46 protein-coding genes and 1 pseudogene are annotated in these 49,821 nt (G+C 69.0%); 16 read left to right on the top strand and 31 right to left on the bottom strand.

From position 1 onward, the window contains the following. Positions 1 to 1,257 (bottom strand): MDR family MFS transporter (locus AOK11_RS16620; protein ID WP_055594506.1); only part of this gene is annotated, 1,257 nt, incomplete at its 3' end. Positions 1,258 to 1,449: 192 nt separating this feature from the next. On the opposite strand from AOK11_RS16620, the gene AOK11_RS16615 reads away from it, so the two are divergent. After that, positions 1,450 to 2,211 (top strand): phosphoglyceromutase, encoded by a 762-nt coding sequence (locus AOK11_RS16615; RefSeq protein ID WP_055594501.1) that lies wholly within the window; start codon positions 1,450 to 1,452, stop codon positions 2,209 to 2,211. Positions 2,212 to 2,443: 232 nt separating this feature from the next. Here AOK11_RS16615 and AOK11_RS16610 read toward each other — a convergent pair whose 3' ends face one another. The 4 genes from AOK11_RS16610 to AOK11_RS16590 form a co-directional block, all read right to left on the bottom strand. Continuing rightward, positions 2,444 to 2,794, bottom strand: coding sequence for a helix-turn-helix domain-containing protein (locus tag AOK11_RS16610; RefSeq protein ID WP_055594500.1), 351 nt, complete (start codon positions 2,792 to 2,794; stop codon positions 2,444 to 2,446). 212 nt (positions 2,795 to 3,006) lie between these two features. Next, entirely contained in the window at positions 3,007 to 3,858 is an 852-nt protein-coding gene (locus tag AOK11_RS16600) for a hypothetical protein (RefSeq protein WP_055594499.1), read from the bottom strand. A 176-nt stretch (positions 3,859 to 4,034) separates the two neighbouring features. Beyond that, positions 4,035 to 4,424: an ATP-binding protein gene (locus AOK11_RS16595; RefSeq protein WP_055594498.1), complete on the bottom strand. Its 390-nt coding sequence runs from the start codon at positions 4,422 to 4,424 to the stop codon at positions 4,035 to 4,037. A 96-nt stretch (positions 4,425 to 4,520) separates the two neighbouring features. Beyond that, a complete protein-coding gene (locus AOK11_RS16590; RefSeq protein WP_079034893.1) occupies positions 4,521 to 5,372 on the bottom strand; it encodes a helix-turn-helix domain-containing protein in 852 nt (283 codons plus the stop codon). Between the two features lie 422 nt (positions 5,373 to 5,794). Between AOK11_RS16590 and AOK11_RS42880 the strand changes: the two genes are divergently transcribed. The 3 genes from AOK11_RS42880 (at position 5,795) to AOK11_RS40015 (ending at position 8,826) form a co-directional block, all read left to right on the top strand. Next, positions 5,795 to 6,397 carry a hypothetical protein gene (locus AOK11_RS42880; protein WP_157869378.1) on the top strand — a complete coding sequence of 201 codons (603 nt, stop codon included), beginning with the start codon at positions 5,795 to 5,797 and terminating at the stop codon, positions 6,395 to 6,397. Beyond that, positions 6,397 to 7,407: a GmrSD restriction endonuclease domain-containing protein gene (locus tag AOK11_RS16585; protein WP_055594496.1), complete on the top strand. Its 1,011-nt coding sequence runs from the start codon at positions 6,397 to 6,399 to the stop codon at positions 7,405 to 7,407. Before AOK11_RS42880 ends, AOK11_RS16585 begins: the two co-directional genes overlap by 1 nt. A gap of 612 nt (positions 7,408 to 8,019) precedes the next feature. Continuing rightward, positions 8,020 to 8,826 carry a restriction endonuclease gene (locus AOK11_RS40015; protein ID WP_079034892.1) on the top strand — a complete coding sequence of 269 codons (807 nt, stop codon included), beginning with the start codon at positions 8,020 to 8,022 and terminating at the stop codon, positions 8,824 to 8,826. Between the two features lie 1,168 nt (positions 8,827 to 9,994). Here AOK11_RS40015 and AOK11_RS16580 read toward each other — a convergent pair. Both AOK11_RS16580 and AOK11_RS16575 read right to left on the bottom strand, forming a co-directional pair. Beyond that, positions 9,995 to 10,561, bottom strand: coding sequence for a PIN domain-containing protein (locus tag AOK11_RS16580; protein WP_055594495.1), 567 nt, complete (start codon positions 10,559 to 10,561; stop codon positions 9,995 to 9,997). A 1-nt stretch (position 10,562) separates the two neighbouring features. Further along, positions 10,563 to 11,027, bottom strand: a complete 465-nt coding sequence (locus tag AOK11_RS16575) for a helix-turn-helix domain-containing protein (RefSeq protein ID WP_055594494.1) — start codon at positions 11,025 to 11,027, stop codon at positions 10,563 to 10,565. A 175-nt stretch (positions 11,028 to 11,202) separates the two neighbouring features. Here AOK11_RS16575 and AOK11_RS16570 point away from each other — a divergent pair, with 175 nt between their 5' ends. Beyond that, positions 11,203 to 11,817 (top strand): DUF7691 family protein, encoded by a 615-nt coding sequence (locus AOK11_RS16570; protein ID WP_055594493.1) that lies wholly within the window; start codon positions 11,203 to 11,205, stop codon positions 11,815 to 11,817. 28 nt (positions 11,818 to 11,845) lie between these two features. Here AOK11_RS16570 and AOK11_RS43990 read toward each other — a convergent pair whose 3' ends face one another. From AOK11_RS43990 to AOK11_RS16555, 3 genes are all read right to left on the bottom strand, one after another. Then, the gene (locus AOK11_RS43990; protein WP_206188861.1) at positions 11,846 to 12,388 is read right to left on the bottom strand and encodes a hypothetical protein; all 543 of its coding nucleotides are present in this window, start codon (positions 12,386 to 12,388) and stop codon (positions 11,846 to 11,848) included. A 312-nt stretch (positions 12,389 to 12,700) separates the two neighbouring features. Next, positions 12,701 to 13,387, bottom strand: a complete 687-nt coding sequence (locus AOK11_RS16560; RefSeq protein ID WP_055594492.1) for a class F sortase — start codon at positions 13,385 to 13,387, stop codon at positions 12,701 to 12,703. Between the two features lie 5 nt (positions 13,388 to 13,392). After that, a complete protein-coding gene (locus AOK11_RS16555; protein WP_055594491.1) occupies positions 13,393 to 14,229 on the bottom strand; it encodes a DUF4397 domain-containing protein in 837 nt (278 codons plus the stop codon). A 1,213-nt stretch (positions 14,230 to 15,442) separates the two neighbouring features. On the opposite strand from AOK11_RS16555, the gene AOK11_RS16550 reads away from it, so the two are divergent. Next, positions 15,443 to 15,757 carry a DUF1540 domain-containing protein gene (locus tag AOK11_RS16550; RefSeq protein ID WP_206188860.1) on the top strand — a complete coding sequence of 105 codons (315 nt, stop codon included), beginning with the start codon at positions 15,443 to 15,445 and terminating at the stop codon, positions 15,755 to 15,757. Positions 15,758 to 16,088: 331 nt separating this feature from the next. On the opposite strand, the gene AOK11_RS16545 is transcribed toward AOK11_RS16550, so the two are convergent. From AOK11_RS16545 to AOK11_RS16535, 3 genes are all read right to left on the bottom strand, one after another. Beyond that, entirely contained in the window at positions 16,089 to 16,820 is a 732-nt protein-coding gene (locus AOK11_RS16545; protein ID WP_055594490.1) for a ferritin-like domain-containing protein, read from the bottom strand. Between the two features lie 274 nt (positions 16,821 to 17,094). Beyond that, positions 17,095 to 18,666 carry a hypothetical protein gene (locus tag AOK11_RS16540; protein ID WP_055594489.1) on the bottom strand — a complete coding sequence of 524 codons (1,572 nt, stop codon included), beginning with the start codon at positions 18,664 to 18,666 and terminating at the stop codon, positions 17,095 to 17,097. A 182-nt stretch (positions 18,667 to 18,848) separates the two neighbouring features. Then, complete coding sequence (locus AOK11_RS16535; RefSeq protein ID WP_055594488.1) at positions 18,849 to 20,306, bottom strand: FG-GAP-like repeat-containing protein; 1,458 nt, start codon at positions 20,304 to 20,306, stop codon at positions 18,849 to 18,851. A 276-nt stretch (positions 20,307 to 20,582) separates the two neighbouring features. On the opposite strand from AOK11_RS16535, the pseudogene AOK11_RS16530 reads away from it, so the two are divergent. After that, a pseudogene (locus AOK11_RS16530) lies at positions 20,583 to 21,180 on the top strand (flavodoxin family protein); the annotation flags it as partial. Positions 21,181 to 21,283: 103 nt separating this feature from the next. Here the strand turns inward: AOK11_RS16530 and AOK11_RS16525 are convergent. Beyond that, positions 21,284 to 21,610, bottom strand: coding sequence for a hypothetical protein (locus AOK11_RS16525; RefSeq protein ID WP_055594487.1), 327 nt, complete (start codon positions 21,608 to 21,610; stop codon positions 21,284 to 21,286). A gap of 174 nt (positions 21,611 to 21,784) precedes the next feature. Further along, on the bottom strand, positions 21,785 to 22,939 hold the full coding sequence (locus tag AOK11_RS16520; protein WP_055594486.1) for an aromatic acid exporter family protein: 1,155 nt from the start codon (positions 22,937 to 22,939) through the stop codon (positions 21,785 to 21,787). A gap of 207 nt (positions 22,940 to 23,146) precedes the next feature. On the opposite strand from AOK11_RS16520, the gene AOK11_RS16515 reads away from it, so the two are divergent. Further along, entirely contained in the window at positions 23,147 to 24,316 is a 1,170-nt protein-coding gene (locus AOK11_RS16515) for a YihY/virulence factor BrkB family protein (RefSeq protein ID WP_079034891.1), read from the top strand. 254 nt (positions 24,317 to 24,570) lie between these two features. Beyond that, a complete protein-coding gene (locus tag AOK11_RS42875) occupies positions 24,571 to 24,900 on the top strand; it encodes a hypothetical protein (RefSeq protein WP_157869377.1) in 330 nt (109 codons plus the stop codon). Between the two features lie 154 nt (positions 24,901 to 25,054). On the opposite strand, the gene AOK11_RS16505 is transcribed toward AOK11_RS42875, so the two are convergent. After that, positions 25,055 to 25,522, bottom strand: coding sequence for a DUF2000 domain-containing protein (locus AOK11_RS16505; protein WP_079034890.1), 468 nt, complete (start codon positions 25,520 to 25,522; stop codon positions 25,055 to 25,057). Here AOK11_RS16505 and AOK11_RS16500 point away from each other — a divergent pair. Beyond that, entirely contained in the window at positions 25,521 to 26,336 is an 816-nt protein-coding gene (locus tag AOK11_RS16500) for an AraC family transcriptional regulator (RefSeq protein WP_055594482.1), read from the top strand. The two genes, AOK11_RS16505 and AOK11_RS16500, sit on opposite strands and share 2 nt — an antisense overlap. An 85-nt stretch (positions 26,337 to 26,421) precedes the next feature. Here AOK11_RS16500 and AOK11_RS16495 read toward each other — a convergent pair whose 3' ends face one another. The 3 genes from AOK11_RS16495 to mshA form a co-directional block, all read right to left on the bottom strand. Then, positions 26,422 to 27,225, bottom strand: coding sequence for a hypothetical protein (locus AOK11_RS16495; protein ID WP_055594481.1), 804 nt, complete (start codon positions 27,223 to 27,225; stop codon positions 26,422 to 26,424). A 131-nt stretch (positions 27,226 to 27,356) separates the two neighbouring features. Continuing rightward, positions 27,357 to 27,878, bottom strand: a complete 522-nt coding sequence (locus AOK11_RS16490) for a type III secretion system chaperone family protein (RefSeq protein ID WP_055594480.1) — start codon at positions 27,876 to 27,878, stop codon at positions 27,357 to 27,359. Then, complete coding sequence (mshA, locus tag AOK11_RS16485) at positions 27,871 to 29,208, bottom strand: D-inositol-3-phosphate glycosyltransferase (protein ID WP_055594479.1); 1,338 nt, start codon at positions 29,206 to 29,208, stop codon at positions 27,871 to 27,873. Before mshA ends, AOK11_RS16490 begins: the two co-directional genes overlap by 8 nt. A 341-nt stretch (positions 29,209 to 29,549) precedes the next feature. Here mshA and AOK11_RS16480 point away from each other — a divergent pair, with 341 nt between their 5' ends. The 3 genes from AOK11_RS16480 (at position 29,550) to AOK11_RS16470 (ending at position 33,805) form a co-directional block, all read left to right on the top strand. Next, entirely contained in the window at positions 29,550 to 30,341 is a 792-nt protein-coding gene (locus tag AOK11_RS16480) for a class I SAM-dependent methyltransferase (RefSeq protein WP_206188862.1), read from the top strand. Positions 30,342 to 30,622: 281 nt separating this feature from the next. Then, a complete protein-coding gene (locus AOK11_RS16475; protein ID WP_079034888.1) occupies positions 30,623 to 31,897 on the top strand; it encodes a C40 family peptidase in 1,275 nt (424 codons plus the stop codon). A gap of 366 nt (positions 31,898 to 32,263) precedes the next feature. Further along, on the top strand, positions 32,264 to 33,805 hold the full coding sequence (locus AOK11_RS16470; protein WP_055594478.1) for a PP2C family protein-serine/threonine phosphatase: 1,542 nt from the start codon (positions 32,264 to 32,266) through the stop codon (positions 33,803 to 33,805). Between the two features lie 91 nt (positions 33,806 to 33,896). Here AOK11_RS16470 and AOK11_RS16465 read toward each other — a convergent pair whose 3' ends face one another. From AOK11_RS16465 to AOK11_RS16450, 4 genes are all read right to left on the bottom strand, one after another. Further along, the gene (locus AOK11_RS16465; protein WP_079034894.1) at positions 33,897 to 34,229 is read right to left on the bottom strand and encodes a DUF2516 family protein; all 333 of its coding nucleotides are present in this window, start codon (positions 34,227 to 34,229) and stop codon (positions 33,897 to 33,899) included. 153 nt (positions 34,230 to 34,382) lie between these two features. After that, the gene (locus AOK11_RS16460) at positions 34,383 to 35,000 is read right to left on the bottom strand and encodes a hypothetical protein (protein WP_055594477.1); all 618 of its coding nucleotides are present in this window, start codon (positions 34,998 to 35,000) and stop codon (positions 34,383 to 34,385) included. 76 nt (positions 35,001 to 35,076) lie between these two features. Continuing rightward, entirely contained in the window at positions 35,077 to 35,739 is a 663-nt protein-coding gene (locus tag AOK11_RS16455; RefSeq protein WP_055594476.1) for a helix-turn-helix domain-containing protein, read from the bottom strand. A 196-nt stretch (positions 35,740 to 35,935) separates the two neighbouring features. Beyond that, positions 35,936 to 36,661, bottom strand: coding sequence for a class I SAM-dependent methyltransferase (locus AOK11_RS16450; protein WP_055594475.1), 726 nt, complete (start codon positions 36,659 to 36,661; stop codon positions 35,936 to 35,938). A 421-nt stretch (positions 36,662 to 37,082) separates the two neighbouring features. On the opposite strand from AOK11_RS16450, the gene AOK11_RS16445 reads away from it, so the two are divergent. Then, positions 37,083 to 37,955, top strand: a complete 873-nt coding sequence (locus AOK11_RS16445) for a GNAT family N-acetyltransferase (RefSeq protein WP_055594474.1) — start codon at positions 37,083 to 37,085, stop codon at positions 37,953 to 37,955. 199 nt (positions 37,956 to 38,154) lie between these two features. On the opposite strand, the gene rox is transcribed toward AOK11_RS16445, so the two are convergent. The 4 genes from rox to AOK11_RS16425 all read right to left on the bottom strand — a co-directional run bounded on the left by rox (position 38,155) and on the right by AOK11_RS16425 (position 44,575). After that, positions 38,155 to 39,636: a rifampin monooxygenase gene (gene rox / locus AOK11_RS16440; protein WP_055594473.1), complete on the bottom strand. Its 1,482-nt coding sequence runs from the start codon at positions 39,634 to 39,636 to the stop codon at positions 38,155 to 38,157. A gap of 970 nt (positions 39,637 to 40,606) precedes the next feature. Continuing rightward, on the bottom strand, positions 40,607 to 41,854 hold the full coding sequence (locus AOK11_RS16435) for an aminotransferase class V-fold PLP-dependent enzyme (RefSeq protein WP_055594472.1): 1,248 nt from the start codon (positions 41,852 to 41,854) through the stop codon (positions 40,607 to 40,609). A gap of 164 nt (positions 41,855 to 42,018) precedes the next feature. Continuing rightward, on the bottom strand, positions 42,019 to 42,300 hold the full coding sequence (locus AOK11_RS16430; protein ID WP_055594471.1) for a hypothetical protein: 282 nt from the start codon (positions 42,298 to 42,300) through the stop codon (positions 42,019 to 42,021). Between the two features lie 82 nt (positions 42,301 to 42,382). Beyond that, entirely contained in the window at positions 42,383 to 44,575 is a 2,193-nt protein-coding gene (locus tag AOK11_RS16425; protein WP_079034887.1) for a phosphotransferase family protein, read from the bottom strand. Positions 44,576 to 45,005: 430 nt separating this feature from the next. Here AOK11_RS16425 and AOK11_RS43450 point away from each other — a divergent pair, with 430 nt between their 5' ends. Further along, entirely contained in the window at positions 45,006 to 45,149 is a 144-nt protein-coding gene (locus AOK11_RS43450; RefSeq protein ID WP_167353802.1) for a hypothetical protein, read from the top strand. Here the strand turns inward: AOK11_RS43450 and AOK11_RS16420 are convergent. Both AOK11_RS16420 and AOK11_RS16415 read right to left on the bottom strand, forming a co-directional pair. Continuing rightward, entirely contained in the window at positions 45,140 to 45,883 is a 744-nt protein-coding gene (locus tag AOK11_RS16420) for an HAD family hydrolase (protein ID WP_055594470.1), read from the bottom strand. The genes AOK11_RS43450 and AOK11_RS16420 overlap by 10 nt on opposite strands. Before the next feature lie 29 nt (positions 45,884 to 45,912). Next, positions 45,913 to 46,794, bottom strand: coding sequence for a GntR family transcriptional regulator (locus tag AOK11_RS16415; RefSeq protein ID WP_055594469.1), 882 nt, complete (start codon positions 46,792 to 46,794; stop codon positions 45,913 to 45,915). A gap of 164 nt (positions 46,795 to 46,958) precedes the next feature. On the opposite strand from AOK11_RS16415, the gene AOK11_RS16410 reads away from it, so the two are divergent. Continuing rightward, the gene (locus AOK11_RS16410; RefSeq protein ID WP_055594468.1) at positions 46,959 to 47,147 is read left to right on the top strand and encodes a hypothetical protein; all 189 of its coding nucleotides are present in this window, start codon (positions 46,959 to 46,961) and stop codon (positions 47,145 to 47,147) included. Between the two features lie 45 nt (positions 47,148 to 47,192). Here AOK11_RS16410 and AOK11_RS16405 read toward each other — a convergent pair whose 3' ends face one another. Both AOK11_RS16405 and AOK11_RS16400 read right to left on the bottom strand, forming a co-directional pair. After that, on the bottom strand, positions 47,193 to 48,131 hold the full coding sequence (locus tag AOK11_RS16405) for a FadR/GntR family transcriptional regulator (RefSeq protein ID WP_079034886.1): 939 nt from the start codon (positions 48,129 to 48,131) through the stop codon (positions 47,193 to 47,195). Between the two features lie 336 nt (positions 48,132 to 48,467). Continuing rightward, complete coding sequence (locus AOK11_RS16400; protein ID WP_055594466.1) at positions 48,468 to 49,739, bottom strand: GNAT family N-acetyltransferase; 1,272 nt, start codon at positions 49,737 to 49,739, stop codon at positions 48,468 to 48,470. Positions 49,740 to 49,821: the final 82 nt, after the last annotated feature.

Genomic DNA, 49,821 nt, shown 5'->3' with positions numbered 1-49,821 from the left:
CCGTAGAGGAGGCGCCGGTGGTCGCCGCCGGAGCGGACGCGAGCGGGGAGAAGGCCGTGATGCCGGGGCGGCGAGGGTGAAGGTCCCGGACGGCAGCCGCCGCATCAGCAGCGCGTATCCGAGTCCCGCCACCGTGCCGACGACGGCGCACATGCCCCACAGCCACTCCGCCCCGTACCGGTCGATGACGAGTCCCGACATCAGCGGGGCGACGAGCGCGGCGACGGCCCAGGACATGGTGTACATGCCCTGGTAGCGCCCGCGCCCGTGGGCCGGCGACAACTGGACGACGAGTCCGGTCTGGGTGGGCGCGTTGACGATCTCGGCAAGCGTCCACACGCAGACGGTGAGGGCGAAGACCCCGACGGACCCGGCGAAGGCGGTCAGGCCGAAGCCGTACCCGGCGAGCAGCGCGGAGAGCACCAGCAGGCGGCCGGGGTCGCGGTGCTCGATGAACCGGGTGACCGGGATCTGCAGGACGACGATGAGGACGCCGTTGACCGCGATGGCCATGCCGTAGTCGGCCGGGGTGAACCCGGCCGCACCCATCGCGACGGGCAGTCCGACGGCCCCCTGCTGGAAGATCAGCGCGACGAGGAAGGACAGCCCGACGACGCCCATGAACCGCCCGTCGCGGAGCACCGTCCCGAGCCCGACGGAGTCCTCGCGCGCCTCCCCCGCGACCTGGACGGGCTTCGACTCGGGGAGCTTCACGAAGACGACGATCGCGCAGGCCATCGTCATCACCGCCTCGAGGAGGAACCCGGCGGCGTAGCTGTGCTCGGCGATGAACCCGGCGGCCATGGTGGAGACGGCGAAGCCGAGGTTGATGGCCCAGTAATTGAGGGAGAAGGCGCGGATACGGTCCTCGGGCCGGACGATGTCGGCCATCATCGCCTGGACGGCGGGCCGGGAGGCGTTGGAGGCCATCCCGACGAGGAAGGCGACGCCGGCGATGGCGACGGGGTCGCGCACGAAGCCGAGCAGGGCGACGGACACCGCGGTGGACGCCTGCGCGACCAGCAGGGTGGGCCGCCGCCCGAGCCGGTCGGTCATCACGCCGGCGCCCAGGGACGACAGCACCCCGCCGAGGCCGTGCAGGGCGGCGACCAGACCGGCGTAGGTGGCGGAGTAGCCGCGGTCGAGGGTGAGGTAGAGCGCCATGAAGGTGGCGACGAACCCGCCGAGCCGGTTGACGAGGGTGCTCGTCCACAGCCACCAGAAGGCAGGTGGCAGCCCGGACACGGTCTCCCGCATCGCACGCCCGGTACGCCCGATGGACACCACGAAGACCCCCCGAATGTAAGCACCTGAACTGGCAGGCACACATTACGAAGGCCGTCGGGGAACCCACCACTCGATTAACAGATCCCGTCAACCCGTCGAGCCCGCTCCTCACCCACCGGACAGGGGCGCGGCCCGCGCGGGGCTTCGATTACGCTCGGAGCCATGGCCGACGCACCGTACAAGCTGATCCTCCTCCGCCACGGCGAGAGCGAATGGAACGCGAAGAACCTGTTCACCGGCTGGGTGGACGTCAACCTCACCGAGAAGGGCGAGAAGGAGGCAGTCCGCGGCGGTGAGCTGCTGAAGGACGCCGGCCTGCTGCCCGACGTACTGCACACGTCGCTCCAGAAGCGCGCCATCCGCACCGCCCAGCTCGCGCTGGAGTCCGCCGACCGCCTGTGGATCCCCGTGAACCGCAGCTGGCGCCTGAACGAGCGCCACTACGGCGCCCTCCAGGGCAAGGACAAGGCGCAGACCCTCGCGCAGTACGGCGAGGAGCAGTTCATGCTGTGGCGCCGCTCCTACGACACCCCGCCGCCCCCGCTGGACACCGACGACGAGTACTCCCAGTTCGACGACCCGCGCTACGCCACCCTCCCGCCGGAGCTGCGCCCGCGCACGGAGTGCCTCAAGGACGTCGTCGTCCGCATGCTGCCGTACTGGTTCGACAACATCGTCCCCGACCTCCTGACCGGCCGCACGGTCCTGGTCGCCGCCCACGGCAACAGCCTGCGCGCCCTGGTCAAGCACCTCGACGGCGTCTCCGACGCCGACATCGCGGGCCTGAACATCCCGACGGGCATCCCCCTGTCCTACGAGCTCGACGCCGACTTCAAGCCGCTCAACCCGGGCGGCACCTACCTCGACCCGGACGCCGCGGCGGCGGCCATCGAGGCGGTCAAGAACCAGGGCAAGAAGAAGTAAGCAGACACCAGTAAGCCCCCGGCCTGCGACGTCCTGGCAGGGCGGGGGCTTTTTGGTGGGGCTGGGCCGTCAGTTGCCCGGCCCAGTCGTCAGACGCCGGCGGGGTGCGAACCCCCAGGCCGCCGACCCGGGGGTTCTTTGTGTCCAGACCAGTCGACGGGTACTGAGAGCCCTCGTAAGAGCCGTCATCGGCGAAGAGACGGCTCCCCAACCCGTGCCCTCCCGTCAGTCGCTACGCCGCCGCACTGTCGTGATCACTACTGGCCGGCATCCGCACCGTGTGATCACCGAAGTCCGCAACCAGGTCCAGTCGGCCGCCGAGCGCCTCCACGTAGCGGGCGATGACGTCCAGTGTGGCCCCCTCGCCGTGCTCGATCTGGGAGACCCTGGCGATGCTGACTCCCATCCGGGCCGCCACTTCCCGTTGGGCGAGACCGGACTGCTTGCGCGCCTCGGCGAGCTGATGGCCACGCGCCTCGGCGAGGAGCCGGCGAGACCCCGCCTCCACCTCGGCCGGCTCCACACCGGCCGCGTACAGCTCCTGCTCCAGAACCTCCCAGTCCTGCGCAGCCTTCTTGGGCATGGCTACTCCTAATCCTCGTCGCCGGTGTACTCGTGGTAGAGCTGCTCGGCCAGGGGGATGTTGTCGCGGTACCAGCGCTCCCAGTTTCCGGCCTTGTCACCGCCGAGGAGCAACAAAGCCGAGCGAGAAGACTTGCCCGGGAACTGAACGTCCTGGCTGCCCAGGAGTCACGCAGGCCGGTGAGCCGGCACGGCCACCGAAGGGCCGCTCCCTCACGCCGGCGCTTCCTGGTCGTGCCGGTACAGGGGACAGAGGAGTTCGACGGACTGCGGTTCGCTGGTATCGGGGTCATACTCGACGCCCACCAACGCGGAGAAGCGGCGGTCTCCCACCTGCCCCCAAAGCGTGTTGAGGTCGGAGGCGAGCAACTGCACGACACCGAGGGAACCTTGAGTGTGGATACCGGCGATGGCGAGCAGCGAGCCCGCGCCGTCCGGACGTGGCAGCCTGCCGAGGTATCCGATGTCGTACGGGCGGGCCGGATCACTGTCCTGTCCCGACCGGTACACCGTGCCGGTGCGGCGATCCATTACCGTCCAGGGCCCGTCTTCCGCCCGCTCCCAGCGCAGTACGGGATCCTGCGCGTACGTCTCCCACATCTCCTGGGACATGCGCGGCCCGCAGACCACGACCAGGCCGTTCCGGTTGAGGTCGATCTCGCCACTCACCGGCACGTGCTCCGAGGTGACGTCGAGCCCGTACGACCTTGCCAGGCCTTCCAGCCGCTTGCCGGAACTGACGTCGTCAACGGCGACGACCGTCCGCCCGCGTTCGTCGTCGCGCCGCAGCGGAGTAGCAACTGTGACGGCTCCCCTGCCGAGAAAGGCGCCTTCCGGTGCCGGGCCGGTGTGCCGGATCTGGTGAATCCGCCCACGGCTCAGACCGGCCTGTACCGCGATCTGCGCGTACGACAGCCCTTGCGCATGGAGGTCCTGCACCACACGCCGACGGAGCCGGGCCAGTTCGGTCACCTCGTGCTGCGCATCGGCCAGCCGGGCCGTGACCTCGCGCAGGAGCAGGTACGGATCGTCGATCGCCATGATCCGTTGCAGCTCTTCCGACATGACCTCACCTCCTGGCACCCACCAGGAGTCTAGGGCCCTAGACGAAAGGAGCGAGAGTCGTCGTCCTGAGCGAACGACTGCCATGTAAAACCTGGCCGGCCGCCGATAAATACCCCCGAGGACTCACCAGTTACCGGCCGTAAGGGAACTGCGGGCCACCATCGAGCGGAGCTCGTTCACACACCCTCACGCGCAAGATCGGCCCACACGGAACGCCCATCGGGCCAGTCCTTCACACCCCAGTCCTTCGCGCAGGCCGCGATCATCTGCAGCCCACGACCGCCCTCCTCCTGGCTGGTCATGTCACACAAGTGCGGTACGCGGTGACCTCCCTGGTCGACCACCCCGATACGCACGAGGTCATCGCCAAAGCCGACCACCACAAGGAACCAGCCACCGACCGAGCCACTCAGCGTATGCCGCACAGCATTCGTCGCGAGCTCGCTCACCACCAGGACGGCATCATCGGCAGGACCCCGCTCGCGCAGCAGGGCGGCGACGAAGTGGCGGGCATGGGCCACTTCCTCAGCCATGCCGGGGAAGGCACGGCACCACTTGGATCGCATGGCACTCTCCTCACTCATGTCTAGAGGGCTAGACATCACAGCGGCAGAGTATTCCTAGAGAGGGCCACGACTCAGGAATCATGAGGAATTATTCCCCTAAGGGGTGACGGCACCTCCCAAGTCGCGAAACTCCTTCATCACGTGCAACAACAGCTCCCGCGCCTCCCCGCCGAAGACCGCAGCCTGCTCAAAGCATCCGAACGTCTCCTCATACGAGGCAAGTTCACCTGAATCGACCGACACGTGCTCGCCATCGAAGGTCTCCACCACAACCGCCCGCCGATCGCACAACGTGAACCCGTGACGCGGCAGGGCCGGCACCGGCCGACGCCAGGGGATGACCCCGAGCCGCACCGTGCTCAGACTCTCAACAGCCAGCAGGCGGTCGAACTGCGCGAGCATGAGAGCCGGGGAACCCGGCCAGGTCCGCAACACGGCCTCGGTCAGCACGAACACCGACTCCCGACCCGGCTCGTACAGGACACTCTGCCGCTCCACACGAGCAGCGACAGACCGGCCGACCGTCTCAGGAGTAACACCCGGCACACTCTCAAAGACGTGCCGGGCATACTCCGCACTCTGGAGCACAGCCGGCAGAACGACGCATTGGAACGAGCGCACCAACCGAGCGGACCGAACCTCTTCATCGACCGTCAGGCCAGCCGGAGCAGTTCCCTCAACCGGCTGATCGACATCTGACGCAGTCTCCACCACGGCCAAGAGATCACGCACTTCACCCGCGGTCAGCTCATCAAGGCCGAGGGCACCTGAGAGCCGGTCAAGTACATCGATACTCGGAACCATGCGTCCGTTCTCAACTTTGGACACGGTTGGCTGACCCACCCCAGCCCGCTGCGCCAACGCGGCACCTGTCAGACCAGCCTCCGCACGAAGCCCGCGAAGACGCGCTCCGAGGGCCTTCATCCGCTCCCGCCGTTCACTCCCCATGCCCAGGGTTCTACACCACCTGCCAGCAGGAGCCGGGAGCGTGAGCCTCACCAACCACCCTCTGGAACCGAAGTGTCAAGCCTCTCCCGGGACCGGACAGGCTCCTGAACCTCACTGAGTTACAACCTTCTCTACTGGTTCAAGGCGGCTCGCTCCGCTCCCCGCGCGCGGCCCGACCCCCGGCCGGGCCGCGCTCCTGCCTTCGTCCCGCTCCAGCCCGGCCGGCGCCCGCGCCGCGCGCAGCAATGTATAGCCAACTGTTGCCAACGAGGAATGTCGTCGCGGGGTCCACGCCTCTCCAGCCAGGTGGCTTCTGACTCCGCCCTGCGCCCGCGAGCTGGACATCTTACGCATCTCCTGACAGGCAGCCGGAGTTGGTTGTATATTCTCGGCAGCATACTCGAACCGGCTATGGGGGGACCGTGGGGCCGAATAGCTCCGAACAGTTCACTACAGACCCAAAGAAACATTTTGAGAGTTTCCTCTCAGCCGAGCCGAGCGATGAACGCATAGTCAATTCAAAGCTTCTCCACGGAGCGTGCTACGCACTTTCGGATGACCAGCACTTCGCTCTTAAAGAAGCCATTTCGGAGCGATTCTCTATTGCGCCACATCAAGACATTTTCCTTGTAGGGTCAGCGAGACTTGGTTTCAGCATCGCTCCCCATAAAAGATATCGCCGCTTCGGAGATGTATCAGATATTGATGTCGCAATCGTGAGTCACGATCTATATGAGAAGGTCTGGCACGAAGCTCACACCTATGCGGACTCAGGAGCTGACTGGCCAAGACAAAGTCGATTCGAACAGTACATCTCATGGGGATGGATTCGCCCGGACATGCTACCAAGATCCCCCTCATTTCAATTCTCTGAGGATTGGCGACAGTTCTTCAGACAGCTACAACAAAGCCGAAAATTCGGCCCATATAAGATCGCCGGAGCCTTGTATCACGACATGCGCTTCCTGACCCAATACCAACAGCGAGCAGTTAAATCCTGTCGCGAGGCTATGGAGGATTTGTGATGCAGACTTCAGCGACGAACAAGAGGCTGCGGATGCTGCTCACCGGGATCCGCGACAAGACACTCATCCCTAATCCTCACTTCCAGCGTCGTCTCGTGTGGTCGAACGAGCACAAAGTCGCATTCGTCGCCACCGTGCTAGACGGACTTCCGTTCCCTGAAATCTTCATCTCTGCCGGAGATGTAAATCCGGACACTGGTGACGGAACCGAGTTGATCGTGGATGGACAGCAGCGGATTACTACACTCCATCAGTACTTTACGGCCTCGACCGATTTGCGTATCACTAACAACGTGATCCCGAAATACAGAGAACTCACCGACGAAAAGAAGCGCGAGTTTCTCGAATATGAAGTGGTGATTAGAGACCTCGGCCCCCTTACCGAGGAAGAGACTCGGCAGATTTTCCATCGCATTAACTCTACCAACTACTCACTTAATGCCATGGAGGTAAACAACTCCCGTTTCGACGGGGCCTTGAAGCGGTTTGCCGAAGAAGTCGCGAATCACTCGTTCTTTCAAAGCAGAAAAATTTTCACGTCGCTCGACGGTCGACGCATGAACGATATTCGATTTGCGCTCACTCTGACCATTACCGTCATGAGTGGGTACTTCAGGCGCGATGAAGAGCACGAGCAGTACCTTGATCAGTACAATGATGATTTCCCCATGAGCGGGGAAGTTAAGGAAGGGTTCGAGAAAGTATTCTCATTCATTGATGAGTGCCAATTTCCTACCAAGAGCCGGGTGTGGCAAAAGGCCGATTTGTTTACGTTGATTGTCGAACTCTACCGCACACTCGTGTACGACAAGAGATCGCTGCCTTCCGCCGATGCGGCGGCCAAACTCATCGCCTTTTATGAAGAAGTTGAGGATGTCACGCGCGCACCAAATCCCTCACCTGAAGCGGCTGAGTACTATCGGCGCGTGAGGTCTGGAATCAACGATCGGAACAGTAGGATTAATCGGGGTGGAGTTATTCAAGGGATTCTCGTCACGATTTCTTCGTAACTGGCCCTCGTGAACTGAGATTAGCTAGACACACTCGTCCGCGTCGGCAGTCGCGGCCTGCTGTGGTCGACGACAGGCCCGATAGCGTGGCTGATGTCGGTGGGGGTGCAGCGAGACACACACGCGCCTGACCGGTCGGCATGCCCGCCGTCGTGGCTGACTTTCGTCGGCTCAGGCGCAACCGATCACCGAGACGACATGCCACACGCCTTGGCGGAGAGCGCCCCACGGCCTTGACTCAGTCATCGAAATTCCAGTCTAAAGCCGCTCCACCGACCGGTCGCTCCCCTGCAGCTCCCGCGCCTCTCAGTCACTAGCTCCCAACTCCCGTTACCTGTGGAAAAATTTCAGGCTCGCAGGGGAAGCGTCAATGACAAAGTGCACACTTGCCCAGAGCTAGAGGTGAAGATTGGTAATTCTTGATACATGCGTGTTGACGAAACACTCGCGGGACAGCCCCCTCCGAGATCTCCCCTCAGCTGTCAAAGCAAGCGGTGCACAGACCCTCGCCATTCCCGAAATGGCCTTGTTCGCGAAGTGATGGAAAGCCCTAAAATGTATGCGGTGCTGCAAGCCGATCTACCGTCTTTCGATTGAGTTTTTAGGAGTCTCGTGAACCAAAGGAAAGAATGGGAAAAATATCAGATCAAAGTATCTGAAACATTGTCCGAATTCGGCTTCGCCACAAAGGTTGAAGAGGTAATCGAAGGAGCTAGAGGGAGACATGAAGTCGATGTCACAGCGCGAATCAGATACGCCGGGATTGATCAACTTTGGATCGTCGAGTGCAAGAAATGGAAGCGGCCTGTGCCGAAAGAGCGCGTCCTAGCCTTTGCCTCAATTATTGACGACGTCGGGGCGGACCGCGGCCTGATCTTTGCGGAAGGAGGTTTTCAGGCCGGCGCAGTGCGCGCATCCCGCAACAGTAGTATTACGCTTACCAACCTGATAGACTTCGTCAGCAACTCGGCAAACGAACTTTCCTCAATCAAGGTGAGCGACCTGGTTGGAAGGATCGCAGAGCTTGAGAACAAATTTCATTCCATTTGGAACCTGAATGCGGCCGAGCGGAATAGGGTCAACTCGCGGTATATAGGTCCCGAGTCCTTTGGCCTAAAAGAACCGATTGCAGTAAGAGCATGCCTTAGTATGTTGAAAGATTCTCTTGAGGCTGCGAGTTTCAATCGATGGCCCGTACCCTACCGGCCACTAGACCAGGCTGAAGACTACTCAAACGGTCTGATCGACGTCAAAAACTGGGATGGGCTTCTATTCGTCGCCGAAAAAACCCTTGAGACATGTGATCGAATCTATGGCCACATGATAGGTTACGGAAATAGCGATATTCGTTGGCAAGACTTGCAGCCTCCAGAGCTAACAGACCTTTTGGCTGCGATTCGCAACATGTCCTCTGACTAACCAGGGAAATTCCCCTCAAGGACCCCAGCTTCCCAAGCTGAGGGCTCAGGCACCGTGGTTACGGGACGGCCGTCGCGGCTTGCTCTGGTCGACGGCAGCGTGGCGGAGGCCAGTGGGGGTGCAGCAAGGCACACGCGCGCTGGTCGGCCGGCGCACCCGCCGTCGTGGCTGACTGTCGTCGGCTGAGATTCGTGCCACTGTCGTGCCAGATGCAGCGGTCAGCCACGGTCAACAAGATTGTCTGACTGTCGAGTTGCCGGGCATCTCACCAGGCATCGAAGCCGCAGGTCACCGGCCCGATGCCCCAGCCTCTCTCCCAGAGCGGTGATGGGCACGCCGCCGTGCCAAACATTGCGGCAGGCGCAGGCGCCGGATGCTACCCATCGTGCTGCGTTGTTTACCGCACGCTGGGATGTGGGGAGCTGTGTAGTACCAGCATTGCGGCTCGTACTGCGGGGGGAATCTTGAAGTGCCAATGCACGGCTAATCACGGCGTCCGTAAGGGGCATATTTGTGCGCGTACGGCCACGCATGCCATGGTCAACAAGTGGTGGTGTTTGACATGCTTGCGAGCCGTCAGGCCAAAGGCGCCGCCTGAAGAGGTCCGCCAGTCCGCAAAGCCGGCGAAGCGTGGAAGGCGACGAGTGCCGGTTGGGAAGCCGCCGGTGTCCTCAGTTGGCACCCTGTGGGCCCACGACGTCACGTCGAAAGCATCGAAGATGCCTCGCCGCCGCAAGAAGCGCCAGGCATGAGCGCTGCAGGGAGGCCCTGTCGGTAGCGGTCTGCGAAGCGCTGCTGCACAGCTCGGCCGGGGCCCGTCTCTGGGCCGTCCGAGGCCGCTCGACAGTAGCCAATGACGACCAACGACGACCACCAAGCGCATGGGCCCACCGCTCTTGAGCAGGGAAAACGCAGGTCACCAAGATCCCCGACAAGACCCGGCAAGAAGAAGTAAGCCGACACCAGTAAGCCCCCGGCCTGCGACGTCCTGGCAGGTCGGGGGCTTCTTGCTGGGGTAGCGCCATCCCTGAGCCGCCAGTTGCCCGGCCGAGCCCACCCGGGTGTGCCAGAGGAGTGCCGGATCCAGCAGAGAGTCTTGGGGGGACGTCGGGCAACAGCCGGGGTACCGGAGAGCTGCCGGCTGAGCACCGCTCCCATCAGCCGCTCGCTAGCTCACGGCTCCCGGTCCATGGCGTAGGGCGGCCACGGACTCGGTGAGACCTGATCTTTCCAGTTGCCCCAGTACGTCGTCGAACGTCTGCGGCGGACGCCGTCGAGAGGTGGCGATCTCCTGCACGCAGGCATACACGACACGATCGTCCAGCCCTATGAGATCCATCATGAACTCGTCGGCGTTCTTGCGTTCAATCCCCCAATTGGCCAGGTAGTCGGATGGGAAGTCCTTGCGGTTGTTCGTGACGATCACTTGCGCGCCCGCCTGGATGGCAGCAGCCAGGACGTGCCTGTCGTCCATGTCCGGCAACTTGAGCCCCTCGACAAGGGGCTCAAAGCCCCTGACCAAGCAGTCGCGTACGGCTCCGTTCATGAGAGCTCTCCGACGCGCCAGAGTTTCAGGAGCGATGTCGTAGTCCCGCGCAATGTTCCGGTCCACCTCGTCGAGGATCACTTCTGTCCACCTGGCACAGACGAATCCCCTCCGGCTGACACGGATCAGCAGGTCACGCAGCGTGTTGGGATATAAGACGCACGCGTCATAGATCACGACGAAGGTCATGTCAGAGCAGCCCCAGCTCCTGGTCCAGCTCCATCAACTCGTCGGCCGCGCCCTTGCGCCTCGCGTCGTCCTCACGCAGATACTGGCGCAGATCGGCGAAGCGGATACGGCGGTGACGCCCCACGAGCCTGAAGGGGATCTCGCCGGACTCAAGCAGACCGATCAAGTACGGACGGGACACGTTCAGCATGTCGGCGGCCTGCTGGGTCGTCAGCTCCGCGTCGACCGGCATGATCTGGACGCCTTGTCCATTGGCGAGAGCTGCCAGTATCGATGCGAACATTTCCGCCACCGGCCGCGGCAGGACGAGAGCTTCGTCGCCGGCGCCCGTCTCCAGGTGAACCTGGATGTCCTCGTCGCTCTGCGCTGCGCGTGAAAGGTAGCCGTTGATCCGCCGCAGAGCCCGCTGCGCATCGTTCGCGTCCACCACGCCTGGTTCGAGCTTCTTGCCTGTCGCAGTCCCCATGACGCCCTCCACTGTCGTATTCGAATTATTCGCAATAAACGAAGCAGCCGCAACCTTGTCCCAGGTGCCTCTCCACGAACGGATGAAGCCCTTTCCGCTCTCCAGGCCCGCGCGAGAGCACCCTGGAGGGGGTGGGCATCACCGGATGTCAGTGCCGCTTGGCACGATTGCGATCATGAGCCACAACATCGCGTACTCCACCGCGGACAAGGCCGACGTCCTGGCCTACCTCGGCGGCAACGGCAGCCTGACCGCAGACCAACGACGCCGCCTCAACGGAATGCGCAAGGACGCCCGGGCCCACCAGGACGACCTCGATCACCAGCGCGTCGACTGGGGCTTGTCCGTCCCCGACGCCCTCGATGACCTCATCGCCGGGCGCACCGACTCGGACGCGGAGTACGCGGGCAACGCCTACAACTCAGCTTTGCAGCACATCATCGACCACAACGCATCCGACCCGGCCCACCTGGGCACCTACTCGAAGCCCTCGACGTTCTTCGGCCTGGTCGACCACGAGATGCGACGCCTCGGCGTACCCGCCGACCTCCTGCCCCACGGCTACCTCTTCGGCGGGCCGCCCGACGACTTCCCGTTCGTACCGCACTCGATGGACGGCTACCCCGCCATCGGCCATCTGCCGCTTGCCAAGACCAAGCCCGCCGCCGACGCCTATCGCGCCGTCCTGGACCGGATGGCCCCTGACTTCAGGTACGACGTCCAGGAGCTGATCGAAAAGCTTGAGTGCGAGCACAACGAGTGGGAGTACGCCACGAAGAACATCGGCTGATACACCCAGGACACACTCTTCTTCAAGCTCACCTGATCATCCTGCGGGACTGCCGGCGGCCGTTTCGTGTCACGCTCTGCGCGGGGTGCTGTCCCCTCTCGTGACCATCGAGTCCGGCCGGGATCGGGTGCCTCCCGTCGAGGCGGACATCTGCCGTCGAAACCCGCGGACAAGGCCGCACAGGCCAAGCCCGGAGACGGCGGCTCAGCCAGACATGCGCAGCCAGGGCCAACGAGCCGCGTGCCATGAAGTCGGCCCATAGGGGAAGGGCCTGGGCAACGCTGTCGGCCCCCAGGACTCCCCACAGCAGAACGATCGTCAGGACACCCGCTACCGCCAGGACGGATACGTAGCAGACGCCGGCAGTGCGGTTCCGGCCGAGCCAAGTGCCCAGCAGCCCCGAGGGGATCTGCACCACCACGTGAAAACTCAAACCGTTGAACACGATCGCGAGGAGGACCACGAACGGCGGCACATCCGCAGAAAGATCATGGTCCGGGACTGCCCCGTAAGCGTCCAGAGCCCAGGCCGGCGGCACAAGAAAGGTGAACAACAGCAGCACTCCGCTCAAATGCACAGCGGCGAGGTGTGCTGCCGCGCTGCGGAGCACAGTCCTCGTACGACTGCCTGCAGACGTCGTCTCGTGATCACATGGCCTCACGGTCCCCCTCGACATCTCGCGTACCACACTTCATCGCGACAACCGCAGCACAGTAGGCCCCACCATGCCTCAGCTGAGCCCTGTCGCGCATCAAGGTGGAACCGGTCACCGAGCAGCCGCCGCTTGCGCTGCTGGGGCTGCTGGGGCTGCTGGGGCTGCTGGGCCATCAGACCGCCGCCTCCGGTTCGTTGGCGGGGCCCTGGCCGTAGGCCTCGTCACCGGTCACCCCTGGCCGTGCTCCGGGGTAGGCACGGCGTACACCAGCAAGTTCCTCTGGTAGCCGCCGCGTTCGCGGTCGTACGGGGGCGCGCAGGTGACCAGGGTCAGGACCGGCCGTCCGTGGCGCCGGAACACCTCGTCGGGGAGCCTGTCCTTGTCGACCACCTCGCGGGCCGCCACCTTGTACCTCACGGGGGGCGCGTCCTCGCGGGCGACGGTGACGTCGTCGCCCTTCCGGACCCCGTACAGCCTGGCGAAAGCGCCCAGGTCGCCGGTGCGGTCGTCCACATGGCCGATGAGGACGGCGGATCCGGCGGGGGCGCCCGGTGCAGGGCCGTAGCGGTACCAGCCGGCCTGCCCCACGCTGTCGGGGATCTCCACCGTTCCGTCGTCCTTGACGCCGACGCCCTGGAGCCGGGCGTCCAGGGAGACCCGTGGGATGCGCAGCGCCGTCGGCTCGGGTACGGGGCCGGACGCGTTCTCCGCCTCGCCCGGTCCACTGTCGTGGACCCCGAACGAGGGCCCGGCCGTAGGCTCCTGGGCCCTCGGTCGGGTGCCGAAGTCCGACGGCACCGAGGCTCCGGACGGCCTCAGCGACCAGACCAGCAGCACCGCCAGGACGACGGCGACCACCGCGGCGGCCCCGACGGCCGCCGCGGAGGGCCGCCCGCCCTCGCGGGAGGAACGCATGGCCGTCAGTCGCTCCGGGTGTACCGGCGGCGGGCGGCCAGCAGACCGGCGACCGCGATGGCACCCGTGGCGCCCCAGGCGAGCCAGACGGTGGCGGACTCGTTGTCGGCGGCCATCGCGCCGCTCTCACCGGCGTCCACACCGCGCGGCGCGGAGTCCATGCCGCTGATCGTCTGCGTCTTCAGCGCGAGGTTTTTGTCCTCGGCGCTGCCCCAGGCGTAGACGACCGTGCTGACGCCCTCGGCAAGGTCGAGGTCGGCAGGGCCGATGGCCACGGTGTCGGTCCCGGCCAGGACGACATCGGCGCTCACCGTGCCGGCGGGCACCTCGAGCGACTTCTCGTTCGGGTTGGTCAGGCCCTCGATGACCGGCTCGCCGCCCGCGCGGACGTCCACGGCGGGTGCCGCGGCCACGTGACGGACGGTCAGCCGCGACTGACCGGTCGGGACCTTGGAGGTGTCGTTGACGAACGCGGTGAGCACGGGGGCGCCCTGTGCGTCGAGGTGGGCCGCGAGCGTGGCGTTCGCTCCGGCCGGGATCTCGACGCTCTTCTGGATGGCGGGATCGCCGTCGGGGCCCTCGCCGTCGGCGAAGACCTCGATGTCGTAGGTGCCCGGGTCCAGGGACTGGGATTCGGTCAAGGTGCCGGGCTTGAAGTCGGGAAGCAGTTCGTTCCCGTTGGCGTACACGTCGACGGTGAGGCCCGGAACGCCGTGGAAGACGGTCACGGACGCCTTGCCGTCCTCCTGCGCCGTACCCTCCGCGGAGGCGGGGGCGGCCACGGCGAGGGACAGTACGCAAGCACTGGCGGTGGCGATCTTCCTGCTGCGCGAGTTCATCATCGGAACTCCCTTCGTGGGGGACCCCGGTCACACGTGGGGCCCGGCTTCCGGGTGAGCGGCTTCTCGGATGCATCGCGCGACGAGTTCTTCGGCCGGGCGCCCAGCGCCCCCTTACCGGCGTCCGGCGTCCGTCGTGCTGTCGCACGCGGCCGCGGTCGGGGTCGGGTGTCATGGGTGCTGTCGGGAGTGGTGCCACTGGTCCTGTCAGCCGTGCTGTCGGAAGTGAGGGCGGGCTGCCCGGGCGGGTCCTTGCATGGGGCCCAGCACTTCGATCCCGGCCGCCGGGAGGAGACGCAGGCGCTCTTCGTCAAGCGGCCCGCTTCCCGTGACACCTGGCCCAGTATGGGATGCCATGCGATAGTGCACCACTTGCGCCCTACACGCCCCATGCGCCCCATACGCCCCGGCCGGAAACGGCACGTCGACCTGGCCGGTCCCGGCCGGCTCGGGCCCGGCGGGTGGCTTGAGCCCTGGGCGAGGCCCGCGGCTGGAGCCGCTGGACCGTCGGCGGCGCCGACCGACATGCGATACGAGTCGCGCGAAAAATCTTCGCCCAACTCCGCACGGCCTTGAGCGGGAGGGGTTGGCCGGCGATCTTCACCGGTACGGAAACCTTGTCCGAGCGAACCGTGGACGTGCATGCCAGGGACGGGGCAGCCGGCGTGGCACTCGTCGTCGCTCTCCAGCCCGGCGCCCGGTGGCTGCTACGGACCGCCCCGATCACCGTCGACGTCCACGGCTGTACGGACCACGCCGGGAGGGACGATCACCCCCATCCCCCTGGGGAAGAGGGAAGCGGTCGGCCTGTCGGCTCAGACCTTCTGCCTCCGGCCAAAGTGCGTCAACACCGAACATCGCGGAAAGTGGAAGCCAGGAAGGGAACGTTCCATGAGCTGTTGGTGTGGACGCGGCCCCCGGCACCACCCTGTCCATCCATACCCGCCGCCCCATGGCTACTGTCCGGCACTTCATCCTTACGTACCGCCGCTGGAGCCTCGCGCCCGCGCCGTAGCTGCGGAGGGAACCAGGGACTGTCTACGGCAGCTCCAGGACGAGCTTGCCAGGCATCGGCGGGACGTGGATGAGCTGAGGCGCCGGTCCAGCGAGCCGGAGCAGTGACCACTGATCGTGGTGGCGGCGTGCCGCGTCGCCCGGAGAGGACCACTACCGCGGCGACCAATCCGTACAGCACCTCAAGAAAGCAGGCCCTCTCATGGCAGCCACGCCCGTCATGCAACTGCCAGTCATCAGCGAATGCGTGGCCGAGAGCTGCGCCTACAACCACGACCACACCTGCCACGCCGTGGCAATCACCGTGGGAGACGTCAGCAACCCCGTCAGCAACCCCGTCTGCGACACGTTCATGGACGCAGACATAGAGGGTGGAGAGCCGTCCGTCACCGGCCGGGTCGGCGCATGCAAGATGGCTGACTGCCGGCACAACACCGGGCTGGAGTGCCATGCCCCGTCCATCACCGTCGGTTACGAGCGGGAGCAAGTCGACTGCCTCACCTACGCGCGGGCCTGAGCGACGGGCGCAGCCATCGCGAACTGCTGGGGTCGCTGCACCTCAGTGAGTACAGCGCCCCCGGCAGCCGTCCCGGTCCGGCAGCGCCCGTCGGAAACCAGGAAGCGACCCGTCCGATCAGCACGGGCCGATTCCTGCAAAGCTACGGATCAGCAGACTTCCGACATCCACGGCTGTCATCCAACCCGACATCACCAGATCACCTCAACGGCGTTGAATTCAGGTGGACTTGAGTGCCCGAGCGCACATGTCCGGCAACCACCAAGGCTCCAGAACGCCCAAAGGGCCGAACCTTTGAAGAGGTGGGCGGGAAGCGGTGGGCTGTCCGTCGTCAGTCCGCGCCGGTCCATGCCTCCGGGCGGGGCGCGAGCACCGCAGAGACGACCGCGCCGGACGAGGCCACCACCTCAGCCACGAATCGCAGGCGTCCGATGCCGAGTCGTCGCAGCCCCGGGCCGTGGTCGGCGGCGACGGCGAGGGAGACCGCGAGCAGCAGGAGTCGCCACAGGGCCATCACCGGGCGGCGCGTCGCTCGGGGCAGCTCCGCCATGGAGGCGTGCAGCCGCTCGCAGTGGAACGGGACGTGGCGCTGCTCGTCGGACAGGATCCGCCCCGCCACCTCCGAAGTGAGCGAGTCGTCGGTGCCGTCGCGCAGGGCCCGGTAATAACGCAGCGCCACCACTTCCGCGATCATCAGCACCAGCAGTTCCAGGCGCAGGCCCATGAGACGCCGCAGCCGTACGAAGACCGTGTCGCTCCAGTGCCCGGTCAACGTCGGTATGTGCCCCGCAGCCAGCAACCGGGCAAGCAGACGGGCGTGGTTCTGTTCCTCGGCGACGAAGAGCCGGACTGCCCGCGCGTAGTCGCCGTCGCCGGCCTCGTCCGCTTTGCCGATGAGGTTGGCGCCGTCACCGTCCTCGCCGACCTGGAAGCGCTGGATGCCGGCCCACACCGCCGGATGCAGCGTCGCGCCTTGCCCCCAGTCCGGGTCTCCCTGGACGCGCCTGCGCTCGCGCTCGTCCTCGAACCGCCTTGTCCATGTGGCGAAGCCGCCCGTGTGCACCCGGTCTCCCCTCCCCGGGGCGCGACCACCGTGCCCCGAAGAGGGACGACGACGGCGGACACCGAACCGTTCCACCGCTGCCCGGCACCGCGCACTTCACCGCTTCACCCGCGCACCGTACGAGATGCCGACAGCCTCTGATTTCGGTCCTCGACACTTCGTACCGGCGACAAGGACGTCCAGCGCCTCATGAAGCGAGCAGCGGGTGATCCGCGGTGTCTTGGCACGGCGTCGGCCGGCCCCCGGGCGGGGGGCCGGCCGACGCCGTGTGCTTCTAGCGGACGTCGATGTAGTCCTCCCGTCCGTAGTCCGCGTAGTGGGTGCTCGGGGTGTCGACATAGCGGATCTGCCAGGTGCCGTCCTGCTTCGCGGTGAACTTCTTGCTGAAGGTGCCGTTGGACAGGGTCTTCGCGGTGCCCATCTTCTTCCAGGTGGCGCCCTTGGTGGAGGCCTTGAAGTAGATGCGGACCGTCTGCTTGGGGAACGACTTCCAGGAGGAGCCGGACTTCTGGATCAGGCTGCCCTTGGCCGTGAGCGTCTTGCCCTTGCGTACGCCCTCGGGCGTCATGTCGTCGTTGACGAGCTCGGTGGACTTGCGGCCGAGCTTGAAGGACGTGCTGGTCAGGCCTGCGCCCGTGTGGCGCAGGCGCCAGTGGCTGCCGGCCGAGCCCTTCTTGGCCGGGGACTTGGTGAAGGTGGAGCCGTACTTCGCGGTGAAGGTGTCCACACTCGACCAGGTCTTGCCGTTCGTGGAGTGCTCGACGGCGATGACGGCCGACGTGCCCGCGGGGTACGAGCCCTTCGAGACGCCCAGCTTGCCGGTGAAGGTGACCTTCCGATACTTGTCCACACCGGCCTTCACCGAGGTGAACTCGCTCGTCATCGGAGGCTTGGCGACCTCGAAGAAGTGCGTCGGCTGTGTGCTGAACCAGCCCGACGCCCTGGGCGCGACCTTCACCGTTTCGCGATGCCTGACGGTGTGCCCCGTCGAGAAGGTCCCGTCCTTCCGGGTCACCAGGGTCTTCTGGTGGTCGATCACGACGTCGTGGCCGGACAGCGGCTTCTCCGTACCGTCGTCGGCGATCCGGATGAGCTTGCCCTTCACGGGAACGTCGCTCCCGTACGGGGCGTTGACGGTGCCGAGGGGCGTGTCCATCCTCAGCTTCAATTCCTGCTTGCGGAAGGGCAGGACGAGCTGCTCTTTCGCCGTCCCGAAGCGGAACTCGATCTCGGTGTCGGTGTTGCGCTCGGAGAAGCTCAGGGACTCGGTGAAGCGCCCCGCCTCGTCCGTCCGCAGACCGCTCCCCATGCTCCCTATGCGGTCGCGGTAGGAGAGCATGGCCCCCGCGAACGGCTTGACCTCGCGCGTATTCGGGTCCTCGGCCACGAGGGTGCCGGACACCTTGACGAGAGGGCTGTCGTACGAGATCCACTGCCGGTCGCCGGTGACCTTCAGGCGGGGGGCGAGTCCGTAGTCGAGGTCGCCCTTGTCCCGGTTGACGAACTCGTCCGGCTGCCCTTCCCTGACCACGACGTCCATGGTGTAGACGCCCAGCTCGGGGAGTGTGACCGGCTCGCTCAGGAACTTATCGTCCCAGCAGTCGCTCTCAGGGGCGCACCGGTCGGCGATCCGGACGGTGTCGAGGACCCGGTCGCTTCCCTTCTTCCGGATACGGATGCTGACGTCCTCGGGACGCACGTTGAAGTCGTAGGACTCGTAGACGGCGTGTATTCTTCCGTCCTTCTCCTTCGACGTGACCTGCGACTTGAGGCTGACATAGGCCGCCTGCGCGGCCGGCGCGGTGATCAGCGTGGAGGCGAAGACCGCGAGGGCCGTCGTGCCCACCGCTGCCGTGATCTTTTTCAATGGTTCCCCACCAGGTCTGTCTGTTCTCGTCGATCCACCGGATCTCTGCTTTCTCCGCCGGATCAATGGTTGTATGTGCGGGTTTCGTGGGGGGAGGGTGGTACAAGCCCTCTGCCCGCGGTTTCTTCGCTGGCGGAGGGCTCCTGTTCGGCCGCCCGGTATCAGTGGGGGAAGGGGCCGCCGAGCGTCTTGTACGTCAGCTTGAGGGACTTCACCGTGAACGACTTCGAACCGGTGCCGGTGATGCCGGACTTGGAGCCCTTCAGCAGGTGGACCAGGCCCCAGCGGGTGTTGTCGAGCTGGTCGTTCGTGTCGACGACCAGGTCGGCACGGCCGTCGCGGGTGTAGTCGGTGAGCTTGAGGCTCTGGCCGAAGTAGTCGTCCTTCTCGACGGCTCCCCCGACACCGGACGTGTTCTGGTGGTACGCCTTGGCCCCGGTGCCGGACAGGCCGCCCTTGCGGCCGAGCAGGACCGTGACCATGCCGCCATCGCGCTTGCCCTCCAGGTCCTCCCCGGGGGCGCCGACGGCGAGGTCCGCGTAGCCGTCGCCGTTGACGTCGCCGGCGGTGACGGCGGCACCGAAGTAGTCCTCCTTCTCCGAGGAGCCCGGCACGCCCGCCGTGTTCTGCGTGAACTTCACCGGCTTGCGGGCGGTGTTCGGACCGGAGGAGCCGCCGTAGTGGACCGTGACGTAGCCCTTCTCACCGTCCGGCTGCTCGTAGCCGCGCCCGATGGCGAGGTCGCCGTAGCCGTCCTTGTCGAAGTCGCCGATGGCGGTGATGGAGCCGCCGCCCACCTGGTGGCCGCCGTCGTCCGGTACGCGGGTCTCACTCGCGCGCCGGGCGAAGTCGGTGCCGCCGCGGTGGAAGTAGGCCCGCAGGTCCACGTCGTCGTCACCGCCCTGGAGATCGCTGCCGAGGATGTACAGGTCGGTGGCACCGTCGGCGGTGACCCGGCCCGCCGCCAACTGGGACGCGCTCAGGTAGCCGTAGCTCTTGCCGAGGGACTGCCAGCCGCTCTTCCCGCCCTTACGGGTGAAAGGGCCCTTGAGCAGGACCGCGCCGGCCCGGCTGCTGCTGATCGCGACGAGGTCCTGGTCGCCGTCACCGTCGAAGTCGCCCGCGACGACGTCCAGGCCGAACTGGTCGCCCGAGTACGCGTTCTCCGGCGCGATGGGCGAGTGGAAGACGGTGCCGGAGCCGAGCCCCTTCGATCCGCCCCAGACGACGGTCAGGCCTCCGCGCGTCTGGATCTCGCCGATCTTCTCGCCCGGTGAGGCGACGACCAGGTCCGCGTAGCCGTCGCGGTCGAGGTCGGCGCTGGTCGCGGCCCACCCCCAGTCGTCCCCCTCCTCCACCGCACCCGGTATCCCGGGCGAGTTCTGGTGGATGGTCTGGACGCGTGTGCCGGGGCCGGTCGACGTGCCATAGACGACGGTGACCCGGCCGTCCTTGCCGTGCGTCCCGCCGAGCATGACGAAGTCGCGGTAGCCGTCGCCGTTGAAGTCGTCGGCAAGCTTGGCGGGGGCCGCGACCGCCGTCGGGGCGGCGAGGAGGGAGGTGCAGAGCGCCGCCGCGAGTGCCGTGGCGGTGGCGAGGACGGTGCGTGAGGCGCGCATGGTTCTCCGTTGTCCGTGAAGGGCCCGAAGGGCCCGACGTGCCCGTGGGGCGCTTGAACTGCGATCTTGGACTCGCGCGGACGTCCAATGGTTGTACGCAACACGGACGCGGACATGGACATGGATGCGGATGCGGCCGCCTTCGGCTCACGGCTCGTCGGCCGGCCGCGGGAACCGGGGCTTCGTTACGTCTGCTGCCAGGGGTTCTCGTGGGGCGCTGTTGGCTCGTGTGTGCAACGGGCCGCCTGCCCCCCACTCCCCGACCTCGGAGCGAACGTGAAAGCACTGGTCGTCAACTGCACTCTCAAGGCGTCCCCCGAGCCCTCCCCTACCGAGGCGCTGGCCGCCGTGGTCGCCGAGCGGCTGTCCGAGCACGAGGTCGAAGTGGACTTCGTACGAGCCGTCGACCTCCATCTCGTCCCCGGTGTGGTCACCGACGGGGGCGACGGCGACGAGTGGCCCCGGGCCCACGCGAAGCTCCTGGAATCGGAGATCCTGATCATCGCGTCGCCGACGTGGCTGGGCCGGCCGTCCTCAGTGGCGCAGCGCGTTCTCGAGCGTATGAACGCGATGATGTCCGAGACGGACGACGAGAACCGCCCCGTCGCCTACAACCGCGTGGCGGGGGTGGTGGGTCACCGGGAACGAGGACGGCGCCCACCACGTGATCAGTGAGATCTCCGGGGGCCTCGCGGACATCGGTTACACGATTCCCGGTCAGGCGTGGACGTACTGGCACCTGGGACCCGGTCCGGGACCCGACTACCTGGACAAGCAACGGGGCCGCGAGTGGGCGCACGACACCGGGCGCGCCATGGCCGACAACCTCTTCGGCGTCGCACGGGCACTGACCGCGCACCCGTTGTCGGCCCCGGCTGAGGTTCTCTCTCAGCCACAGGTAAGAGCGTGGCCCGCCGAGCGTGTGACGTCTCCTCCCGGCGGGCCTCTCACATCGCGCGTCAGTGGTCGGTCGCACGTCAGTGGTCGAGCGCGTTCTTCAGCTGCTTCTTGGTCATCGAGGAGCGGCCGTGGATGTTGCGCTTCTTGGCCTCCTCGTACAGCTGGTCCTTGGTCGGGCCTTCCGCACCGCTGTGCGAGCGCTGCCCGCCGCGCTGGGAGGCCGACTTCGGGTCCCGCAGGGAGGCCTTGCCGGCGGTCTTGGACTCGCCCGACCTGACGCGCTCCTTGTTGACCGTCCGGGCCGCGATCTCCTTGGCCCGCTTCGACGACTCGCCACGGTCCTCGGCGCTCCCCTTGATGTGTTCGTACTGACGTTCACGCTTGGAGCTGGATCCGGCCGGCATGGTGGTTCTCCCTCTCTCACGGTCTCGTCCGGACTCTTGTCCGGGCTCTCGTCCGGACTGCGGTCGGGTGGCGAGCCCTTCCAGCCAGTGGCGGGGCCGTCGGGATCGACGGGTTCCCCGGGAATCCGCCCAAACACCCGGCCGTCGTGCCTCCCGCCCCGCTACTCGGCGGTGTCAGTCCTGCACGAGTTGATCGGCCAGGCGGTGCGCCTGGGTCAGCAGCGTCCCGTAGGTCGCCAGCGCGGCCGGGTCGTCGAGCACGGCTCCCGGCAGCCGTCGGCGGAACTCGTCCAGGGTCCGGTGGAGTTCCTCGACCGCCTCGCGCAGCTGCTCCGCGGCGGAGTCGTCACTGCCGCTCGGGCCGAACCGGGTCCGGCCGTACAACCGGATGGCGCGCGCCGTATGGCGCAGGAACTCCGCGTAGGCACGGGTGAGCTCCGGGGCCGGCCGGTCCGCCTCCTCGCTGTCCGCCGTCTCCCACACGGTCCTGGTCACGCCCGCGATGTGCACGGCGACGTAGTCGAGCACCTCCACCGCGTCGGCGTACTTCTCCCCGGGCAGGGAGAGAGCCCGCTTGCGCCGCCCGAGCGGGTTGACGCGCATGCTTTCCCGACCCCAGCCGATCGCCGACCGCGCCTGGTCGACCAGACGGCCCAGACGCAGCGCCCGCACATGCCAGTCCCCGGCCGCATGGGCGTCCCACTCGCCGGTGGCCAGCCCGTCGGCCACCGCGCCCAGGAGTTCGTGCGCCTCACGGGCCGTGTCCTCCAGCGCGGCGCGGGCGTCCCGCAGGTACACCGGAGGCCGGATCAGCACGTTGACCGTCACTCCGACCGCCGCGCCGAAGACCGCCTCCAGGACGCGGGCGGCCGCCCCGGCGACGGTGACCTCGCCACCGGTCAGCACGAAAAGCGCGCCGGTGGCGGCGTAGACACCCTGGCTCCCCAGGCGCTGCCACTGTCCGAGGAGCAGCACCGCCGGAAGCACCAAAGCCATCGCGGCCATCGTGCTGTCCAGCAACAACGCCACCGCCGTCGCCAGCGCCGTGCCCACCGCGATCGCCGCGAGCTGCTGCAGCCCGTGCGCGACCGACCGGTACACCGTCGACTCCACCAGCACCACCGCGACCCACGGCGCCACGAACGCCATCGGCGCCTCGAGCCACCAGCCCATCACCGCCCACGCCACCCAGGCGGCCAGCGCTCCCTTGCCCGCCTGCACCGCCAGATCCCGCTCACGGCCCGGCCCCTCCCAGGCCCGCCGCACCGCCGTGACGGCCGTTCCGGCCCAGCGCCGGGCAGCCCGGTTCGCCCTGTGCATCCACTCCATGGGACAGCAAGTGCCACACCAGGGACGAGACGCACCTGCGGTTCCCGGAATCGAAGCCGGCCGATGCCGCCCGGCCCACGACGCCACCGGCGCGGAAGGCCGAGAGCACCGGAGGGGACATCGGAGAGGACACCGGAGCCGGATCCGAAAGGATTGACATGTCTCGCTTCCACGCATGAGCGACGGCGGGCCGGATACCCGCAGGGAATGGCGCGGACAGTGGGATGGCACGGAAAGCACGGCGGGCAGACCTCTGCCGAGAGCCGCGGGGACAAGGGCGGCCGGGCCGAGGACCGTCAGGCCGGAGCCCTCCAGGCCGGGACGGGACAAGCCGGGACAGGACAAGCCGGGACAGGACGAGTCGGGACAGAGCGAGCCGAGACGGGGCGGGACCCCGACGCCGGGCCCGACGAACAGGTGGAGGAGCGGGCGCCTGACAGCCCCACCGAGCTGCCCAAACGCTCCTGGAAAGCGGTCCTGAAAGGCACCCTGAAGGAGTTCCAGAGGGACGAGCTGACCGACCGGGCCGCGGCGCTGACCTACTACTCGATCCTGGCGCTGTTCCCCGCGCTGTTGGCGCTGGTGTCGCTGCTGGGGGTCGTCGGGCAGTCGGCCACGCAGTCGGTCCTGGACAGCATCCAGAAGCTCGCGCCGGGCCCGGCCCAGGACGTCCTGCGCACCGCGGTGCAGCAGATGCAGGGCCAGAGCGGGATCGGCTCGCTCGTGGCGATCGTGGGTCTGGTGCTGGCGGTGTGGTCGGCCTCGGGCTACGTCGCCGCGTTCATCCGCAGCGCCAACGCGGTCTACGACGTCCCCGAGGGCCGTCCGGTGTGGAAGGTGCTGCCGGTGCGGGTCGGCGTGACCGTGCTGCTGATGGTGATGGCGGTGATCAGTTCGCTGATCGTGGTCTTCACCGGCGGCCTGGCCCGGCAGGCCGGCGATGCGCTCGGGATCGGTGACGAGGCGCTGACCGTGTGGTCGATCGCGAAGTGGCCGGTGCTGGTTCTCCTGGTCACGGTGATGATCGCGGTCCTGTACTGGGCCACCCCGAACGCGAAGGTCCGCGGCTTCCGCTGGATCACGCTGGGCAGCTTCCTGGCCTTGGTGATCTGGATGATCGCCTCGGCGGGGTTCGCGCTGTACGTGGCGAACTTCGGCTCCTACAACAAGACCTACGGAACCTTCGCCGGTGTGATCATCTTCCTGGTGTGGCTGTGGATCACCAACCTGGCCATCCTGCTCGGCCTGGAGTTCGACGCGGAACTGGCCCGCCAGCGCGCCGTCGCCGGGGGCCATCCGCCCCACGAGGAGCCCTACGTGGAGCCGCGCGACACCCAGAAGTGGGACGAGGAGGACCGCCGCCGCCTCGATTCCTGACGGCCCGCCCTCGCCGAAGGGGGGCACCGCACCACCGTCGAGCCCACGGCGGCGGTGCCCCACCGACCCCGTCCGTGACGACGCCTCCGGCGAGACCGCTCCCCACGTCTCAACTCCAGCAAGAAGATCTTCGACCGCGGCCGACCCACCGGAATCACCGGACGGGCAGGCCCCGGGCGGCCGCAGACCACGCTTCTGCGGCCGCCCTCGCCATACCGGTCTCCGCATACCCTGAGCCGCGTCACATTCGTGACATGCCATGCCGTGTCACGCCACGGACAGAACGGGACCGGAGGGGCCGTGGCCAAGAGGCGTTACGTCGCGCGGGGTGCGCCCGCACCCGGCAGGCCCTCGCCGGCGTCGTCGGCGCCAACCGGGTCGTGGACCCCGGACCCGGCACCGGCAGCGAGGACGTGGGCATCCTGGCCGACAGCCCGCACGCCCCCTGCGCCTACTGGCTCCTCGGCGGAGCCGACCCGCGGGCCTTCGGCGACGCCCAGGACTTCGAGACCCTCGCACGCGTCGTCCGCGGCCTGCCCTCGAACCACTCCCCCCGTACACCCCCGTCGTCGAGCCCACGCTGAGCACGGGCGTCCGCGCCCTCGTGACCGCGGCCCGCACCTGGATGCCGGCCCCCTGACCACCGGATGCGGGCGCGGGCCGCGGCCGGCGGACGGTCCGGAAAGACACTCGCCGCGTCAGAGGTGACGACCGCTCCGAGCCCCCACCACGCCACGCTCACGGGTGCATGCGGGCTCCCTTGAGTACCTTGTCGACCGCGTTCCTCGGACCGTGGACGGCCAGGCCGACCAGGTCCAGGTCCGCCGTCGGCACCGCCCGTACCGCCGCGCGGTTGGCGTCGTCGTGGCCCGTGGCGAACAGGTCGCCGGTGAACAGCGCACGGGGCAGGGCGCGGGACAGCGCGCGCGTGTGGGCCGCCGTCAGGGTTTCCTTGGTGCCCTCGAAGACCAGCACCGGCTGGCGGAACATCGGCAGATAGGCCACGCCGTCCGCGTCCTCGTAGGGCTCGCCGATCAGTTCGGGGACCTGGCTGCCCAGGCCGCTGACCAGGAACGCGGTGACGTTGAGGCGCTGCCAGGTTTCCAGGTCCTCGCGCAGCAGGACGGCGATCTTCGTGTCGAAGCGAGTGCTCATGCCCTGAGACTGCCGATCGGCGTACGTCCCCGTCTTGTACGTTGTTTGCATGGCCGCAGCGCGCGCGGATCGCCCCGAGCGGATCGTTTCCGCCTGGCGGCCCCGGGTTCCGGGTGTCGTCGAGGTGTTCCACGCCCGCTTCACCGAGTACGCCTATCCGATGCACGTCCACGACGCCTGGACGCTGCTCATCGTCGACGACGGCGCCGTGCGGTACGACCTGGACCGGCACGAGCACGGCACCCCGCACGACACCGTCTCCCTGCTGCCGCCGCACGTTCCGCACAACGGCGCCCCCGCCACCTCGGACGGCTTCCGCAAGCGGGTGCTGTACCTCGACGGGACGCACCTCGGGGACGAGTTGATCGGGGCCGCCGTCGACCGCCCCGACCTGCGTGACCCGCTGCTGCGGCGGCGTGTCGGGCAGGTGCACGCGGCGCTCGTGGGGCCCGGTGACGAGTTCGAGGCGGAGAGCAGGCTGACGCTCGTCGGGGAGCGGCTGCGCACCCATCTGCGGTCCCGGGCCGGCGCACCGGAGCCCCTGCGGAATCCCGTCCTCGCGCGGCGGCTGCGGGAGTTGCTCGACGAGCGGGTCGTGGAAGGGCTCGGCCTGGCGGAGGCCGCGGGGCTGCTGGCCGCGCATCCCGCCCATCTCGTACGGGCGTTCAGCGGCGCCTACGGCATCGCCCCGCACCAGTACCTGATGTCCCGCCGGGTGGGGCGGGCCCGTCGGCTGCTGCTCGACGGCCGGGCGCCGAGCGAGGTCGCGGTGGCCACCGGTTTCTACGACCAGGCCCATCTCACGCGGCACTTCCGGAAACTGGTCGGCGTCACACCGGGCCGTTACCGCGCGGAGGGCCGGTGACCCCTGCGAAAGCGGGTCACCGGCCCCGGAACCGGTGCACCGTCCCCGAACGGCCGGACGGCGGCTGTCGTGTGCCGCCGTCGCGTCACTTCACGTCGACGTAGTCGCCCGCCGCCGTCGCCCCGCCCGTCGTGGACGTCTCGCCGAACGTCCAGCGCCAGTAGCCGTCGGTGGTGGCCTTCACCGTGGTCTTCAGTGCGCCCGTGGAGTTCGCCCGCACGGTCTTGACCGTCGTGTAGGTGCCGGTGCCCGCCTTGCGGAACTGCAGCTTGGCCAGCTTGTCGCCGTAGCCGGTGTACGCGTGCTTCACCCAGTCGGCGCGCGTCAGCTTGCCCGTCACCGTGAGCGTCTTGTTCTTGGCGACCGGCTCGGGCGAGGCGTTGACCGTGGCCCGCGCGGCGCGCTTGACCTGGACCGTGCCGAAACCGGTCAGGTTCTCCTCGGCCTTGAGCTTGGTCTCGGAGGCCCAGAGACGGACCCAGACAGCGATCTTCCAGGTGGTGGCGTCGTTGTGGGAGTCCAGGGTCCAGCGGGGGTCGATGTAGAGGTCGCCGTCGACGTCCGCCGCGCGGGGGGTGTCGTCGTAGTAGGCGACGGAGCCCGTGTAGATGCCGCCCCTGTCCAGGCCCTTGGCGGCCGTGGTGTCGTGGTACAGGTACGGGAACGCGGTGATGTCGCGGGACGAGTGGCCCGAGGGCCAGGTCATGCGGAAGCTGACGCTGGGGTACTTCTCCTCGGAGATGCCCACGACGATGGGCTTGCCCTTGTTCACGACCATGTTCGTCACCGTGACGCCGGTGTCCGCCGCCTGGGCGGGCGGTGCGGTGAACGCCACGAGGGCGAGTGCGCCCGTGAGCGCGGCCGTCAGGGTGGATCTGCCTGTGCGCATGCACGTCCTCTTCATGCACGGGACCCCTGAGACCGGGGTCCGAATCGCGGCAGAATAACAGCACGCTCTCGCGCGTGCGCTCGGAACCTGTCTCTGCTCCGGACCTGTCCCTGCTCCGGCCTGCGCGGTCCCTACTCGCCCGAAGGCCGCTCGATCAGCCGGGCGAACGCGTCCAGGTTCCGGGTCGACTCGCCGCGCGACACCCGCCAGGCGTGCTCCTTGCGGATCGCGGTGGCGAACCCGAGCTCCAGAAGGGTGTTGAAGCTTCCGTCGGCCGCCTCCAGGACCTGACCGAGCAGCCGGTCGATCTCCTCGGGGGTGACGGCGGCCAGCGGGAAGCGGCCGGTGACATAGATGTCGCCGAGCGGGTCCACGGCGTAACCCACGCCGTACAGCTTGAGGTTGCGCTCGAGGAGCCAGCGGTGGACGGCGGCCTCGTTCTCGTCGGGGTGGCGGACGACGAAGGCGTTGAGGGAGAGCGAGTGGCGGCCGACGATGAGGGAGACCGTCGTGGACAGCTTGCGGGTGCCGGGCAGCTTCACCACGTACGTCCCGGGGGCCGGACTCTCCCAGTCGAGCTCGGCGTCCTTCAGTACGTCCTCGACGACCTGTGCCGCCCGCTGCTCCGCTTCCGCCGCTGCCCTGTCAGCCATGGTGGGAGCGTACGTGACGGCGGTGCGCCTGCGTCGCGGCCGTGTAGACGTCGGCCGTGGCGGCGGCCGCCCTGTCCCAGCCGAAGGACCGGGCGTGCAGGGCGGCGGCGTCGCCCATCCGGTCCACGAGGTGCGGCGCGTCGGCGAAGTCGCGCAGCACGCGCGCGTACGCGCGCGGGTCGTGGCCCTGGACGAGGAAACCGGTGTCCCCGTCCCGTACGGCCACCGGCAGCCCGCCGACCGAGGCCGCGAGCACCGGGGTACCGGCCGCCTGCGCCTCTATGGCGACCAGCCCGAAGGACTCGCTGTAGGACGGCATGACGAGGACGGACGCGGCCCGGAACCAGTCCGCGAGCTGCTCCTGCCCGACCGGCGGACAGAACCGTACGACGTCGGCGATGCCCAGGCGGGCGGCGAGCTTCTGCAGCCCCTCGGGCTTGGCGAGGCCGCTGCCGCTGGGGCCGCCGACCACGGGGACGCAGATCCTCGAGCGCAGCTCGGGACGCTCGCCGAGCAGGACGGCGACCGCGCGGAGCAGCACGTCCGGAGCCTTGAGGGGCTGGATGCGGCCCGCGAAGAGCGGGATCAGGGCGTCCTGGGGCAGACCGAGGCGGGCGCGCGCGGCGGCCCTTCCGTCGGCGGGGCGGAAGCGGGACAGGTTGACGCCGGGGTGGACGACGGCGACCTTGTCCCGCTCGGCCTCGTAGTGCCGGACGAGCTCGTCCGCCTCCTCGGCGGTGTTGGCGATCAGCCGGTCCGCGGCGGCGACGATCTGGGTCTCGCCGATGACGCGAGCGGCCGGTTCGGGGGTGTCGCCGTCGGCGAGGCTGGCGTTCTTGACCTTGGCCATGGTGTGCATGGCGTGCACCAGGGGGACGCCCCAGCGCTGGGCGGCGAGCCAGCCGACGTGACCGGAGAGCCAGTAGTGGGAGTGGACCAGGTCGTAGTACCCGGGCCGGTGACCGGCCCACGCCTGCATCACGCCGTGCGTGAAGGCGCACAGCTGGGCCGGCAGCTCCTCCTTGGCGAGGCCCTCGTAGGGGCCCGCGTCGACGTGCCGGACGAGGACACCGGGCGCCAGGTCGACGGTGGGCGGGAGGGCGGCGGCGGTCGCGCGCGTGAAGATCTCGACCTCGATGTTGATCGCGGCGAGGCACTGGGCGAGCTCCACGATGTAGACGTTCATGCCGCCGGCGTCGCCGGTGCCCGGCTGGTGGAGCGGGGAGGTGTGCACGGAGAGCATCGCCACACGGCGGGGCCGGCGGTGCAGTCGCAGCCGCGGGGGCGCGGCGGGGGAGCGCCGCCCGAGCCTGGCGATGTACTGGCTCACGTGCCGGTCCTCCTCGCTGCGGGCATGGCTTTCGGGGGCATGCGGTGCGCCCTCGAGTCCCCCAACACCGGAAGGATGCGTTCCCATTTCCGGGCGACCTTCCCGGATCGGGTCTTTGCCGAATCATTACCGGATGTCGCTCAACCGTTCGAACGTGGGGTGCGGAAGGCACGCGGGGCACGCCGGGTGCGCGGTACCGGTCGATTCGGACCCGTTCCGGGCCCCCGCATACCCTCGTACGCATGACCGCCCGCGCCGCCTCCCTCCCCCACTCTCGACTGCGCTCGAGCGGGGGGACCCCCACGAGCGGGAGGACCCCCATGAGCGGGAGGACCCCCATCGTGGGCACGGTGACGCGCGGAACGACCAACCCGAACCGCCTGCGCCGCATGGACCGCTGGATCGCGGCCACGCACGGCGCCGAACTGCGCCGCGCCGACCACCCCGTCGTCGTCGACCTCGGCTACGGCGCCGCCCCCTGGACGGCGGTCGAGCTGCTGCACCGCCTCCGTACCGTGGCCCCGCGCGCACGGGTGGTGGGCGTCGAGATCGAACCGGCCCGGGTCACGGCGGCCCGCCCGTACGAGCGCGAGGGGCTGTCCTTCCGGCACGGCGGCTTCGAGCTCCCGCTCCCCGGCCGGCCGACGCTGGTCCGCGCGGCGAACGTCCTGCGCCAGTACGACGAGGCCGAGGTCGCCGCCGTATGGCAACGACTGTGCGCGCGGCTCTCACCGGCCGCCCCGGGACGGGGCTCGCGCGGAGGGCTGCTGGTCGAGGGGACCTGCGACGAGATCGGACGGCGGCACGTATGGGTCGCCCTCGGCCCCGAAGGGCCGCGCACGGTCACGTTCGCGACCCGCCTCGGCTCCCTGGAGCACCCCTCCGACCTGGCGGAACGCCTGCCGAAGGCACTCATCCACCGCAACGTCCCCGGCGAACCGGTGCACGCCTTCCTGCGCGACTTCGACCGCGCCTGGGCGGCGGCGGCACCCTACGCCTCGTACGGCGCCCGCCAGCGCTGGATCCGCACGGTGCGGGACCTCGCGGCCGACTGGCCGGTGACGGACGGCCCGGCGCGGTGGCGGCAGGGCGAGGTCACGGTGCGGTGGGAGGCCCTGGCACCCCGGAGGTGAGGCGGCGCTCCTCCTGGGGGCGAGCTGGGAGCCAGTCGGCACTCCGGCGTTCCGGCGTTCCGGCGTTCCGGCACTCCGACGCCCGGACCGACACCCGGACCAACACCCGGACCGACGCCGGGGACGATCCCCGTGAGTCGTTCGTCACATCGAGGGGGCGATCGTCATGGCGAGGCGGGGGAGGTGGGAAGTGTTACCTCTGGTCACTTCCCAGGTCGGCGTGGCAACATCCCCCGAGCGACGGAATGTTACTGACGGTTAACCAGCTTGGGGGTGGAGTCATGAAGGTGGGCAGGCGCACTCTGACGGCGACGGCGGTGACCCTGGTCTGCGCGATCACCGTGCTGGCGGCACCGGGCACGGCGTTCGCGGCTCCCACCCCTCAGCCTTCCCCGAGCGCGACCGCGAGCCCCGGCGCGCAGGCCGGCGAGAACCCCGAGGCCGCCCCGTCCAAGGACCTCGAAGCCGTACGCAAGAAGCTCGAGAAGCTCTACCGCGCGGCGGCCGTTGCCACCGAGGAGTACAACGCCGCCGAGGAGAAGACGAAGCAGCAGTCCGCCGAGATCGTCAAGCTGACCGGGAGGATCGTCAAGGGCCAGGAGAAGCTGGACGACCTGAAGGACCGCGCGGGCGCCGCGGCCGCCTCCCAGTACCGCGGCGGCGGGCTGCCGCCCGAGGCCCATCTGATGCTGAGCGACAGCCCTCAGGACTTCTTCGTCGGCGCGGGCCGGATACGTCAGGGCCAGCACGCGGCCAAGGGCCTGCTCGGCGAAATGCAGCGGGCCCAGGAGGACCTGGAGCAGTACGCGGAGGACGCCGAAGCCCAGTGGCGGAAGCTGGAGACGGGCCGCAAGGCCAGGGCCAAGGCGCAGAGGAAGATCGAGAAGAAGATCGCGGAAGCCGAGAAGGTCGAGTCCGAGCTGGAGCAGGAGGAGAAGGAGCGCCTGGCCGAACTGGAGCGACAGGCCGCCCAGAAGGCCCAGGCCGCCTGGCTGAAATCCGGCGCCCTCGAAGGCACCGCGGCCGCGGCGACCGCGCAGGGCAAGAAGGCCGTCGCATACGCCACCGCCCAGATCGGCAAGCCGTACGTGTGGGGCGCCGAGGGCCCGGAGGCGTACGACTGCTCGGGGCTGACCTCACAGGCCTGGATATCGGCCGGGCAGACCATCCCGCGCACCTCGCAGGAACAGTGGAGACAACTGCCGCGCGTCGCCGTCGAGGACATGCGGCCGGGCGACCTCATCATCTACTGGAACGACGCCAGCCACGTCGGCATGTACCTCGGCGACGGCTCCATGGTGCACGCCCCGCGCCCGGGACGGACGGTGACGACCGCCGGTGCCGGTTCGATGCCGATCCTCGGGGTGGTACGCCCGGGCGGGACCGCCGACGGAAGCGGCAGCAAGAACAAGAAGGACAGGGAAAGGGAGAAGGAGAAGGAGAAGGAGAGCGGGCGCGGAAACAGGAGCGGAAGCGGGAACGCGAACTCGGCATCGCACACGACCGAGACCGCGAAGACGCGCCCGGACGCGGACAAGGACACAACCGCGAACTGAGTGACCCGGGTCTCGCGCCCTTCCACTCCGCCCCGAACCGGCCCACTCGACTCGCCCGCCCGATCCGCCCGTGACCTGCGCCACGTGACCCAATCCACGTAATCGGCGCCGCCAAACCTCCGCGGACGTGACGTTCGTCATTCCGGCTGCATCCCCGAGCCTGTCCAACTGCTGCCCATTACGCGGCATATGACACTGGCTGATGGCCGAACGGCGTGCTCCACGCCATTCCGCTGCGGCACCGGCACCCGCTATCGTCCCCGCTGGAAAGGGGCACCCCTGCTCGCACGGAGTCGGCGAGCACGGGACGGGCCGAGAGCCCACACCCCCACCACGCCCTCGGGGGGAGGGAAGGAACCCGGAACCATGCCCGCATCCGTACCGCGGCAGAGAACGCTCCCGGCCGCGGAAAACGGTCAGGCGCACGCCGTATCCATGACCAGCGGCCCCGCCGAGGGCGCCCCGGAGACGGGGACGACGGCCCCGCACACGGCGGAAAACCCCGCGACCGTCACCACCGGCAACGCCGCGAACGGCAGCGCCGAAGGCGCCACCCGCGCCGAAACCGACACTGACACCAACACCGACATCGACACCGCGAACCACACAGGGAAGGCCAGGACCAGGATCACGCCGGACAGCGCCGAGGCGACCTCGACCGCCCCCACCAACCTCACCCTGCTGCTGATCGAGGACGACCCGGCGGGCTCGCCGATCGTGCCCGACCTGCTCGACCGGGGCGGCAAGCCGATCCGCGTCCGCACCGCCCGCAACCTCACCGAAGCCGAGCGGCTGCTGACCGACGACGTCCACTGCATCCTCCTGGACCTCGCCCTGCCCGCACCCGGCAGCCGGCCGGCGAACGGCGGAAACGGGACGAACGGCGCGAGCGGCAACGGTGGCGACGGCGGTGAGGGCGGTGAGGGCGACGACGAGCTCGCCGTGCTCAAGCACGTGCTGGAACTCGCGCCCCGGCACGCCGTCCTCGCGCTGACCGCGTCCGGCGACGCCGAGCGGGGCGCCGAGGCGGTGCGCGTGGGTGCCCAGGACTATCTCTTCCGTGACGAGCTGGACAGCAGGCTGCTGAGCAGGGCGATCCGGTACGCGGTGGAGCGGAAGCGGTCCGACTCGGCCGAGCGCCGGCTCGCCGAGGGCAGACTGCACGCCCGGGAGAACCGCCGGCTGGAACGCGGACTGCTGCCGACACCGCTCCTGGACGGCTCCCCGCTCCGCTTCGCCGCCCGCTACCGTCCGGGCCGCTCGCGCGCCCTGCTCGGCGGTGACTTCTACGACGTCGTCCGCACCCCGGACGGCACCGTGCACGCCATGATCGGCGACGTCTGCGGCCACGGCCCGGACGAGGCCGCCCTCGGCGTGGAGCTGCGGATCGCCTGGCGGGCGCTGACGCTGGCGGGCCTGTCGGGGGACGAGCTGCTGGGCACGCTGCAGCAGGTGCTGGAACACGAGCGCGCGGACGACGAGATCTTCGCGACCCTCTGCGCGGTGGACATCTCCCCCGACGGCCGGGAGGCGGGCCTGTGCCTGGCCGGCCATCCGTCACCGCTGCTCGCCCGCCCGGGACACCCCGCACGGCTGCTGCCCTACGACGACAACGGCCCCGCGCTCGGCCTGCTGCCCAGCGCCTGCTGGCCGCGTACACAGGTGGACCTGGGCACCGAGTGGAGCCTGATGCTCTACACCGACGGCCTGATAGAGGGCCGCGTCGGCGACAGCGGGGAACGGCTCGGCCAGGACGGCATGGTCGGTATGGTCAGCCGCCAGCTCACCGACGGCCTGCGCGGCAAGGAACTGCTCCGGGCGGCGGTCAACGAGGTCCGCAACCTCAACGGCGGCGAGCTGACCGACGACGTGGCGGTACTCCTCCTGGACCGGGTGCCCCAGCCGTGACCACGGCCGGTCCGGTGCGTTCCGGTCCGGTGCGTTCCGGCCCCGCTCGATCCGGCCCCGCTCGATCCGGTCCGTTCCGGTCCGGCGCCTTTTACCGTCCGCCGTTGTACGGGCCGTAGGGGCCGTCGCTGCTGGAGCCCCGGTGGCTGCGCCCGCCGCCGGAGAGGCCGCGCAGGGCGGGACGGACGTCGACCATGTAGACGATGGTCGCGATGAGCCCGATGATCGGCAGGAACGACAGAATGTCGAAGATCAGGTTCACCACGAAGGCGAGCCCGAGGATGATCAGCCAGAACGGCTTGGTCTTCTTGTCCGCCGCGCGATAGGCGTCCTCACGGCGGGTGGCCGCGTCGATCAACGCGAAGCCGCTGAAAACAATCAGGGCCATACTCAGCAGCCACAGGAACCCAGCGAAGCCCTGCATCAGCACAACGTCCACCACCCGACTCGGCTCGTCCTTACGCGGTCACCGTACCCGCAACCGCCGGCCGGCTATCCGTAGAACGGGCCGGACACCACGAGAGTGCCCGGCCCGTTCGGTTCCATCCCTTGCTCACCGCTGCCGCTCCGCTCGCGGCTACTTGATGGGCGGCGTCGTCCTCTTGGCCGTGTTCTTGCGCACCTGGGCCTTCTTGGCCGCGGCCTTCTTCTCCTCGTCCGAGGCGGTCGGAGCGGCCTTGCCGCCCTTGACCGCCTCGTCCTCCTTGACCTCGACGGCTTCGAGCTTCGGCTTGGGCTCGGCCTTCGGCTCGACGGCGACGGCGATGTCCTCGATGCCCTCGGCGGCCTCGCCGCGCCAGGTCTTCACGGCCTGCTCGCCGTGCTCGGCGACCTTCTCGTACGTCTCGCGGGCCTTGACGGCGTACTCGGCGGCGACGCCGACGCCGCGCAGGGCGAGGTCCTGAGCGGTCTCGCCGAACTTCTTGAGGTCGGTGTCGAGCGAGCCGAAGAACTCGCCGACCTTGGTCTGGACGGTCTCCTGCGTCTCCTTGACCCTGATGGTCGCCTTCTCCTGGACGGCCTTCGGGTCGGTGTGACGCACGGCCTCGATGCGCGAAGGAGCCTCGGCGCGGATCTGCTCCACCAGCCCCGGCACCTTCTTGGCCTGCTGCAGAGCGAGGTCGGCGGTGCCGGCGGCGAAGTAGAGGGGGGTCGGGTTGCTGAAGGTCTTGCGCAGGTCGTCGGTGATGGCCATGGTGAGGGTCCTCCCGGATTCGTTTTCGGCTGAGGGTCTGTGTGATCCGCGGCGGCGGCCGGTGCCCTGGTCCGGCTCAGTCGGCCGTCCGCTGCGGATCGGTGTCGGTGCCGCCGGCCTTACGGGGGCGGCGCTCGGCGGACGTACCGCCCTTGCTGCGGGAGGGAGTCCGGCGCTTGGCGGACGAACCGCCACCGCCCTGACGCCCCCGCCGTATCCCGGCACCACCTCCGGAACCGTCCGTCACGTCCGAAGCCTCCGCGGCTTCCGGAACCTCGGCTCCCTGAGCAGCACCGGCGCCCCCGACGACACCCACGACATCGACGTCGACGGAGGCGACGGCGTCCACGCCACCGGCACTCCCCGTCGTCTCACCGTCCTCGGGACCCACAAACCCGTTCTCCTTGCGGAAGGACTCGTAGATCTGGAGCAGCACCTGCTTCTGACGCTCGGTCAGGGTGAGATCGGCGAGGATGACGGCCCGTGTCTCCACGTCGTCACGGTCCCGCTCGGCGTCGAGGATGCCGGCGCGCACGTACAGCGTCTCGGCGGAGATCCGCAGCGCCTTGGCGACCTGCTGCAGCACCTCCGCGCTCGGCTTGCGCAGCCCGCGCTCGATCTGGCTCAGATACGGATTGGACACCCCGGCGGCATCGGCGAGCTGCCGCAGTGACAACTGCGCGTTGCGCCGCTGCTCCCGCAGATAGTCACCGAGATTGCCGACGTTGAGTGATGCCATGCCTCCACCCTGCCGCACACCGCTAACTATTGCAAGCACCTGCTTGCAATAGTGCGCCATGCCGGGCCGGAGTCGAGCACGAGCACGACGGGTGCCGTGTCCGTTCCCAGCGCTTGTGAGGGTTTCCCGCGGGATCTGCTCGGCGAGGTGACCGAGTCCCGGTCGATCCGCGCGACGAGGTCCCTCGGGGGCCGGCCTATGGACGTCGCGCGACGAAGACGAACTCCTTACCCGGCCTGTCAGGCGCGTCGCGGACGCCCTCCACCTCATAGCCCTGCGCGATCAGCTCCGTCCCGACCTCCTGCCGTTCACGGAAGCGCAAGGTGGAGTCCGACGTCAGCACCTGCCCGTCGACAGCGAACACATAGGTCCAACGGAACGTCACCAGCGGCTCGCTCACCTCCACCACCTGGACCCAGCTCTCGACGGCGCCGACGCCCGGGATCTCCGTCACGCGATACGAGGCTTCGCGGTTCCACTCCTCCCAGGCGCGTCCGGCCGGGTCCCGGGTCTCGAACACCAGACGGCCGCCAGGTCGCAGTACCTCGTACGCGCCACGCAGGGTCTCCCGCCATGCCTGCGGATCGAGGATCTGCTGGGCGACGTTCGCCGTCATGGTCGCCAGGTCGACCCGCAGCGGCGGGAGCGTCGTCGCATCGCCGCAGATCCAGCGCACCCGCTCGCTGCCCGGCTTGGCTCGGGCCACGTCGATGGACGCCTGCGCGGGGTCGACGCCGACCACCTCGATCCCGCGTTCGGCCAGCGCACGTGCGAACACACCTGTCCCACAGCCGATGTCCAACACCTGCCGTGCCTCGAACTCCTCCGTCATCTCCACGTACGCATCGAGGTCGCTGCGATCGGGGTCGAGCGGGTCATAAATCGCGGCGAGTCGTGGATGCCCGAAACACTCGTCAGCCATGCGGCCGACCGTATGGGGGCCGGGCTTGCCTGCCTAGTCGATTTCCCCAGCCGTCAGAGGTGTTGGTGCCCCCATCAGTCGAGATCTCCAGCTGGCTCTGTGCGCGAGAACGGACAGCAGACGTTCACCACTTCGGGAGGCAGCAGAGGCACCAAGGAATCGAACGGCCCGTGAGCTTCGACTGCGCAGGAAGGAGCGTTCAGTCCCACCAGTCGTCGCCGGCGTGCCAGCGCCGCACCCACTCCTCGAAGCCCCATGCGTGGTCACCACGCGCCGGGATGGCACCAACGTCGGCGACCATCCAGACCTCGCCGCGGCGGAGCCGAAATCCCGAACTCGGCCCGGTCCTGAGGCCCACGGTCCGCTTCCTCGCCTGGCGGAAACCCGTTGGGTGTCTCTCCAGCACGGGGAATCATGAAGCATGCACTCGGACAACTGGCACCTCACGGAAGACGTCGACGACTTTCTCACCCGGGCCGGAGACTTCCTGCGCTCGCGGCCCGGCTCGCACGTCATGCAACTGACGTGGGCCGAGAGAGTGCGAGCACGCGGGGCGGACGCGTTCGGCACCGAAGCCCCCGTCTTCGGGGTGCTGGAGCGAGCGGGTGAGGTCGGCGCCACCTTCTACCGCCTCCCGCCCCGTGCGCTGGGCCTCTCCCCGCTCACGCCCGAGGAGGCCGACTCCCTCGCCGCCCACCTGGCCGCCCTCGGGCACTCCCTTTCCCGCGTCAGCGCGGACCACGGCACCGCCACCGTTTTCGCCGAGGCCTGGCAGCGGCACACCGGCGCGACGCCGGAACTCCGCGACACGCGGCTCCGTCTGTACCGCCTCGGCACGCTCACCCCACCGGAGCCGCTGCCGGCGGGCCGGGGCCGCGTCCTGGGCGAGCAGGACCTTGACCAAGTCATGTTCTGGTGCGGCGAGTTCGCCAAGGCCGTCGGGGAAGACATCTCCATCAGCGACGACACGTGGGCCGGCACCCGCTTCGCCGACAAGCGCTACACGCTCTGGGAGACCCCGGACGGCACTCCCGTCTCCATCGCGGGCATGAACCCGATGATCGGCGGCCAGATCCAGGTGGACATCGTCTACACCCCGGCCCACCTGCGCGGACACGGTTACGCGGGCGCCGTGACGGCGGAGGTGAGCCGGGCCGCGCTGGCCGCGGGCGCGAGGGAGGTCGTGCTGTTCGCGGACCTGTCCAACCCCACCAGCAACGCCCTCTACCAGCGCCTCGGCTATCGCACGCTCACCGACTGGGCTGTGTACGACTTCTCGTATGCCGCACCGTAAGTCGGTCGAGAATCAACGAGCTTGCGGTGCAGGAGGCCAGTAGCAGGATCACACGAGTGGTTGGTGTACTCACGGCACCCTCTGCACGAGCGCGCCGCACCCAGTGATCACCCGGGCCAGGTTTCCGATCCCGTTTGATCCGCCCAGTGCCGTGGCCGGTGATCCGCCGTCCCCGTCCCGGCCGGGACGGGGACGGCACTCAGCCGGTGGCAGCGCCGAACCACCGGGGAAGTCGGTCGAGGAGATCCCGCTGGTCCTCGCCGACCCACGCCACATGTCCGTCCGGCCTCAGCAGCACCGCGGGGACGTCCAGTTCCTCGCTGACGTCGACCATGTGGTCGACCCGGTCCACCCAGCCCTCCACCGAGAGCCGGCCGCCGGTCTGGTCGAGCAGCAGTCCGCGGCCGCCGTGCATCAGCTCGTACAGGCGTCCTCGCTTCAGCCCCACGTCCCGCAGCCGCCGGCCGAGGAGTTCGTGGCCCTCGCCCGAGTCGTGGCCGAAGTCGTAGCGGACCCCGATCGCGGTGATCTTCTCGATCAGGTGGCGGTTCACTTCCTCGAAGTCCATCAGCTCCGACAGCAGCCGGCGCACCGACCGGGCCCCCGGCTCCGCCGACAGCAGGAGCATCTGCGCGCGGGTGTTGTCCAGCACGTCGGCGGCCACCGGGCGCCGTTCGGTCTGGTAGCTGTCCAGCAGCCCTTCGGGTGCCCGGCCGCCCACCTCGGCGGCGAGTTTCCAGCCGAGGTTGAAGGCGTCCTGGATACCGAGGTTGAGGCCCTGCCCGCCGGTCGGCGGGTGGATGTGCGCCGCGTCGCCGGCCAGCAGCACCCGGCCGCTCCGGTAGCTCTCGGCGAGGCGGGTGGCGTCGCCGAAGCGGGAGATGCGGCGTGGTGAGTGCACGCCGAAGTCGGTGTCGGCGAACGCCCGCAGCCGCTGCTTGAGTTCGTCGAGGGTCGGCGGGACGGTGCGGTCCTCGGCCACGCCCTCGGCGGGCACGATGACGCGGTACACCCCGTCCCCCTGGGGAATGAAACCGAACAGCAACTGGGTCCTGCGGACCTCGGCCACCACGGCGGCCATCGTCTCCGGCGGTACGCCCAGCTCCACCTCGCCCAGGAGTGTCTCGACCCGGGAGGGCTCGCCGGGGAAGCCGACGCCGAGCAGCCTGCGCACCGTGCTGCGGCCCCCGTCGCAGCCGACGAGGTAGCGCGAGCGCAGCCGCGTGCCTCCCCCGCCGGCCACGCCTTCTTGGGCGGAAGCGCCCCCACCGGCCAGCTCGGCGGTCACCCCGTCCGCGTCCTGGCTCAGCCCGACCAGTTCGCAGCCGTACCGGATCTCGGCGCCGAGTGCGACGGCGTGCTCGGTCAGCAGGCGCTCGGTGACCGGCTGCGGAATGCCGAGGACGTAGGAATGCGCGGTGTCCAGCCGTTCGGGCCACCCCTTGTCGATGGCGGCGAAGAAACCGCCGACCGCGTACTTCTGGCCCAGCGCGAGGAACCGCTCCAGCAGCCCGCGCTGAGCCATCACCTCGATGCTGCGCACGTGCAGCCCGAGCGCACGGGCGTACCCGGTGGGCCCCGCCTCCTTCTCCAGCACGACCACCCGCACGCCCTGCAGCCGCAGCTCGGCGGCCAGCATCAGCCCGGTCGGCCCGCCTCCGGCCACGATCACGTCAATCATGAAAACCCCAACCCCCGGATGAACGATGTCGGATGCCGACCGGACCGCACCGCGCGCGACGCCGACGGTGCGACGCCCCACGCGAGGCGCCTGCCTCGACAACAGCGCACACACTTCGCGAATCACCGATTTACGCAGGTTCCGGCCCAGGGCGACGATTCTGCGGCACGACCGGGGCCTTGCCGCAAGCCCCCCGGTGCGCTATACGTTGAGAAGGGCAAGGAGACGGGTTCTCTCCTTGCCTTCGTCGTTTCGTCCTCCCGGGCCTCCCAGGCCGCTCGGGCCTCTCAGACTCCTCAAGCCGCTCAGCCCTCCCGGCCTCCCAGGCCCCTCGCCGACCTGCCCACCCGAACCGGGACGGACGCTACGAGCCCCCGTACAACCACTCCAGGTCACGAGCAGGTGCAGGTGCAGGGACTCGGTGGCGGATGCTTCCCCGGCCGCGCAGTGGAAGCCGTCGGTGGCGTCGGCCAGGGCCTGAAGGAAAAAGCTCCTGTCCTGACGGCGGCTTCTTCCCGACACCACCCCGAGCCTCGGACCCGCGCCTTCGCCGGTCGCGAACGCCGTCGGCGTGACGGTCCCGGCGGTGCGGGCGCCGGTGGTTGACCTTCACCTTGGGTGAGGCCGCAGCCTCAGGAGGGCCGGGCAGAGGGCTCGGCGTCAGGAACCGGGGTGAACGGTATGCGCGTCGAGTTGCATCGGATCCGTGCTCAGGAACTCATGCGGGAGGCCGACGCGTACCGGCTCGCCCGGCAGGCGAGGCGCGCGCCGCCGGATCCGAGCGCCGCGCCCTCTTTTCCCGCCTTCGTCACGGAGTGCCGAGCCCGCCTCCATGCGATCCTCACGCACGCCGCGCGACGAGGACGGACTCCCCGCCCGGCCGGTCGGGAGCGTCACGTACGTCCTCCGCCACACGGCCCTGCGCGGCCGGTTCCTCCGGAACGCGGGTGGGGCGGAACGCCGGTCGCCGCTAGGAAGCGCGGGGCCGCTGCTCTGCGCGGGCCGCGCGGGCCCACTCTCCGAGGATCGGAACGCAGTGCTCGGCGAAGTGCTCGTAGTCCTCGGCGGTGTTGTAGACGTGGGCGGAGAGCCGCAGGTAACCGATGCCGTCGAAACTGGTGAAGGCGGCCTCCACCCCCAGCTCCCCGGCCGCCCGGTCGCGCAGCGCGTCGGCCGAGACGCGGCTGTCGGCCAGTCCTTCGGGCAGCCGCACCAGCCGCATCCCGGGCACGGGCATGCCGACGTCCACCGGGCCGTCGAAGCCCGTCAGTCCGGCGAGCGCGGCGCCGATGGTCCGCTCGGCGTAATCGGCCAGGTCGTCCATGTAGCGGCGGGCGGCGGGCCAGCCCCAGGTGCTCTCGACGAGGCCGATCGCGGTGGCGGCGGCCAGAGGGCCGGTGGCGTCGATCGTGCCCTGCTGGTCGAAGCGGTCGGGGTACGGGTCCTCGGCCCCCCAGGAGTCGATCAGCGGATACAGGTCGTCCCGCTGCGGGCCACGGGCGATCAGGGCGGCGGTGCCGCGCGGCGCGCAGGCCCACTTGTGCAGGTTGCCGACCCAGAAGTCGCAGGCCGTCCCGGTGAGCGGGGCGGCGATCAGCCCCGGCGCGTGCGCGCCGTCGACGAGCAGCGGGACACCGCGCCGCCGCGTCTCGGCGCCGATCCGCTCCACCGGCATGCGACGGGCGGTCGGCGAGGTGATCTGGTCGACGACCACGAGGTCGGTGGCGTCGCTCAGCTCGGCGGCCACGGCCTCGTACGCCTGCTCCTCGTCCGCGTCCAGTGGCACCGTGGCCGTACGGACCCGGCCGCCCCAGCGCCGTGCCAGGCGCTCGGCGCCCATGGTGACGGCGCCGTAGCCGTGGTCGGTGACGACGATCTCCCCGCCGTGGCGGCGTTCGAGGTTGGCGTAGACGACGCTGGCGCCGGCGCTCGCGTTCGGCACCAGGGCGAGGTCACCGGGGTCCGCCCCGAGGAACGCGGCGAGGTCGGTCCTGGCCTCCGCGAGCCGCCGCGGCAGCGCGGGGAACCAGACCACCGGCGCGCTCTCCATCTCCTCCCGCACCCGCTGCTGGTGTTCCTGCGCCACCAGCGGGACCGCCCCGAACGAACCGTGGTTGAGGTGCCGCAGGGCCGGGTCCAGCGACCACGCGTGGAGGGCCGGCCGGCCGTCGGCCAGCAGCAGGGGGCGCGGTGCGGTGGTGACCTCGGTCTCGCTCACATGACTCCCGTCCGGGTCCCGGGAGAAGCCCCGGATACAGCGCTCTCGCACCGGCGGTCATCAGACCTCCGGCGCGGAAAGACTCACGACATACGACGACTCGGGATGGTGGCACGGGATTTTCGGCCCTGACAAGCACTCCGCAGCGGGAGGCGTCTGATGACTCACCGCGGATACGTCCCAGGCGTCGGAAGCCGCATCGACGAGGACCGTGACGTCACGTCGTCGTAGAGGACGTGGGCGACCAGGCTGAACAGGGCACCGCCGAGGAATGCCTTGCCCTCCAGGGCGTCCCCCACGGGCTGGACGAACTGCGCGGTCAGCCCGGTCACGCAGATGGCCGGCAGGACGACGCGGGTCACCGCGGGCTCGAAGCGTTCCTGGAAACGCCGCGGTCGCTGCCCCACCACCCCTCCGTCCGCTGCCCCGTTCACGCGCTCCGGCATGCCGAACCACCTCCGCGCACAGCGGCCGACGGGGCCTCACCTGCCGTTCTTCGCAGCGGCTTTCGGAGGATTTATGGTCCACCTACGCCAGGGCACGGGCAAGACGGGGAGCGGCGGTGCTGCGGAACGGCAGGCCCAGCGTTCCGATCGCCACCGCCAGCGTCATGGCGTAGGAGTCCACCGCGCGCCGGACGTTGGGGGCGTCCAGGCTCGCTCCGGTCACGATGCGGTCGAGGTCGATGTAGGCGGAGCGCACGATCTCCAGCCGGCGGTACACCTGCCAGTCCTTCTGCCAGTCGCGGGTGCACTCGGGTGCCAGCCGGCGTTCCCAGCGGCGGAACATCCGGTCGCGGATCTCCGGGCGGGTGGGTGTCAGGTGCATGTGGCGCACCAGGTCGTAGAGGGGGTCGCCGACCAGGGCCATCTCCCAGTCGATGATGGTCAGCGCGAAGGCGTCGTCCCTGCGCACCAGGTTCCACGGGTTGAGATCGCCGTGCAGCAGGGAGAGTTTGCGGTGGCTCACCTCGTGGCGGGACAGGATCTGCCGAAGGCGGTCGGCGTCCGGCAGCCCGAGATACCGCGCCAACCGTTGTGACTTCTCCGGCAGTTCGGCCACCAGCAGGACCAGTTGGTCTTTGAGCGAGGGGTAGAACCCTGCCGCCCCGACCAGCGGATCGAGTGGTGTGCAGTCCACCCGTGTCAGGGCGCGGAGCTGGTCCACGAGACCGTCCGCCTCGTGCGGCAGCAGGCCGTTGACCGGGTGGTTCGGAGGGCGGTCGGCATCGGCCGGGCCCTCGTAGGTGTGGATGGCGAAGGGATCGTCCGGGTGGCTGACTCCGAGCGCCAGGGTTCTCGGCGCGGCCACCGGGACGGGCGCTTGTTCGATGAGCCGCAGAACGGCGTGCTCGCTGAGGATGCCGCGTTCCCGGCCGCATACGTCGGGCAGCTTCCGGCGGACGACCACGAGGCGGCCGGTGCTCGGCACCCGCACCACCGTGTTGAGGTGGGCGGTGCCCTTGAAGACGCGGTCGGCCGGAGCCGCCCCCTCGAGCGCCAGGGCCTCCCGCACCGCGGACCCGGGGAAGTCCGCGGGCTGCTCGAGGCGCCGGTCCGGTTCCCAGGTGAAGGCTCTGGCGCTCGGGCCGCGCCCGGTGCGGTGGTCGCTGTCGTCGTGGGCCGCCAGCCGGCGGAACAGCGCACGTTCGATCTCCCGCTCCCCCGGCACGCTCCTGAGCCGCAGCGGTTCGGACGCCGCCTCCAGCGCCCTGCGCACCTCCGCCACCGCCTCGTCCAGCTTCTTCTGGGTGAACGATTCCTCCAGGGACCGCGCCGCCCGCATGACGTCGGGGTACACGGACTGGGCCCGCTCGAAGGCCAGGTAGTGGCGCAGGTCCTTGCCCAGCCCGTTGACCGCGGCCGGACGGACCTCCCGCATGGCGTCCGCCCAGGCGTCGACCACTGCGGACCGCTGGTGTTCCGGGTACCGCATCCGCACGAGATGGGTCGCCAGGTCGTGCAGCGGGTCACCGTAGGTGGCCAGCTCCCAGTCGACGCGGACGAGTGACAGGTCACCGGGGTACGACACGATCACGTTGTCGCGGTGCAGGTCGGCGTGGAGCAGACTGTACGGTCGCCGGGCCATGGCGGGCACCCGTTCGGCCAACGCGGTCAGGGCGTCCTCGGGAACGCCGAGTGCCGCGAACAGCCCTCCGAACGACTTCCGGTGGGGCTTCCTGATCTGCTGGTCCGCGAGACGGGCCAGCGTACGCAGAAAGCCCTGGCTGTCGGTGTCGTTGCTGGGCCAGACGGACGGCAGCGGGGGGAGCCCGGTGCGGCGCACCTGGGCCGTTTCGGCCAGCAGGCGGGCCATCTCCTGGACCATCAGGGTGTCGACGGGTTTGTCGTTTCCGCAGACGCGGGAGAGCGGGACTCCCTGCACATGGCTGTGGATCGCGAACCCGTGTCCCCTGGCCAGGACCTCCGGCACGTGCGGCAGGGTCCTCCTGACGGCGTCGAGGATCTCCTGCTCGTTCCGCCACGTCCTGATCACCACCGGCAGCGCGTCGGCACGCCGGACCCGCACGGTCACCGGCGTACCGGCCGCACGGCCGAGCGGCCTCGCCATGGCCGGTGTGACCGGCACGACGTAGTTCTGGTGGTGGTGGCCACCGATCGCCTGTCCCGTCCGCACGGCCAGGTCGAAGAAGGCGCGGTGTCCCTGGTCGGGCGCGGGACGTCCCCCGGGGGCGGGACGGGGAAGGGACGATGCGCCCACTGGCCACTCCGGAAGCGCGGAAGGGGGAGTCACGACATGGCAAACGGTAAGCACGAGGCCGGTGTCACGCGCGACGAGGGTCGCGCGACGGAGTGGCGCGACGGAGTGGCGCGCTGGGCGGCACAGGCGGTTGGCCCCCTGCTGCGTGAGGGCGCGCAAGCTCGTTCCAGGTTGGCTTGTCAGCCTCTTGTACGAACGCGGGAGAGCGTTTGCTCAGTCGGTGCGGGCATGCTATCGGAAGGCGGGCGGAAACCGGATCAACCATCGGTGGAGAGCGGATTCCCCACCGATTCGGACCAGTGCCGCATGCCGGTGCACCGTGTCAACCGTGTCGCGGGAGGCACCGAGTTCCTCGGCCGGATCGCGCTGCGACGGAAGGAACGACCGTCACCGCGGGTGGGCGGCTGCCGGTGCGGGGCTCGGGGAACTGTTGCCGGGACCGGCCGCGGAGACCGCGCTCGGCGTGGTCGGCCCGGCGGTCCTGCTCCTCATCGGCGTGTGGGCGCGGACTCGGCAGGACGGGCGTGCCGTCGGCGCCGCCCTGCTGTCGGCCCCGCTGACGCTTCAGGCCTGAGGTGCCGTGCGGAGCAGGGCGAGGACAGGTGCCAGGGAGGGCAGGATCACGGTGGCGCCCGCGGCTTGCAGGACCTTTTCCTTGTCCTCGTTGCGGGCGTAGCCGAGGAAGGGCACGCCGGCCGCCGTGGCGGCGTGGAAGTCGGAGGGGGTGTCGCCGATCATCAGGGCGGAGTCCGGGGCTGCGCCCATGGCGTTCAGGGCGCGGTTGATGCAGTGGGGGTCCGGCTTGAGCCGGCTGAGCTGCTGGGTGCGGCCGTAGATGTGGGGGGCGAAGCAGCCGAGGAGGCCGCGGTCGGTGAGGTACTTGCGGACCACGCGGGGGGAGTTGTTCGTCGCGATGGCCGGCCGGGGGCCCACCGCGGTCCAGGTGCGGATCAGCGGGTCGGCGTAGGGGGTGGGCCGGGCCGAGGAGGCGGCCAGCATTTCCTCCTGGGTGAGCCGCGCCTCCAGCTCGGCCACCAGGTCGCTGCCCGGGTGTCTGCGGTCGACGGCGCGGAGCACCGCGTGCGGGTCCAGCGACTCGCGTTCGGGCTCCGTGAGCAGGCCGTGCAGGCCCCGGCCCTCCAGCCACTCGACGAGGTCCGTCGCCACCCGCTCCGCCGAGTGGCCCGCGAAGAGGCGGCAGATGGGCCCGTCGAAGTCCCACAGCACGACACGGGCGCCGCTGATCAGTTCCTTCAGTCCGTCCGGGTCGTTGAGGTCCTTCTGGTCGTTCTCGGTCTCGTGTGTCACCGGTTCGGTCCGCGTCGCATCAGAAGTCACTAGGAGAGTGTCAGGTCCGTGGTGATGGTTTCCCAGAGGGCGTCGAACCACTTCTGGGATTCCTCCACGAACGCCTGGTCCCGCTGTCCGGCCTGCTTGCTGAAGGAGAAGAGCAGGGACTGGGAGCCGAGGGCGTCGTACATGTCCAGGGTCTGGGTGCCCCACTCCTCCTCGCGCCTGGCGAGCATGTAGTAACCGATCAGCGCCTCCTGGCCGTTGAGCAGGTAGAGCTTCATCGGCGGGGTGAAGGGCAGGGCGCGGAACCTGACGTGGACGTCGATGCCGTGGGTGTGGCGGACGGACTGCAGGTTGTGCTGGAGCACCTGGGCCTGGGCGTTGCGCATCTGCAGCCAGCGCTCGTGGACCGGGTCGTCGTCGCCGGCGTTCTCGTCGACCAGGACGGGGAAGGCCAGGTTGATGGTCCGGGACGGCAGGAGGACGCGGAACTCGATCGACTCGGGGCGGAGTCTGCCCTCGTGGATCAGCCGGACGGGTTCACCGACGGCGACCATCAGCGTCTCGGAGGTGTGGGACACGACGTCGATACGGACGTGCGGCGTGGAGAAGGCCTCGGTGAGACGGGGGGCGAGACCGACCATGGTCGGCTGGGGCTCGCCCGACGCGGGGGCCGGCTCGGCGATCCGGGGCGGGCTGCCCTTGCTGACGTTGCTCAGCAGACCGTCGTCCGCGAGAACGCGCAGTGCCTGGCGGACGACGCCGCGTTCCACGCCGAACTCCTCGGCGAGCTCGGCCTGGGTGGGCAGGCGTTCGCCGGCCCTGAGCTCCCCGGCGCGGATACGTTCGCGCAGGATGTCGGCGATCTCCTGGGGCGAGTTCCTGCTGTTGTCATCCACGGCGACGTTCTCCTGAGTCACGACCAAACGCTACAACTCTGACCCATCTATGGGGAGTTGTTTGAAAGTTGTTTATAAGCACCTGCCAAGTGGGGACAACATAGCTAGAGTTGGTAACCAACTTGACCGAGTTGGCGGAAGTTCCGCTTCCGCCCACAGGAAAGCACGAAGTAGCACGAAGGGGGAACATCGTGCCAGTCCTCGCTCTCATCTCCGCGATCCTCGTCGTCACCCTCGAGCAGTACGTCGAATGGAAGTACGGCATCGCCGGCATCATCGGACTGCTGCTGCTCACCGTCGGCATCAAGGCCCGCAGTCCGGGCGTCAGCTCCGCCGGCGCCCTCCTGCTCGCACTGCTGGTGACGCGGCCCGCACTCTGAACCACCCGTACGTGCCGCGCCCCCTGCGCAGGGGGCGGGGAGACGTCAGCTCGTGAGCTGCAACTCCGAACTGATCGTCTCCCACAACGCGTCGAACCACAGCCGGGACTGCGTCACGAAGGCGCTGTCCCGCATCCCGGCGCCCTGCTCGAACGCGAACAGCGCGGAGCGGGTGCCCTGCGCGTCGTACGTCTGGACGTTCTCCTGGTCGATCTGCGCCTCGCTGCGGGACAGCGTGTAGTAGGCGAACAACGCCTCCACGCCATTGAGCAGGTACAGCTTCACCGGCGGGGTGAAGGGCAGCGCCCGGAAGGAGACCCGCACGTCGATGCCGTGGGTGGCGCGCAGGGCGAGCAGACTGTGCCGGAGCACCTGCCCCTGGGCGTTGCGCATCGCCAGCCACCGCTCGTGCACGGGGTCGTCGCCGCGGCCGCCGTGACGGCCGCCGCGCCGGCCGTCGGCGGAGTCCTCGACCGCCACCGGGAAGGCGAGGTCGATGTTCCGGCCGGGCAGCAGGACGCGGACGTCGACCTTGGCCGGTTTCATCCGCCCGGCATGGATCTGGCGCAGCGGTTCGCCGATGGCGAGGGTGAGGGATATCGCGGTCAGGCAGACGGCGTCGATCTGGACGTGCTCGGCCTCGAAGGCGGCGGCGATACGGGGGGTGAGGGCCGCCGTGGTGGGCCGGGGCGGCGCTTCCGGCCCGGTCAGCGCACTGCCGGGGTGGCCGGCGACGGTCGCCGGGGCGCCCTTGGCGACGTTGGTGAGCAACTGCTCGGACTGCAGGATGCGCAGCGCCTGGCGTACGGCACCGCGCTCGACGCCGAACTCGTCCGCGAGCTTCGCCTGAGTGGGCATGCGCTGGCCAGGTCGCAGCTCCCCGGACCTGATCCGGGCGCGCAACTCGTCGGCCACCTCGCGATGTGTCCTCTGTGGCCGCTGGGGCCTCTTCCGTCCATTGACGGGGGCGTATTCCGGGTCCACGCCGAAACCCTACAACTTCTCGCCATCTTTTGGCAGTTCACGGAAAGGTGGTTATGAGCCGCATCCAAGCGGAGATAACTTAAAAGAAGTTGGTCGCCAACTTGAGCAACATGGTCGGACCTCCCAGGAGGTTGGCCATCACGGTGACGGTGGGGACCACTCCTCGAGCCGCCGACCGGGCTTCCCTTCCGGAGGGGAGCCGGGAACCCGGTCGGTCAGCACCAGCACAACAACCACAACTGAACAGCAAGAACGGCAAGAACGGCTACGGATGCACGGACACCCGCCGGACGAGAGGGAGGAGGAGCGAACGACACCGAGGGAGCGCGGCAGCGCTCAGAACAGGTCCGGGCACCATGGACGCCTGGACGTACGCAGCAGGGCGTCGGCCTCACGGGCGGCGCCCGCTCGTTCTTCCCGGACCCGGCCCAGCGCCGCCAGCCGCACCGCCGACTCGTCGCCCAGCCACAGTGTCGCCAACTCGGCGACGTCCAGGGTCAGATCGGCGTCCTCGGTGGTCGCCGCGCACGTCCCGGTGCCGTCCGCCGACGCCTGGAGTCGGTAGCGCCCGCCGGCCAGCCCCGCACCGTCGGCCACCTCCAGCACCAGCGATCCGGCCGCCTCGTACGTCCGGGCCTCCAGCGCCCGTACGACGTCCAGGAGGCGCACCCACAGCCAGTCCGCGTACGTCGTCACGGCGGCGGCGCGCGGGTCGGGCAGGAGGAAGGGGAGCAGGTCGTCGGGGGCCCGCCAGCCGCTCTTCACCTTCGCGATCCAGTCGATCGAGCACAGGTAGCGCCACAGCGCCCGTTCCGCGGCCGGGCTCACCGCGAGCAGCCAGTCCACCCGCGCCGTGTTCAACGGCTGCTTGGAGTCGCTCCACTTGTCGTCCGCCGTGTAGGAGACCAGTCCCTCGACCTCGCCGTCCGCCGAGCGGTACACGGCGAAGTAGGGCTCGTTCCACGTCGGGGGGACGTGCACGGCGCCGGTGGCGGTCTTCCACCACAGGTCGCTCCGGCTGACCGCGCCCGGCTGGATCCCGCGCAGCCGCTCGTGCAGCTCCGGGCCGAGCTTGCGCACGTCCTCCGCGTCCACGAGGTCCACCCGTCCGCCGTCCTCCGGGCGGGACCGGCGCGGGTCGAGGCCGGTGCGCGGGACGTCGACGGTCCACTCGGTGGCCCAGGTGGCGGGGCCGAAGCCGTAGCGGCCGTATATGGGGTATTCGGCGGCGATGAGGGTCGCGACGACGTCGCCGCGCTCCTTCGCGGCGGCGAGGTCCTGCGCCATCATGCGGGTGAGCAGACCGCACCGGCGGTGTGTGGGGCTGACGGTGACGTTCGTTATGGCGTCGGCGGGCACGGCGGCCCCGCCGACCGCGGTGATGTCCTGCGGGAAGGAACGGAACGTGGCGACGCAGCGGCCGCCGTCGAAGGCCCCCAGTGACCGGCCCGGCAGGAACTGCAGACGGCGGGTGTCGAGGACCTCCGGAGAGGGGGTGGGCTCCCGCAGGAACCCGGTGTTCAGGGCCCGGTTCCAGTCGGCGAACTCGGTCTCGGTGATCGGGCGTACGTCGATGTCGGTGCGGGGCGTTCCGGCGCTGGGGGTCATGGTTTCACCGTAGGTCGCCCCCTCGGGAGGTGTCGCGCGCTTTTCCGACCGTCCTACGGCCCCGCCCGCCATGTGACCCTGG

The sequence above is a fragment of the Streptomyces hirsutus genome (genome assembly GCF_001418415.1).
GTDB classification, from domain to species: domain Bacteria; phylum Actinomycetota; class Actinomycetes; order Streptomycetales; family Streptomycetaceae; genus Streptomyces; species Streptomyces hirsutus.
The sequence above is the reverse complement of the archived record's forward strand: the minus strand, read 5'-3'. Positions and strand labels throughout refer to the sequence as shown.

Bases quoted from the DNA above. Each gene is read 5' to 3' on its own strand.
- rox (WP_055594473.1), bottom strand. From the start codon at position 39,636: ATGATTGACGTGATCGTGGCCGGAGGCGGGCCGACCGGGCTGATGCTG.
- AOK11_RS16455 (WP_055594476.1), bottom strand. From the start codon at position 35,739: ATGGCATCACTCAACGTCGGCAATCTCGGTGACTATCTGCGGGAGCAG.
- AOK11_RS16465 (WP_079034894.1), bottom strand. From the start codon at position 34,229: ATGCAGGGCTTCGCTGGGTTCCTGTGGCTGCTGAGTATGGCCCTGATT.
- AOK11_RS16450 (WP_055594475.1), bottom strand. From the start codon at position 36,661: ATGGCTGACGAGTGTTTCGGGCATCCACGACTCGCCGCGATTTATGAC.
- AOK11_RS16600 (WP_055594499.1), bottom strand. From the start codon at position 3,858: ATGTCGGAAGAGCTGCAACGGATCATGGCGATCGACGATCCGTACCTG.
- AOK11_RS16505 (WP_079034890.1), bottom strand. From the start codon at position 25,522: ATGCAAACAACGTACAAGACGGGGACGTACGCCGATCGGCAGTCTCAG.
- AOK11_RS16500 (WP_055594482.1), top strand. From the start codon at position 25,521: ATGGCCGCAGCGCGCGCGGATCGCCCCGAGCGGATCGTTTCCGCCTGG.
- AOK11_RS16445 (WP_055594474.1), top strand. From the start codon at position 37,083: ATGCACTCGGACAACTGGCACCTCACGGAAGACGTCGACGACTTTCTC.
- AOK11_RS16525 (WP_055594487.1), bottom strand. From the start codon at position 21,610: ATGCCGGCCGGATCCAGCTCCAAGCGTGAACGTCAGTACGAACACATC.
- AOK11_RS16610 (WP_055594500.1), bottom strand. From the start codon at position 2,794: ATGCCCAAGAAGGCTGCGCAGGACTGGGAGGTTCTGGAGCAGGAGCTG.
- AOK11_RS16595 (WP_055594498.1), bottom strand. From the start codon at position 4,424: ATGCGATCCAAGTGGTGCCGTGCCTTCCCCGGCATGGCTGAGGAAGTG.
- AOK11_RS16560 (WP_055594492.1), bottom strand. From the start codon at position 13,387: ATGCGTTCCTCCCGCGAGGGCGGGCGGCCCTCCGCGGCGGCCGTCGGG.
- AOK11_RS42875 (WP_157869377.1), top strand. From the start codon at position 24,571: ATGCCATGCCGTGTCACGCCACGGACAGAACGGGACCGGAGGGGCCGT.
- AOK11_RS16580 (WP_055594495.1), bottom strand. From the start codon at position 10,561: ATGACCTTCGTCGTGATCTATGACGCGTGCGTCTTATATCCCAACACG.
- AOK11_RS16550 (WP_206188860.1), top strand. From the start codon at position 15,443: ATGGCAGCCACGCCCGTCATGCAACTGCCAGTCATCAGCGAATGCGTG.
- AOK11_RS16400 (WP_055594466.1), bottom strand. From the start codon at position 49,739: ATGACCCCCAGCGCCGGAACGCCCCGCACCGACATCGACGTACGCCCG.
- AOK11_RS16495 (WP_055594481.1), bottom strand. From the start codon at position 27,225: ATGCGCACAGGCAGATCCACCCTGACGGCCGCGCTCACGGGCGCACTC.
- AOK11_RS16430 (WP_055594471.1), bottom strand. From the start codon at position 42,300: ATGCCGGAGCGCGTGAACGGGGCAGCGGACGGAGGGGTGGTGGGGCAG.
- AOK11_RS16590 (WP_079034893.1), bottom strand. From the start codon at position 5,372: ATGGGGAGTGAACGGCGGGAGCGGATGAAGGCCCTCGGAGCGCGTCTT.
- AOK11_RS16615 (WP_055594501.1), top strand. From the start codon at position 1,450: ATGGCCGACGCACCGTACAAGCTGATCCTCCTCCGCCACGGCGAGAGC.
- AOK11_RS16490 (WP_055594480.1), bottom strand. From the start codon at position 27,878: ATGGCTGACAGGGCAGCGGCGGAAGCGGAGCAGCGGGCGGCACAGGTC.
- AOK11_RS16575 (WP_055594494.1), bottom strand. From the start codon at position 11,027: ATGGGGACTGCGACAGGCAAGAAGCTCGAACCAGGCGTGGTGGACGCG.
- AOK11_RS16555 (WP_055594491.1), bottom strand. From the start codon at position 14,229: ATGATGAACTCGCGCAGCAGGAAGATCGCCACCGCCAGTGCTTGCGTA.
- AOK11_RS16535 (WP_055594488.1), bottom strand. From the start codon at position 20,306: ATGCGCGCCTCACGCACCGTCCTCGCCACCGCCACGGCACTCGCGGCG.
- AOK11_RS16570 (WP_055594493.1), top strand. From the start codon at position 11,203: ATGAGCCACAACATCGCGTACTCCACCGCGGACAAGGCCGACGTCCTG.
- AOK11_RS16515 (WP_079034891.1), top strand. From the start codon at position 23,147: ATGGCGCGGACAGTGGGATGGCACGGAAAGCACGGCGGGCAGACCTCT.
- AOK11_RS16470 (WP_055594478.1), top strand. From the start codon at position 32,264: ATGCCCGCATCCGTACCGCGGCAGAGAACGCTCCCGGCCGCGGAAAAC.
- AOK11_RS16520 (WP_055594486.1), bottom strand. From the start codon at position 22,939: ATGGAGTGGATGCACAGGGCGAACCGGGCTGCCCGGCGCTGGGCCGGA.
- AOK11_RS16585 (WP_055594496.1), top strand. From the start codon at position 6,397: ATGCAGACTTCAGCGACGAACAAGAGGCTGCGGATGCTGCTCACCGGG.
- AOK11_RS16460 (WP_055594477.1), bottom strand. From the start codon at position 35,000: ATGGCCATCACCGACGACCTGCGCAAGACCTTCAGCAACCCGACCCCC.
- AOK11_RS16475 (WP_079034888.1), top strand. From the start codon at position 30,623: ATGAAGGTGGGCAGGCGCACTCTGACGGCGACGGCGGTGACCCTGGTC.